This window comes from Cellulomonas sp. P5_E12 (genome assembly GCF_054049315.1).
In genome coordinates this window covers 1-53,946 of record NZ_JBFUMP010000020.1, presented here as the reverse complement: position 1 = coordinate 53,946, position 53,946 = coordinate 1, and the positions used below count along the sequence as shown (strand labels likewise).

61 protein-coding genes (1 of these 61 only partly in view) are annotated in these 53,946 nt (G+C 72.4%); 27 read left to right on the top strand and 34 right to left on the bottom strand.

The features are described 5' to 3' along the window. From ACXJKA_RS16005 to ACXJKA_RS15970, 8 genes are all read right to left on the bottom strand, one after another. Window positions 1-160: the 5' portion of a semialdehyde dehydrogenase gene (locus tag ACXJKA_RS16005; RefSeq protein WP_456826210.1), read on the bottom strand. Its footprint begins 872 nt before the window's first position; 160 of the gene's 1,032 nt are visible here — the first part of the coding sequence; it begins with the start codon at window positions 158-160; its stop codon lies off the left edge, out of view. Window positions 161-229: 69 nt separating this feature from the next. Continuing rightward, window positions 230-1,087, bottom strand: coding sequence for an NAD-dependent epimerase/dehydratase family protein (locus tag ACXJKA_RS16000; RefSeq protein ID WP_456826209.1), 858 nt, complete (start codon window positions 1,085-1,087; stop codon window positions 230-232). Between the two features lie 10 nt (window positions 1,088-1,097). Further along, a complete protein-coding gene (locus ACXJKA_RS15995; RefSeq protein WP_456826208.1) occupies window positions 1,098-2,069 on the bottom strand; it encodes an aldo/keto reductase in 972 nt (323 codons plus the stop codon). Between the two features lie 55 nt (window positions 2,070-2,124). Next, window positions 2,125-3,654 carry an outer membrane protein assembly factor BamB family protein gene (locus ACXJKA_RS15990; RefSeq protein ID WP_456826207.1) on the bottom strand — a complete coding sequence of 510 codons (1,530 nt, stop codon included), beginning with the start codon at window positions 3,652-3,654 and terminating at the stop codon, window positions 2,125-2,127. A gap of 9 nt (window positions 3,655-3,663) precedes the next feature. After that, window positions 3,664-4,341 (bottom strand): DUF4386 domain-containing protein, encoded by a 678-nt coding sequence (locus tag ACXJKA_RS15985; protein WP_456826206.1) that lies wholly within the window; start codon window positions 4,339-4,341, stop codon window positions 3,664-3,666. 69 nt (window positions 4,342-4,410) lie between these two features. Next, window positions 4,411-4,626: a helix-turn-helix transcriptional regulator gene (locus ACXJKA_RS15980; protein WP_456826205.1), complete on the bottom strand. Its 216-nt coding sequence runs from the start codon at window positions 4,624-4,626 to the stop codon at window positions 4,411-4,413. Beyond that, window positions 4,620-5,048, bottom strand: coding sequence for a hypothetical protein (locus ACXJKA_RS15975; RefSeq protein WP_456826204.1), 429 nt, complete (start codon window positions 5,046-5,048; stop codon window positions 4,620-4,622). Before ACXJKA_RS15975 ends, ACXJKA_RS15980 begins: the two co-directional genes overlap by 7 nt. Before the next feature lie 8 nt (window positions 5,049-5,056). Next, complete coding sequence (locus ACXJKA_RS15970) at window positions 5,057-6,046, bottom strand: NAD(P)-dependent alcohol dehydrogenase (RefSeq protein WP_456826203.1); 990 nt, start codon at window positions 6,044-6,046, stop codon at window positions 5,057-5,059. Between the two features lie 92 nt (window positions 6,047-6,138). Between ACXJKA_RS15970 and ACXJKA_RS15965 the strand changes: the two genes are divergently transcribed. Next, on the top strand, window positions 6,139-6,645 hold the full coding sequence (locus tag ACXJKA_RS15965; protein WP_456826202.1) for an AAA family ATPase: 507 nt from the start codon (window positions 6,139-6,141) through the stop codon (window positions 6,643-6,645). Between the two features lie 8 nt (window positions 6,646-6,653). Here the strand turns inward: ACXJKA_RS15965 and ACXJKA_RS15960 are convergent, their stop codons facing one another. The 7 genes from ACXJKA_RS15960 to ACXJKA_RS15930 all read right to left on the bottom strand — a co-directional run bounded on the left by ACXJKA_RS15960 (window position 6,654) and on the right by ACXJKA_RS15930 (window position 14,642). Then, a complete protein-coding gene (locus ACXJKA_RS15960; RefSeq protein ID WP_456826201.1) occupies window positions 6,654-8,156 on the bottom strand; it encodes an outer membrane protein assembly factor BamB family protein in 1,503 nt (500 codons plus the stop codon). A gap of 38 nt (window positions 8,157-8,194) precedes the next feature. Continuing rightward, window positions 8,195-9,145 carry an LLM class flavin-dependent oxidoreductase gene (locus tag ACXJKA_RS15955; protein ID WP_456826200.1) on the bottom strand — a complete coding sequence of 317 codons (951 nt, stop codon included), beginning with the start codon at window positions 9,143-9,145 and terminating at the stop codon, window positions 8,195-8,197. Continuing rightward, on the bottom strand, window positions 9,145-9,708 hold the full coding sequence (locus ACXJKA_RS15950; protein ID WP_456826199.1) for a sugar O-acetyltransferase: 564 nt from the start codon (window positions 9,706-9,708) through the stop codon (window positions 9,145-9,147). The genes ACXJKA_RS15955 and ACXJKA_RS15950 overlap by 1 nt, the downstream gene beginning before the upstream one ends. Further along, window positions 9,705-11,687: a penicillin-binding transpeptidase domain-containing protein gene (locus tag ACXJKA_RS15945; RefSeq protein ID WP_456826198.1), complete on the bottom strand. Its 1,983-nt coding sequence runs from the start codon at window positions 11,685-11,687 to the stop codon at window positions 9,705-9,707. Before ACXJKA_RS15945 ends, ACXJKA_RS15950 begins: the two co-directional genes overlap by 4 nt. Before the next feature lie 103 nt (window positions 11,688-11,790). Next, a complete protein-coding gene (locus ACXJKA_RS15940; protein WP_456826197.1) occupies window positions 11,791-13,107 on the bottom strand; it encodes an FAD-binding oxidoreductase in 1,317 nt (438 codons plus the stop codon). A 99-nt stretch (window positions 13,108-13,206) separates the two neighbouring features. Then, complete coding sequence (locus ACXJKA_RS15935; RefSeq protein WP_456826239.1) at window positions 13,207-13,725, bottom strand: TetR/AcrR family transcriptional regulator; 519 nt, start codon at window positions 13,723-13,725, stop codon at window positions 13,207-13,209. Continuing rightward, window positions 13,725-14,642, bottom strand: coding sequence for an SDR family oxidoreductase (locus tag ACXJKA_RS15930; protein WP_456826196.1), 918 nt, complete (start codon window positions 14,640-14,642; stop codon window positions 13,725-13,727). Before ACXJKA_RS15930 ends, ACXJKA_RS15935 begins: the two co-directional genes overlap by 1 nt. Window positions 14,643-14,746: 104 nt before the next feature. On the opposite strand from ACXJKA_RS15930, the gene ACXJKA_RS15925 reads away from it, so the two are divergent. The 5 genes from ACXJKA_RS15925 (at window position 14,747) to ACXJKA_RS15905 (ending at window position 18,147) form a co-directional block, all read left to right on the top strand. Further along, window positions 14,747-15,598, top strand: coding sequence for an aldo/keto reductase (locus ACXJKA_RS15925; RefSeq protein ID WP_456826195.1), 852 nt, complete (start codon window positions 14,747-14,749; stop codon window positions 15,596-15,598). 92 nt (window positions 15,599-15,690) lie between these two features. Then, entirely contained in the window at window positions 15,691-16,035 is a 345-nt protein-coding gene (locus ACXJKA_RS15920; protein WP_456826194.1) for a YciI family protein, read from the top strand. Beyond that, a complete protein-coding gene (locus ACXJKA_RS15915) occupies window positions 16,032-17,279 on the top strand; it encodes an RNA polymerase sigma factor (RefSeq protein ID WP_456826193.1) in 1,248 nt (415 codons plus the stop codon). Before ACXJKA_RS15920 ends, ACXJKA_RS15915 begins: the two co-directional genes overlap by 4 nt. 38 nt (window positions 17,280-17,317) lie before the next feature. After that, window positions 17,318-17,635 carry an ArsR/SmtB family transcription factor gene (locus tag ACXJKA_RS15910; RefSeq protein ID WP_456826192.1) on the top strand — a complete coding sequence of 106 codons (318 nt, stop codon included), beginning with the start codon at window positions 17,318-17,320 and terminating at the stop codon, window positions 17,633-17,635. Further along, a complete protein-coding gene (locus ACXJKA_RS15905) occupies window positions 17,632-18,147 on the top strand; it encodes an SRPBCC family protein (RefSeq protein ID WP_456826191.1) in 516 nt (171 codons plus the stop codon). Before ACXJKA_RS15910 ends, ACXJKA_RS15905 begins: the two co-directional genes overlap by 4 nt. Here ACXJKA_RS15905 and ACXJKA_RS15900 read toward each other — a convergent pair. Continuing rightward, window positions 18,110-18,442: a GNAT family N-acetyltransferase gene (locus ACXJKA_RS15900; protein ID WP_456826190.1), complete on the bottom strand. Its 333-nt coding sequence runs from the start codon at window positions 18,440-18,442 to the stop codon at window positions 18,110-18,112. The genes ACXJKA_RS15905 and ACXJKA_RS15900 overlap by 38 nt on opposite strands. Window positions 18,443-18,777: 335 nt before the next feature. On the opposite strand from ACXJKA_RS15900, the gene ACXJKA_RS15895 reads away from it, so the two are divergent. After that, window positions 18,778-19,152, top strand: coding sequence for a DUF5655 domain-containing protein (locus ACXJKA_RS15895; protein WP_456826189.1), 375 nt, complete (start codon window positions 18,778-18,780; stop codon window positions 19,150-19,152). A 6-nt stretch (window positions 19,153-19,158) separates the two neighbouring features. Here ACXJKA_RS15895 and ACXJKA_RS15890 read toward each other — a convergent pair whose 3' ends face one another. From ACXJKA_RS15890 to ACXJKA_RS15880, 3 genes are read right to left on the bottom strand one after another with little or no spacing between them, the layout of a single operon-like run. Then, window positions 19,159-20,409, bottom strand: a complete 1,251-nt coding sequence (locus tag ACXJKA_RS15890; RefSeq protein ID WP_456826238.1) for an MFS transporter — start codon at window positions 20,407-20,409, stop codon at window positions 19,159-19,161. A gap of 4 nt (window positions 20,410-20,413) precedes the next feature. Beyond that, window positions 20,414-21,670 carry an RNA polymerase sigma factor gene (locus ACXJKA_RS15885; protein WP_456826188.1) on the bottom strand — a complete coding sequence of 419 codons (1,257 nt, stop codon included), beginning with the start codon at window positions 21,668-21,670 and terminating at the stop codon, window positions 20,414-20,416. Window positions 21,671-21,684: 14 nt separating this feature from the next. Then, complete coding sequence (locus ACXJKA_RS15880) at window positions 21,685-22,110, bottom strand: YciI family protein (RefSeq protein WP_456826187.1); 426 nt, start codon at window positions 22,108-22,110, stop codon at window positions 21,685-21,687. Between the two features lie 134 nt (window positions 22,111-22,244). On the opposite strand from ACXJKA_RS15880, the gene ACXJKA_RS15875 reads away from it, so the two are divergent. After that, a complete protein-coding gene (locus ACXJKA_RS15875) occupies window positions 22,245-22,895 on the top strand; it encodes a class I SAM-dependent methyltransferase (RefSeq protein WP_456826186.1) in 651 nt (216 codons plus the stop codon). A 47-nt stretch (window positions 22,896-22,942) separates the two neighbouring features. On the opposite strand, the gene ACXJKA_RS15870 is transcribed toward ACXJKA_RS15875, so the two are convergent. Next, a complete protein-coding gene (locus ACXJKA_RS15870; RefSeq protein ID WP_456826185.1) occupies window positions 22,943-24,826 on the bottom strand; it encodes an adenylyl cyclase in 1,884 nt (627 codons plus the stop codon). 178 nt (window positions 24,827-25,004) lie between these two features. Continuing rightward, entirely contained in the window at window positions 25,005-25,535 is a 531-nt protein-coding gene (locus tag ACXJKA_RS15865) for a hypothetical protein (RefSeq protein WP_456826184.1), read from the bottom strand. A gap of 189 nt (window positions 25,536-25,724) precedes the next feature. Between ACXJKA_RS15865 and ACXJKA_RS15860 the strand changes: the two genes are divergently transcribed. Then, entirely contained in the window at window positions 25,725-26,135 is a 411-nt protein-coding gene (locus ACXJKA_RS15860; RefSeq protein WP_456826183.1) for a DUF6855 family protein, read from the top strand. A gap of 7 nt (window positions 26,136-26,142) precedes the next feature. Here ACXJKA_RS15860 and ACXJKA_RS15855 read toward each other — a convergent pair whose 3' ends face one another. Beyond that, window positions 26,143-27,459 carry an MFS transporter gene (locus ACXJKA_RS15855; RefSeq protein ID WP_456826182.1) on the bottom strand — a complete coding sequence of 439 codons (1,317 nt, stop codon included), beginning with the start codon at window positions 27,457-27,459 and terminating at the stop codon, window positions 26,143-26,145. Between the two features lie 102 nt (window positions 27,460-27,561). On the opposite strand from ACXJKA_RS15855, the gene ACXJKA_RS15850 reads away from it, so the two are divergent. Then, on the top strand, window positions 27,562-28,128 hold the full coding sequence (locus ACXJKA_RS15850; RefSeq protein WP_456826181.1) for an SRPBCC family protein: 567 nt from the start codon (window positions 27,562-27,564) through the stop codon (window positions 28,126-28,128). Between the two features lie 119 nt (window positions 28,129-28,247). On the opposite strand, the gene ACXJKA_RS15845 is transcribed toward ACXJKA_RS15850, so the two are convergent. From ACXJKA_RS15845 to ACXJKA_RS15835, 3 genes are all read right to left on the bottom strand, one after another. Beyond that, window positions 28,248-28,661, bottom strand: coding sequence for a DUF3224 domain-containing protein (locus ACXJKA_RS15845; protein WP_456826180.1), 414 nt, complete (start codon window positions 28,659-28,661; stop codon window positions 28,248-28,250). Window positions 28,662-28,829: 168 nt separating this feature from the next. Beyond that, entirely contained in the window at window positions 28,830-30,287 is a 1,458-nt protein-coding gene (locus ACXJKA_RS15840) for a DUF222 domain-containing protein (RefSeq protein ID WP_456826179.1), read from the bottom strand. A gap of 695 nt (window positions 30,288-30,982) precedes the next feature. Then, window positions 30,983-31,918, bottom strand: a complete 936-nt coding sequence (locus ACXJKA_RS15835; protein WP_456826178.1) for a helix-turn-helix transcriptional regulator — start codon at window positions 31,916-31,918, stop codon at window positions 30,983-30,985. 79 nt (window positions 31,919-31,997) lie between these two features. On the opposite strand from ACXJKA_RS15835, the gene ACXJKA_RS15830 reads away from it, so the two are divergent. Then, window positions 31,998-32,405: a VOC family protein gene (locus tag ACXJKA_RS15830; RefSeq protein WP_456826177.1), complete on the top strand. Its 408-nt coding sequence runs from the start codon at window positions 31,998-32,000 to the stop codon at window positions 32,403-32,405. Here ACXJKA_RS15830 and ACXJKA_RS15825 read toward each other — a convergent pair. From ACXJKA_RS15825 to ACXJKA_RS15815, 3 genes are all read right to left on the bottom strand, one after another. Beyond that, window positions 32,391-33,866 (bottom strand): putative protein N(5)-glutamine methyltransferase, encoded by a 1,476-nt coding sequence (locus ACXJKA_RS15825; RefSeq protein ID WP_456826176.1) that lies wholly within the window; start codon window positions 33,864-33,866, stop codon window positions 32,391-32,393. The genes ACXJKA_RS15830 and ACXJKA_RS15825 overlap by 15 nt on opposite strands. Before the next feature lie 10 nt (window positions 33,867-33,876). Then, a complete protein-coding gene (locus ACXJKA_RS15820; RefSeq protein WP_456826175.1) occupies window positions 33,877-34,089 on the bottom strand; it encodes a hypothetical protein in 213 nt (70 codons plus the stop codon). Between the two features lie 95 nt (window positions 34,090-34,184). Beyond that, a complete protein-coding gene (locus ACXJKA_RS15815; RefSeq protein WP_456826174.1) occupies window positions 34,185-34,601 on the bottom strand; it encodes a DUF5684 domain-containing protein in 417 nt (138 codons plus the stop codon). Window positions 34,602-34,785: 184 nt separating this feature from the next. Between ACXJKA_RS15815 and ACXJKA_RS15810 the strand changes: the two genes are divergently transcribed. From ACXJKA_RS15810 to ACXJKA_RS15790, 5 genes are all read left to right on the top strand, one after another. Then, a complete protein-coding gene (locus tag ACXJKA_RS15810; protein ID WP_456826173.1) occupies window positions 34,786-36,246 on the top strand; it encodes an APC family permease in 1,461 nt (486 codons plus the stop codon). Then, window positions 36,243-37,163 (top strand): universal stress protein, encoded by a 921-nt coding sequence (locus ACXJKA_RS15805; protein WP_456826172.1) that lies wholly within the window; start codon window positions 36,243-36,245, stop codon window positions 37,161-37,163. The genes ACXJKA_RS15810 and ACXJKA_RS15805 overlap by 4 nt, the downstream gene beginning before the upstream one ends. Next, on the top strand, window positions 37,160-37,951 hold the full coding sequence (locus ACXJKA_RS15800) for an arylamine N-acetyltransferase family protein (protein WP_456826171.1): 792 nt from the start codon (window positions 37,160-37,162) through the stop codon (window positions 37,949-37,951). The genes ACXJKA_RS15805 and ACXJKA_RS15800 overlap by 4 nt, the downstream gene beginning before the upstream one ends. 17 nt (window positions 37,952-37,968) lie before the next feature. Then, window positions 37,969-38,793: an SDR family oxidoreductase gene (locus tag ACXJKA_RS15795; protein WP_456826170.1), complete on the top strand. Its 825-nt coding sequence runs from the start codon at window positions 37,969-37,971 to the stop codon at window positions 38,791-38,793. A 244-nt stretch (window positions 38,794-39,037) separates the two neighbouring features. Then, a complete protein-coding gene (locus ACXJKA_RS15790; protein WP_456826169.1) occupies window positions 39,038-39,826 on the top strand; it encodes a hypothetical protein in 789 nt (262 codons plus the stop codon). A 48-nt stretch (window positions 39,827-39,874) separates the two neighbouring features. Here the strand turns inward: ACXJKA_RS15790 and ACXJKA_RS15785 are convergent, their stop codons facing one another. Both ACXJKA_RS15785 and ACXJKA_RS15780 read right to left on the bottom strand, forming a co-directional pair. Then, window positions 39,875-40,849, bottom strand: coding sequence for a diacylglycerol/lipid kinase family protein (locus ACXJKA_RS15785; RefSeq protein ID WP_456826168.1), 975 nt, complete (start codon window positions 40,847-40,849; stop codon window positions 39,875-39,877). Further along, window positions 40,846-41,436: a GNAT family N-acetyltransferase gene (locus tag ACXJKA_RS15780; RefSeq protein ID WP_456826167.1), complete on the bottom strand. Its 591-nt coding sequence runs from the start codon at window positions 41,434-41,436 to the stop codon at window positions 40,846-40,848. The genes ACXJKA_RS15785 and ACXJKA_RS15780 overlap by 4 nt, the downstream gene beginning before the upstream one ends. Window positions 41,437-41,458: 22 nt before the next feature. Here ACXJKA_RS15780 and ACXJKA_RS15775 point away from each other — a divergent pair, with 22 nt between their 5' ends. Genes ACXJKA_RS15775 through ACXJKA_RS15755 form a run of 5 tightly spaced genes read left to right on the top strand, consistent with a single transcriptional unit; the run spans window position 41,459 to window position 45,164 of the window. After that, entirely contained in the window at window positions 41,459-41,998 is a 540-nt protein-coding gene (locus tag ACXJKA_RS15775) for an NUDIX hydrolase (RefSeq protein ID WP_456826166.1), read from the top strand. Between the two features lie 46 nt (window positions 41,999-42,044). Continuing rightward, on the top strand, window positions 42,045-42,380 hold the full coding sequence (locus ACXJKA_RS15770; protein WP_456826165.1) for an ArsR/SmtB family transcription factor: 336 nt from the start codon (window positions 42,045-42,047) through the stop codon (window positions 42,378-42,380). Then, complete coding sequence (locus tag ACXJKA_RS15765) at window positions 42,377-42,832, top strand: SRPBCC family protein (RefSeq protein ID WP_456826164.1); 456 nt, start codon at window positions 42,377-42,379, stop codon at window positions 42,830-42,832. The genes ACXJKA_RS15770 and ACXJKA_RS15765 overlap by 4 nt, the downstream gene beginning before the upstream one ends. 45 nt (window positions 42,833-42,877) lie before the next feature. After that, window positions 42,878-43,945 (top strand): GNAT family N-acetyltransferase, encoded by a 1,068-nt coding sequence (locus tag ACXJKA_RS15760; protein ID WP_456826163.1) that lies wholly within the window; start codon window positions 42,878-42,880, stop codon window positions 43,943-43,945. 31 nt (window positions 43,946-43,976) lie between these two features. Continuing rightward, on the top strand, window positions 43,977-45,164 hold the full coding sequence (locus ACXJKA_RS15755) for an MFS transporter (RefSeq protein ID WP_456826162.1): 1,188 nt from the start codon (window positions 43,977-43,979) through the stop codon (window positions 45,162-45,164). A 3-nt stretch (window positions 45,165-45,167) separates the two neighbouring features. Here the strand turns inward: ACXJKA_RS15755 and ACXJKA_RS15750 are convergent, their stop codons facing one another. Together ACXJKA_RS15750 and ACXJKA_RS15745 are read right to left on the bottom strand one after the other, a co-directional pair. Further along, complete coding sequence (locus ACXJKA_RS15750) at window positions 45,168-46,028, bottom strand: DNA-3-methyladenine glycosylase family protein (protein ID WP_456826161.1); 861 nt, start codon at window positions 46,026-46,028, stop codon at window positions 45,168-45,170. A gap of 9 nt (window positions 46,029-46,037) precedes the next feature. Next, the gene (locus ACXJKA_RS15745; RefSeq protein WP_456826160.1) at window positions 46,038-46,853 is read right to left on the bottom strand and encodes an NAD(P)H-binding protein; all 816 of its coding nucleotides are present in this window, start codon (window positions 46,851-46,853) and stop codon (window positions 46,038-46,040) included. Window positions 46,854-46,966: 113 nt separating this feature from the next. On the opposite strand from ACXJKA_RS15745, the gene ACXJKA_RS15740 reads away from it, so the two are divergent. Then, window positions 46,967-47,953: an AraC family transcriptional regulator gene (locus ACXJKA_RS15740; protein ID WP_456826159.1), complete on the top strand. Its 987-nt coding sequence runs from the start codon at window positions 46,967-46,969 to the stop codon at window positions 47,951-47,953. 2 nt (window positions 47,954-47,955) lie between these two features. Here the strand turns inward: ACXJKA_RS15740 and ACXJKA_RS15735 are convergent, their stop codons facing one another. Beyond that, window positions 47,956-49,056 (bottom strand): AI-2E family transporter, encoded by a 1,101-nt coding sequence (locus ACXJKA_RS15735; protein WP_456826158.1) that lies wholly within the window; start codon window positions 49,054-49,056, stop codon window positions 47,956-47,958. A 54-nt stretch (window positions 49,057-49,110) separates the two neighbouring features. Further along, the gene (locus ACXJKA_RS15730; RefSeq protein WP_456826157.1) at window positions 49,111-50,064 is read right to left on the bottom strand and encodes a helix-turn-helix domain-containing protein; all 954 of its coding nucleotides are present in this window, start codon (window positions 50,062-50,064) and stop codon (window positions 49,111-49,113) included. A 156-nt stretch (window positions 50,065-50,220) separates the two neighbouring features. On the opposite strand from ACXJKA_RS15730, the gene ACXJKA_RS15725 reads away from it, so the two are divergent. The 5 genes from ACXJKA_RS15725 to ACXJKA_RS15705 all read left to right on the top strand — a co-directional run bounded on the left by ACXJKA_RS15725 (window position 50,221) and on the right by ACXJKA_RS15705 (window position 53,680). Beyond that, window positions 50,221-50,937: an alpha/beta fold hydrolase gene (locus tag ACXJKA_RS15725; RefSeq protein ID WP_456826156.1), complete on the top strand. Its 717-nt coding sequence runs from the start codon at window positions 50,221-50,223 to the stop codon at window positions 50,935-50,937. Window positions 50,938-50,999: 62 nt separating this feature from the next. Then, window positions 51,000-51,830, top strand: coding sequence for an alpha/beta fold hydrolase (locus tag ACXJKA_RS15720; protein ID WP_456826155.1), 831 nt, complete (start codon window positions 51,000-51,002; stop codon window positions 51,828-51,830). Continuing rightward, a complete protein-coding gene (locus tag ACXJKA_RS15715) occupies window positions 51,827-53,038 on the top strand; it encodes a low temperature requirement protein A (RefSeq protein ID WP_456826154.1) in 1,212 nt (403 codons plus the stop codon). The genes ACXJKA_RS15720 and ACXJKA_RS15715 overlap by 4 nt, the downstream gene beginning before the upstream one ends. Window positions 53,039-53,058: 20 nt before the next feature. After that, window positions 53,059-53,325: a DUF1905 domain-containing protein gene (locus ACXJKA_RS15710; RefSeq protein WP_456826153.1), complete on the top strand. Its 267-nt coding sequence runs from the start codon at window positions 53,059-53,061 to the stop codon at window positions 53,323-53,325. Between the two features lie 10 nt (window positions 53,326-53,335). Continuing rightward, window positions 53,336-53,680: an iron chaperone gene (locus ACXJKA_RS15705; protein ID WP_456826152.1), complete on the top strand. Its 345-nt coding sequence runs from the start codon at window positions 53,336-53,338 to the stop codon at window positions 53,678-53,680. The last annotated feature ends 266 nt before the right edge of the window (window positions 53,681-53,946 follow it).

Here is a 53,946-nt window from a genome sequence, read left to right as displayed (position 1 = left end):
CCACGCGCGAGATCGCGGACGGCCGCAGCGGCAGCTTGCGGACCGCGACGTCGACGAGCCCCTCCGGCACGCGCCCGAGCGGGCGCCAGATGCGGGCGAGGTCGTCGGCGATCCGGGCTCGCGGGTGGACGAGGAAGGCGAACGGTGCGGCGGTGCTCATCAGTGGCTCCCTGGCTCGTGGTCTGCCCCGAAAGGGCGCCGCGGGAGCGGGCTGATACGTGAGGTGGGGCTACACCTCGTCGCGCCAGCTGTGCTGCGGGTCGTAACCGAGCAGGCGCCGGGCCTTGTCGATGGACAAGAGCGTCTCGCGGCCCTCGATCGGCCGGGCGACCGGGACGTCCGGGAAGTACTCGGCGACGAGCTCGGCCGACGGCCGCTCCAGCACGGTGTCCGGCGAGGCGACGATGAACGCCTCGAAGCCCTTGAGGTCGCTCTGGAGCGCGAGCCGGACCGCCAGCGCGCCGTCACGGGCGTCGATGTAGCCCCACAGGTTCCAGATCCGGCTGCGGGGGTCGTCGGCGAAGCCCGGGAACGCGGCGTAGTCGGCGACCTCCATGACGTTGGAGAACCGGAGGCCGATGAGCTTGAGGTCGGGGTCCCAGCGCGTGAAGTGCCGCGCCATCTCCTCCTCGACCGCCTTGCCGAGCGAGTAGGTGCTCTCCGGGCGGACCGCGTACTCCTCGTCGACCGGGACGTACGGCGGGGGCGTCTCGAAGGGCAGGCCCAGCACGGTCTCGCTCGAGGCCCACACGACGTTCTTGATGCCTGCCCGACGGGCGGCGCTGAACACGTGGTGGGTGGACACGACGTTGTTGGCGAACGTCGCGCCGCTCGGGCGCAGGCCCGGCGCGGGGATCGCCGCGAGGTGGACCACCGCGTCGACGCCGTCGTAGCGGTCGTCGATGCCGGTCAGCGCCTCGGTCACCTGACCCAGGTCGGTGAGGTCGACGCGGCTGAACACCGCCCGCTGCCCGGCCGGTGGCGGGGCCGTGTCGACGTTGACGACGTCGTACCCGTGCTCGGCGAGGTCCTCCACGACCGCACGACCGAGCTTGCCTGACCCACCGGTGACCACGACGTGACTCATGGCCCCGACGCTATCCCGCGTCGACCCACGCGTGCTCGGGCGGCAGGAGCGCCTCGAGCGCGGGCCAGATGGCGTCCGGCAGCGGCTCCGAGGCGAGGTCGAGCGTGCGGGCGACCCGGCCGGGGCGGCTCATGCCGACGATGGTCGACGCGATCCGCGGGTCCCGCAGCGAGAACTGCAGCGCCGCGGTGCCGAGGTCGGTGTGGAAGTCGGAGCACACCCGCCGCATCGCCTCGACCGCGGCCAGCGTCTCGGGCGGCGCGGGGCGGTAGCCGTACGTCGTCGGCCCTCCGGCCTGGTACGCCAGGATCCCGCCGCCGTAGACCGCCGCGTTGAGGATGCCCATCCCCTGGCGGACGGCCTCGTCGAGCAGCGGGCCCGCGCTGCGGTCGACCAGCGTCCAGCGGTTGTGCACCAGCAGGACGTCGAACACCCCGAGGTCCAGGTACTTGGCGATCTCCTGGACGCGCCCACCCGCCAGGCCGATCGCACCGACCTCGCCGGACTCCTTCAGCCGGACCAGGGCCTCGACCGGGCCGCCCGGCGCGGACATCGTCGCGAAGTCGAACGACTCGGGGTCGTGGAGGTGGACCAGGGGCAGCTTGTCGATGCCGAGGCGCTCGCGGCTCTCGGCCACCGACGCGCGCACCCGGTCGGCGGAGTAGTCCCTGCCCGCCGGGTCAACCTTGGTGGCGATGACGACGCCCTCGGGCACACCTCCGGCCTCCACCAGCGCCGCGCCGATGCGCCGCTCGCTCTCGCCGTCGCTGTACGCGTTCGAGGTGTCGATGAAACGGATCGGGCTGTCGAGGGCCGCCAGGACCGTCGCGACGCCCTCGTCGGCGGAAACGTCGCGGCCGAACAGGGCGGGCATGCTGCCGAGCGGACCGCCGCCGAGGCAGACGGCGGAGACGCGCAGCCCCGTGGGGCCGAGATCGCGGATCCACCCAGGCTGACCGGGTGCGTAGTCGGGCTGCTTCATCCCGCCATCCCACCACGGCGCGGCCCGGGATGTCGGACCGTTCGACACCTGTCCGTCAGCCCTCGCTCGTGAAGGCGACCAAGCCACCGCTGCCCGCGCCGAACAACCGGTGGTCGACCACGGCCAGCCGCTGGACGGCGATCGGGATCGGGGCCTCCCATTCCCGTCGGCCGTCGCGCAGGTCGTAGGACGCGACGACGCGGCCGGCGCCTGGGACGGACTCGAGAACAAGGAGGCGGCGACCGTCGGTGACGACGTTCTGACCGTAGGCGCGTGTCGGCAGCTCCCACCGCTGGTGTCCGGTGGCGGCGTCGACAACCGTCAGCGCGTCGTCGGCCAGGCGGGCGACCATGCCGTCGGCGACGACGAGCGTGAGGGTCGACGTCTCCGGCCACACCGCCCCCCACGCCTGGTCCCCCGTGGTGAGGTCGAGTGCATGGAGCCGATCCTCGGCCTGCAGGAGCAGCGTGTCGGGCACGGTCCCGTCGTCGGTGCCGACCCAGGCGAGGTACGAATGCCCCAGGTCGACGACGCGGCCCGTGTCCAGGTCGTGGAGCTGCGTGGACGTGTCGCCGTCGAGCATGAAGCTGTGGCCGCCCCGGTGCCAGACGTCGTCACCGTCGAGCTCGTCGACCGCCGTCCCGTCGCCCGCGAGCAGCGTGGTGGTCCCCAGCCACGAGACGGCGATCGTGTCGTCGAACATCCGCACCGACGGGTACATGGACCCGACCCCCTCGGTCGGGCGCGGGACCTCCACGCTCCACCGTTGCGCGCCGGTGGACGGGTCGAGCCGCACCAGGGTCGCCGGGCCGTCCCCCGACTCCGGCGTCTCCGCGACGACCACGTCGCTGCCGACCGGGACGAACGAGGAGTCCACGGCGACCGGGCGGTCGAGCACCATCTCGCCGGTGGTCGCCTCGAACGCACGCAGCCGGACGATCCCCGGCCGGACCAGGTCGGTCGTGTCGTCGAGGTCCTCCGTCCGGTGCACGTCGTCGGCGGTGCCGACCTGCCATGCGCCCGGTACCAGGCACACGACGACGCCGTGACCTGGGGCGTCCGCCGACGCCTGGCAGGACGTCGGGTCGTACGTGAAGCGGTTGTTGAGGTCTCCCAGGTCCGGGACGCTCGAGAGCGCGACGATCCAGAGCTCTTCCCCGCTGTCGGCGTCGAGACCACGCAGCGACTGCGTCGGGCCGCCCGTCTGCTCCCACAGGACCAACATGCCGTCCCGGACCCACGCCCGCTCGGGGTTCGCGACCGCCTCGTTCGCCGGAGCTGGCGGGGACGTCCAGGCGACCCGCGGTGCGTCGAACATCGGTGCGAGCACGCCGGGCAGGAGGGCCAGAGCCTCGGCCCGCGCGCGGTCTTCCCGCACGGACACCGCAACGGGGACGGCGACCGCGACGGCGGTGGCGACGACGGTCGCGGCCGAGACCAGCCGGTGCCGACGGACCCAGCCGAGCCCGCCCCGAGCACCACGGGCGACGGCGCCGCGCGCGCGGTCGACCTCGTCGATGGGCGCGGATCGGTCACCGTCGGGCTCCGGGAGCTCGACCTGCGCCATCTCGCCGCGCCGGCCCATGTGGGGACGCTACAACTGTGTGACGGGGTGCGTCTCTGGTTCTCTCGCGCGAAGGACGGGGGCGATCCCCTCGGCGCCCTTGGCCAGCAGCCAGACCAGGAACGCGATCTCGGAGAGGCCGCCCATCATGCCGAGCGTCGTCGACAGCGCGTCGGCCTCCGGGGCCGCGAGCTCGACCGCGAACCCGGCGACGTACCCGATGCCACCGGCCACGAGCGCGTACCCGAATCCGCGAGGCACCGAGCCGGACCGCACCACGAGGTAGCCCAGCGGGACCAGCCACGCGCCGAAGAAGATCTGCGCCACCGAGTACCCGACCCCGTGCAGGTCGAGGAACAGCACGGCGAGCTCGTCGGCGCCCCTCTGTGCCGCGATCACGGCCCCGGCCTGGTTGACCATGTTGAGGCACTGGATGGCCACGCTGACGGCGTTCAGGGTGAGCATCGCGACGGCCGCGGTCCGGTTCACGTCCCGGAACAGCGCGTAGAGCGCGATGCCGACGAGCAGGAAGCAGGTGAACGCGACGAGGTCGGCGGCGAAGGCGACCTTCAGGAGACCGAGGTCGTCGCGGATGGCGTCGGCCACGTCGTCGGCACCCCGGACCTTCGCCCGGACGAACAGCTCGGCGAACCCGCCGAGGATGGCGACGACGAGGTAGAGCAGACCGGCAAGGCGTGCGGTGCGCATGGCGGTGCCTTTCGTGAGGGCGTGCCGGATCGCGAGACGGCGACCGTCTCGTGCGGGGTGGTGCGGGTGTCAGCCCGGGTACTGGAAGACGTCGTCGAGCGGGACGCCGAACACGCGGGCGATCTGGAAGGCCATCTCGAGCGACGGGGAGTATCGCCCCTGCTCTATCGCGATGACGGTCTGACGGGTGACGCCGATGCGCTCCGCGAGCTCGGCCTGCGTCATCTCGTCGTGCGTGAAGCGGAGCGTGCGGATCGAGTTGGTGACCTGGGTGGGTTTCACCATGCGGAGAAGTCCCGGCGGTAGGCCGCGAGCTTGGTGACGGAGCCGAGGATCGCCGACAGGACGAAGCAGAGGTAGATGACGTTGGCGATCCAGAACCAGTCCACCTCGAGCATGGCCAGCACCATCGCCGCGAGCGCGCCGATGACGACGAACGACTGGCCGGTGTACTCGCCCAACCGGTTGATCTCCTTGTCGCGCTGGTCCTTGACGTGGCCGTCCCGCCGGTTGGCGAGCGAGACGAGGATGGTGCCGACGATGGACGCGACGATCGCGCCGCCGATGGACCACAGCAGCGGACCGACGTACGCCACCTCGGTCAGCGGCACGTCCCGCGCGCGGCTGAGGACGACCACGGCGTACGCGCCGTATGCGAGCACGGCGACGACGACGAAGACCCAGACGTTGCGTTCCTCGTACGACATCGGTGCTCCTAGACGACGGTCAGGACGGTCTTGCCGCGCGCGTGCTCGGCCTGCAGCCGGCGCAGCGCGTCGGGTGCGTCGCTCAGAGGGTAGGTGCGCTCGACGGATGGCGTGACCAGCCCCGCCTCGACGAGCTCACGCAGACTGTCCAGGGTCGCGCGGCTGCCTCTGGCGGCGAACGGGTGCAGTCGCTGGCTCACGAACGGGTTCACGACGACAGCCTGGACGAGCCGACCCATCGGCCCGATCACGCGTCCGCCGCCCCCGAAGGACAGGACGAGCGTGCCGGTCGGCGTCAGGGCGCGGCGGCAGGCCGTGAGCGTCCGGTTGCCGACGAGGTCGAGCACCCAGTCGTAGCGCCGCCCGTCGCTCGTGAAGTCCGAGCGGCCGTAGTCGATCACGTGGTGGGTTCCGAGGTCGCGCACGAGCTCGACGTTCCGCCCGCTGCACACGCCGGTGACCTCCGCGCCGAGCGCCGCGGCGATCTGCACCGCGAACGTGCCCACCCCGCCCGACGCTCCGTTGACCAGCACGGTCTGCCCGGGCTGCACGCCGTCCAGGGCCTGCAGCGCCGTCCCGCCGGCCAGCGGGACGGACGCCGCCTGCGCGAAGGAGAGGTTCACCGGCTTGCGGGCGACGACGTCCGCGTCGATCACCACGAGCTCGGCCCAGGCGCCGGCGACAGCCTCGGCGCAGACCTCGTCGCCGACCTGCACGTCGGTCACGTCCGCGCCGACCGCCTCGACCACGCCGGCGACGTCCTTGCCCGGGACCGGGTGCTTGGGCTTCCGCAGCCCGGACACCGTCCGGATCAGCGACGGCCGCCCGGTCACCATGGCCACGTCGGCGAAGTTGAGCGACGACGCGTGGACCCGGACCAGCACCTGGTCGGCCTTCGGCACCGGTCGGCGCACGGTCTGCCAGCTGAGCACGCCGGCGTCCCCGTAGGCACGTTGGACGATCGCCTGCATGGTGCCAGTCTCGGTCTCGAGGGCCATCGGAGTCTCCGGTGTAAAGAATCATTGACACGACGAACGTAAGACAGACCGGACATCGTGTCAAGAGTTCTTTACATGGCAGGATCGTCGCCATGGACGTCGTGGTGCTCTCGGGAACGGTCGGCGCGGGCAAGACCACGGTGGCAGCGGCGCTCCGTCGAACCTTGCTGTCGCGGGGGCTGGAGGCGATGGAGCTCGACGTCGACGAGCTGGCCCACCGGAGCCCGGCCCCGGCCGACGACCCGTTCAACGAGCGCGCGGTCGTCGCCCACCTCCGGTCGATGCGCGAGCACTGGCGCGACGCCGGGATCGAGGTCCTGATCCTCCCGCGCGTCCTCGAGGACCCCTCTCAGGCCGACGACTACGCGGAGGCACTTGGCGTCCCGGTCCGCATCGTGCGCCTCGACGCCCCCGCGACCATCCGCCGAGACCGTCTGCTCGCCCGCCACGAGGCCGGCCCCGACCGCGACTGGCACCTCGCCCGCACCGACCCGCTCGCGGCCCTGCTGGATGCCGTCGACGTCGACCTCGTCGTGGTCAACGACGGCCGCGCGCCGTCGGAGGTCGCCGAACAGATCGCGGACCGGCTCGGGTACTAGAGCGGCCCCTACCCACCCGGTGTGAAGGCGACGATCCCGGCGGAGCTCACGCCGAACAGTCGGTGATCGACCGCTGCGATCGCCTCGAGACCCGAGGGCGCCTCCACCGTCCAGGCGCGCCGGCCGTCGCGCAGGTCGTAGGCGTCCAGGGTGGTCCGGACCGGGTCGCCGCCGAGGACGATCAGGTGGCGACCGTCGGTGACCAGATCCTCGGCGCCCCGCCCGTCGGTCCGGACCTGCCACGCCTGGACTCCGCTCCGCAGGTCGCGCACCTCGAGGGTGCCGTCGACGAGCGACGCGAGCCTCCCGTCGGCGATGAGCATCCTCGACCCCGCGGTCGACGTCGGCGTGGGACTGGTCCACGCCGTCCCGCTCGTGACGTCGAGGGCGCGCAGGCCGTCGTCGTTCTGGAGCACCACCAGGTCGGGCTCCGAACCGTCGTCCGGGGCGATCCACGGGAAGAAGGACTCCTGAGTCTCGAAGCGCCACCCGGTGTCGAGGTCGAGCAGCACGGAGGAGTCGACACCGGATGTCAGGCTGTGCCCGCGCTGTCGCCAGACGTGGTCGGTGTCGTAGTCCACCGATGCGGTGCCGTCGGCCGTGAACAGGTGCGTCGTGCCGAGCCACCCGACAGCGATCCGGGCTCCGAACAGCCGGACGGCCGCGAACGCCGTCCCGACGGAGCCAGGATCGCGCAGGATGGTGGCGCTCCAGCGTTCCGCCCCGGTGGTCGGATCGATGCGCGACAGGCTCGACCTGTCCGCCACCAACGACGCCGTCTGGGCGATCACGACGTCACCACCGAGGGCCACGACCGAGGAGTGGTCGGCGACCGCCTCGTCCCGCACGACCGCGCCGGTCGCGGCGTCGAAGGTCCGCAGGCGCAGGGCCGTCGGCACCACCAGCGTGGCGTTCCCGTCCCCGCCCGTGCCGAGCATCCACGCCTCCGGCACCAGGCACACGACGACGGTGTCCCCCGGCGCCGAGCAGGTCGTCGGGTCATCGACCGACAGGTACGGCGGATCGCCCAGGTTCGGAGCGGTGGTCAGCGACGTCCTCCAGAGCTGGTCCCCGGTGTCGGCGTCGAGCGCCCGCAGGGACTGGCGCAGGTTCTCCGACTGGTCCCACAGGATGAGGACGTCGTCGCGGATCCACGCCCGGTCGGGGATCCCCAGCACGTAGTCGCCCGGGGCGGAACGCGACGTCCACGCCACCGAGGGCGGGTCCTGCATCGGTGCGACCACCGTGGGCAGAGCCGCGAGAGCCGTTGCGCGCTCGCGCGCGGCGTGTGCCGAGCGGGCGACGGGGACCGCGGTCGCGACGACGAGGGCGACGACCACCGCTCCGGCGAGCACCCGATGGTGCCGGACCCACTCGAGTCCGCCGCGCACCGTGTCGCGGACGGCGGAGCGGGCGCGATCGACCTCGTCGGCGGTCGCGATCACGCCCGGGTCAGCGTGGTCGCCGGGCTCGACGAGCTCGACCTGCGCCATGTCGCCGCGGTGCGCCATGCTCGGACGCTACCCGCCGCGGGAAGAGGCGGCGGCGGTCACAGCACCCGCGCGAGGTCCTCCAGCGCCGCCATCGGGTCCGGGCCCACGGGCATGAGCACGGTCGTGGTGACGCCCGCGTCGTGCAGCTCGCCGATCCGCTTCCTCGCCCCGTCCACGGTGCCGACGACCGCGAGCTGGTCGACCCACTCGTCGGGCATCCCGGCGGCGAAAGCGGGGCGGTCGGTCGCCGCGGCGCGCAGGGCACGGAACTCGTCGGCGAACGGCAGCGGGGCGATGTGCACGTCCCAGTCCGGCTCCCCGATCCACTCGAGCGCGGGGCGGACGGCGTCGCGGGCGGCGTTTGCCGAGTCGTCGACCGCCGCGACGCAGTACGCCACGATCCGGTGCTCGCGCGTCGGGGCGATGTGCCGGAGCGCCTCGGCCACGTACTCCGGGGTGACCGGTTCGGCGAGGATCGTGCCGTCCGCCGACCGGCCCGCGAGCGCGAGCGACCTCGGGCCGCGGACACCTGCAAGGACCCGCGGCGGGCTCGTGGGCGGCGAGTGCAGGTCGACCCCGTGCAGCGTCACGTACCGGCCGTCGGCGTCGACGGCGCCTCCGCGCAGCACCGCACGCACGGCGTCGAGGTGCTCGCCGAGCATGGTCAGCGGGCTCTGCGGCCAGGCGCCCACCTGCCGCATCCAGCCGGGCATCCCGTGCCCGATGCCGATGTCGACCCGGCCGGGGAAGAGCTCCGCGAGCGTCGCGGCCTCCATCGCCGTGAACGCCGCGTTGCGCACCGCGGCGGGCAGGATGCCGATGCCCACCCGGATGCGGTCGGTCATCGCGAGCGCCGCGGCGGCCTGGGCGACGCCGCCGCGGAAGAAGCAGTCCTCGACCACCCAGAGCTCGTCGAACCCGAGCGCCTCGGCTCGCTGGGCGAAGGGCTTGAACCGGTCCGCGGGCAGGTCCCGCGGGAGCATGACGCCGACGGCGCGCTCGGTCATCAGATCTCCTTGATCACACGCGCGGGGTTGCCCACCGCGACGACGTCGGCGGGCAGGTCCTTGGTGACGACGGCGCCCGCGCCGACCACGGTGTTGTCGCCGATGGTGACACCCGGGCAGACGATGACCCCGCCGCCCAGCCAGACGTTGTTGCCGATGGTGATCGGCTTGGCGGCCTCGAGCTTCGCGCGCCGCGGTTCGGGGTCGACCGGGTGGATCGGGGTCAGCAGCTGGACGTTGGGGCCGATCTTGGTGTCGTCGCCGATGCGGATGTGCGCGACGTCGAGCGCGACCAGCCCGAAGTTCACGAACGCCCGCGCACCGAGGTGCAGGTGCACGCCGAGGTCCACATACAGCGGCGGCCGGATCCAGGAGCCCTCGCCCAGCGAACCGAGCAGCTCGCGAAGGCGCTCGCCCGCGTGGGCGTCACCGCTGCGGACGGCCTCGGCGAACCGCTCGGCGCGGGCCTGCGCCGCGCTCGTGAGGGCGCCGATCTCGGCGTCGGCCTCGTACCAGTCGCCGGCGACCATCCGTTCGTACTGCGTGCGGGAGTGCTGTGTCATGACCCCTGGGCCGCCCGCAGGAACCGATCGAGCAGCGGTCCGGCGGTGGTCGACCCGTAGTCGCCCACGTCGACGAACACCGCCACGGCCAGGTCGCCCTGGGTCGCGATCATCCACACGTGGTTCTGCAGGTTCCCGGCGTCGCCGAACTGGGCGGTGCCGGTCTTGGCCGCCACGTCGTCGCCGGGCACGTCCTGGAGGAACGTCGCTCCACCCTCGGTGACCACGCCGCGCATCAGCTCGTGCAGAGTGGCCGCCTCCGCGGCGGTCAGCGGCGTGAGGGGCCGAGGAGTCTCGGTCGGCGGCGCAGCGGTCGACGTGGAGTCGGACGGCTCGGGTGTCGCCGCCCCCTCGACCGGGACCACGAGCCGGGGGACGACGGTGGCACCGTGCGCGACCGACGCGGCGACCGTCGCCATGCCGAGCGGGGACGCGAGCACCCGCCCCTGCCCGATCATCGAGGCCGCGTGGTCGGTGCCGTCCGAGTCGCTCGGGACGTCGCCGAGGAACGCGGGGAACCCGAGCGTCGCGTGCGGGTCGAGGCCGAGCGAGCCGGCGGCGTCGATGAGCGCGTCCTGGTCGGCCTCGTCACGCGCCGAGATGAACGCCGTGTTGCACGAGTTGGCGAAGGCGGTCCGCAACGGGATGGTGCCCAGCTTGTCGGTCGGGTACTCGGGGAAGTTGGTGAAGTTCCGGCCGTCGACCGAGACCGTCGCGGGGCACGAGACGTCGCTGTCCGGGGTCAGCCCGGATCGCAGCAGGGCCAGGGCCGAGGCCACCTTGAAGGTGGAGCCGGGCGCGAACTGCCCCAGCGTGGCGGTCGACAACCCCTCGCCCCCTGCGCCGCTGGCGGCGGCGAGCACGTCGCCGGTCGACGGACGGATCGCGACGATCGCGCTGGCCGGCCCGACGTTCGCGAGCACATCCTCGGCCGCGTTCTGCAAGGGGACGTCGAGCGTGGTGGTCAGCGGTGTGCCGGGCGTGGGCGCCGCGTCGTAGAGCTGCCGCGGCGAGCTCCCGTCGGCCTGCGCCGCGGTGATGGCCAGGCCGGGCAGCCCGCGCAGCTGCGCGTCGTACTGCCGCTGGAGGCCGGACAGGCCGGCCAGGTCGCCCGCCGCCACGGCGCCGTCCGACTTCTCGACGATCTCCGCCGTCGCCTCGCCGACCGACCCGAGGATCGGCCGGGCGAACCGCCGGCTCGGCGCCAGCGGCAGCGTGCCGACGACGTCGTTGACCCCTTCCATGCTGGACAGGTGGGCCACGTCGTACGCGGGATCACCGTCACGGACCGTGATCGCCTCGACGAACGCCTTCTCGCCGGCCGCCGCCACCTTCGCGGCGTAGGCGTCCTGGTCGGCACCGAGCGCCCAGGCGAGCGCCCGGGCCGCCGTGTCCTGGTTCTCGGGTGCCACCCGGGTCTTGTCGATGCCGAGGCGGTGCACCGTGCGCGGCTCGACGATGACGGCACCGTCGGCGCCGAGAACGTTCGCGCGATCGGAGCGCGTGCGCTTCACGGAGAGCACCTCGCCCGCCGTGAGGTCCGGCGCCAGGAGCGTCGGCGCCCACGCGGCGTGCCAGACGTCCTCGTCGTCACGGGTCAGGCGCGCGTGCGTCTCGTACGTCCAGTCGGCGTCGCTCTGGTCGAGGTCCCACGTGAAGCCGAGCGTGGCCGTCGCGGAGTCCTCGTCCTTCTCGTCCACCGTCGCGGAGACGACCTTGACCCGGGGCTCCCACGGCGCCAGCCCCTCGTACGCGGTCGTGCGCGCCGAGGTCGCGGCCGTGACGTCGTCCTGTCCGCCGGTGAAGGGCGCCCGGGAGAAGTCGCCCGACGCGAGAGCGGCGGCGAGGGCCTTCGTGGCGCTCTCCGGACCGGGCGGCTCGGCCGAGCACGCCGTCAGCCCCGCGGCCACGAGCAGCAGCGCCGCCCCGCCACCCGCCAGCCGGCGCCAGGCCACCGTCCGTTCACCTGCGAACGTCATGCTGTCCTCTCGTTCTGCTCCACCAACGCCCCGAGAGCGTGTCACCACCAGATACCTCGCCGTGGGCGAACGGTGCAGCCTTCACGACTCCTCCCCAGACGCGTCAGCCGAAGACGCCCGCGGGGTCGTACTCCTGCCGCACCCGGGTCAGCCGTGCGGTCGTCGCACCCTCCCACACCGGCGTCCCCGCGCCGGCAAAGTTCGGGTTCAGCTCCGCCGCCGTCCAGGGCCGCACCGCCTCCGCGACCGCGTCCCCCGCGGTCGGCATGGTGGTCGCGAACTGCGTCGGGTCGACCCCGACCAGGCCGAGCGTGAACGCCACCCCGCGACCCGCGACGGCCGAGCCACCCGGGACGTCGACCGACGTGCGTCCCGCGACGTGCCGCAGCTCGGCGGCGATGAACGGGTGCTGCGTTCCCGGCCCGACGAGCCCGAGCCACGCCGTGGCCAGGTCGTCGTCGGCGTGGGTCAGCATGATGCCGCGGACCCAGCTGGGCCCGGGCTCGGTGGGGTCGTTGTGGATCTCCGCGGCGCGCGACACGGGCAGCACGCCGACGGTGTCGGCCAGGGTCGGAGCGAGCGCGCGCAGGGGCGCTGCGACGGCCTCGCCGGTCGCCTCGTCGCCGGGCCGGGCGAACCGGAGCACCAGCACGGTCTTGCCCCGCAGGAACGGCGGCACGGCGTCGAACGGCGGGAAGCCGATGATCGCCGCGCTCGTCGTCGTGCCCGGGTCCGCGGTCGCCGTCCATGCCAGCCAGCCGCGCAGGGCGGCCTCGATGTGCTCGGCGTCGAAGAACAGGGAGCCGGCGTACAGCGACGGCATCGCGACCAGCCGCAGCCGGAGCTGCGTCACCACGCCGAGCCGGTGCTGGCCGCCGCGGAGCGCCCAGAAGAGGTCGCGGTGCTCGTCGGCCGACGCCTCGACCATCTCGCCCGTCCCGGTGACGACCGTGAGCGACTCAAGCTGGTCGGCGCTGAACCCGTGGCTGCGCGCGAACGGCCCGAGACCGCCGCCGAGCAGGTAGCCGACCACACCGACGCCGGTGGACGACCCGGCGATCGGCGCGAGCCCGTGGGCGTCCGCGACGGGGACGACGTCGGTCCAGCGCGAGCCGGCGCCGATGGTCGCGACCCTCGTCGTCGGGTCCACCGTCACGCCGTCGAGCCGGTGCGTGGTGAGCAGGACCCCGGAGGTCACCGGCGTCCTCGCCCCGTGACCGGTGGCCAGGACGGTGACCCCGACGCCCTGGTCGGCGGCCCAGCGGACGGTCTCGACCACGTCCTGCGTGCTCGAGGCCCCGACCGCGACGTCCGGGGAGTGGACCATGGCGCGGTTGTGCGCGGCGACCTCGTCGGCGAAGCCGGGATCGTCGGGGAGCAGCACGGGGCCGATGACTCGGGAAGCGAGGGGATGGGACATGCCGACAGCTCCTTGCAGATCGGGGTCACAGGCAGGCTGCCACGAGCACTGCCGCGGAAGCACGACCTTTCCACCGACCACCGACAGGCCGCCGAGGGGTCAGCCGACGAGCAGGCTGACCGCCCGGTGCAGGTCCGCCCGCACGTGCTCCGGGTCGCCCGACGCCGCCAGCGTCACCCCGTGCACCAGCCCCAGCACCTGCCCGAGCAACCGGTCGGAGGCCCAGCCGTCGTCGCCTCGTACGTCGCGCAGCGCCGCCACCTTCCGCTCGTGCGACGACACCGCCTGCGGCAGCCGGGCGAGCACACCGGGCCGCTCGAGGTTGTGCCAGAGCAGCAGCCGCACCAGGGACGGGTGCGCGAGGTTGAAGTCGAGCACGCGCACGGCGTAGCCGGGGAGGTCCGCGGCGTCGAACGGCACGGCGTCCAGCAGCTGCTCGATCCGGTCCTCGACCACCCGGTCGAACAGCTCGTCCTTGCTGCCGAAGTAGGCGTAGATCCGCTGCTTGTTCGCGCCCGCTCGCTCCGCGATCCGGTCCACGCGCGCCCCGGCCAGCCCGCGCTCGGCGAACTCGTCGGCTGCCGCGTCGAGGATCCGGCGCGGGGTGTCGGCGGCCATCACGCGGGCAGGGCCGTCCCCGTGAGGTCCTGGGAGACCGCCCACAGGCGCGCCGCGGTGTCGTCGTCGCGCATCCGGCGGTTGAGCTTGGCGGGCCCGGTGGGGCCGACCAGCCCGAAGCGACCCGACGGGCCGTAGTAGCCGCCCTCGGCCGCGAGCGGGTCGGCGGCCGCGAACAGCATCGGCTCGGCCCCCTCGGGCGGCAGCTGGGACGGGACGAAGGGCAGGTTGCCGATGGGCGACCGGTGGGTGGTGTCGCGGCCGAGCGACGCGCCGGCTGTCTGCAGGTTGGTCTGCGTGAAGCCCGGGTGCGCGGCGTTGCTCATCAGCGGCCACCCACGCTGCGCGGAGACCCGGGCCAGGTGACGGGCCAGCAGGAGGTCGGCCAGCTTGGACTGCGCGTACGACCGGGTCGGGCTGTACCGGCGCCGCGTCCACTGCAGGTCGTCGAACCGGATGCGGCCCATGTTCGCCACGCCGCTGCTCATCGTCGTGACGCGGGGTGCCGGCGACGCGAGCAGCAGCGGGAGCAGCCGGTTGGTCAGCGCGAACGGGCCGAGGTAGTTGCTGCCCATCTGCAGCTCGAAGCCGTCCTCGGTCTCGAACCGCCTGGTCGGTGCCATCACGCCGGCGTTGTTGACCAGGGTGTCGAGGTGCGGGAGGTCGCGGGCCAGGGCGTCGGCGAACGCCTGCACCGATGCCAGCGACGCGAGGTCGACGATCCGCACCTCGGCCGACGCGTCGGGGTGGGCCGCCAGGATCTCCGCGAGCGCCTTCTCGCCCTTCTCGGCGTTGCGGACGGCGAGCACGACGTGGGCGCCGGCGGCGGCCAGCCGCTCGGCGGCCTCCCGGCCGGTGCCGCTGTTGGCGCCGGTGACGACGACGGTGCGTCCGGTCTGGTCGGGCACTGCGTACATCTGAGGCTCCTCGTCGACAACCAACTAGTTAGTTGGCACCGTGTCACGTATGGATGTCGGCCGTCAAGAGGCAGGCGCGGCGCCGAGAGGGTCGAATAGAGGACATGAGCACCGTCCCGAACACCACCATCCCGACAATCCGCCTGAACAACGGCGTCGAGATCCCCCAGCTGGGTTTCGGCGTCTTCCAGATCGACCCGGCGGAGACCAAGGACGCGGTCCTGCAGGCCTTCGAGGTGGGCTATCGCCACATCGACACCGCGCAGATGTACAAGAACGAGCAAGGCGTCGGCGAGGCCGTCGCCGAGTCCGGGCTCGCCCGCGACGAGGTCTTCATCACCAGCAAGCTGAACAACGACGCGCACGACCCGGAGGACGCAGCGATCGCGTTCGAGCTGACACTCGACACCCTCGGCCTCGAGCGCGTCGACCTCTTCCTCATCCACTGGCCGCTCCCGACGGTGAGCAACTTCGTCGAGACCTGGAAGGCGATGGAGGAGTTCTACCGGTCCGGCCGCGCGCGGGCGATCGGCGTCTCCAACTTCCAGCCGCACCACCTGCGTCGCCTCAACGCCGAGACCACGATCACGCCCGCCGTGAACCAGATCGAGGTGCACCCGTACCTCACGCAGGAGGAGGTCCGCGCGTTCGACGCCGAGCATGGCATCGCCACCGAGGCGTGGAGCCCGATCGCGCAGGGCAAGGTGCTGGACGACCCCACGATCGTGCGGATCGCCGACTCGCTGGGGAAGACCCCGGCGCAGGTCACGCTGCGGTGGCACCTGCAGCGCGGCGACATCGTGTTCCCCAAGTCGGTGACCCGCAGCCGCATCGAGGAGAACTTTGCGCTCTTCGACTTCGAGCTGAGCGACGTGGACCTCGCGGACATCTCGGGGCTCAACCGCGACGAGCGCACGGGCCCGAACCCCGACACGTTCGACTACGTCCCTCGGTAGATTTTCAGGACCCTGTCGATCCGGCCGCTCACCGTTCGTACGGAGGGTGAGCAGCCGGTCCGACGCCGGCGCCGCACACCGAGGAGGACGCCATGAGCCACTACCTGCTGAGCGTGATGGAGCCTGCCGGGCCGATGCCCGACCCCGAGTTCCTCGACCCGATCATCAAGGCCGTCGGCGTCGTCGACCAGGCCATGAGGGACGCCGGCATCTGGGTCTACGCCGGTGGCCTGCACGACCCCAGCACCGCGACGGTGCTGCGCGCGAAGGACGGCGACGTCGTGACCACCGACGGCCCGTTCGTCGAGGCCAAGGAGCACCTGGGCGGCTTCACGATCGTCGACGTCGACGACCTCGACGCGGCGCTCGACTGGGGCCGCCAGCTCGCGGTCGCGACGACGCTGCCCATCGAGGTGCGGCCGTTCCGCTACCAGTGACGGCTGTCGACGCCGCCGACGCAGACGCGGTCGCGCGCGTCTTCCGCGCCGAGCACGGCCGCGCCGTCGCCGTCCTGACCCGGTCCTTCGGCGACCTCGACATCGCCGAAGAAGCCGTGCAGGAGGCGTTCGTCGCGGCCGTGCAGCGCTGGCCCGTCGACGGGCTCCCGCCGAGTCCCGCCGGCTGGATCATCACCACGGCCAAGCGCAAGGCGATCGACCGGCTGCGACGGGAGGCCTCGCGCGACGACCGGCACGCGCAGGCCGCGCTCCTGCACCAGCGCGAGGAACCCGTGGAGGTGGGGCCCGTGCGCGACGACCGGCTCCGGCTCGTGTTCACGTGCTGCCACCCGGCCCTGTCGGTCGAGGCACAGGTGGCCCTGACGCTGCGGCTGCTGGGTGGCCTCACCACCGAGGAGATCGCGCGAGCGTTCCTGGTGCCGGAGCCGACGATGGCGCAGCGGCTGGTGCGCGCCAAGGGCAAGATCCGCGACGCCCGTATCCCCTACCGGATCCCTCGCGACGCCGACCTCCCCGACCGCCTGCGCGCGGTCCTGGCCGTGGTCTACCTCGTGTTCACCACGGGCTCCGCAGCCCTGGTGCGCGAGGACCTGTGCGCCGAGGCCGTCCGGCTGGGCCGCGTGCTGGTCGAGCTCATGCCCGACGAGGCCGAGGCCCTGGGTCTGCTGGCGCTCATGCTGCTGACGGACGCCCGCCGCGACGCCCGGGTCTCCGCCGACGGGTCGCTCGTCCTGCTCAGGGACCAGGACCGCTCGCGATGGGACGAGGGCGAGCTGGAGGAGGGTCGCGACCTCGTGCGCCGCTGCCTTCGTCGCGACCACCTCGGCCCCTACCAGCTGCAGGCCGCGATGCAGGCCGTGCACAGCGAGCCCGCCGGCACCGACTGGCGGCAGATCGTCGTCCTCTACGACCAGCTGATGTCGATCGCGCCGAGCCCCGTCGTCGCGCTGAACCGCGCGGTCGCCGTCGCCGAGCTCGACGGGCCGGCGGCGGGTCTGGAGCTGGTCGACGGCCTGCCGCTGGACAACTTCTACCTCTTCCACGCGGTCCGGGCGGACCTCTTGAAGCGCCTGGACCGGCCCTCAGAGGCGGCGGACGCGTACGACCGCGCGACCGCGCGCACGACGAACGACGCCGAGCGCGCGTTCCTGTCTCGCGCCCGGGACGCTCTGGGCGCGGCCGGGCCCTCATCGCCGAGCGGCGCGCCCGTCGACCTTCCGTAGCCTTGCAGTTACGTAACAAGGCCGGTACGTTCGATCCTATGGATGCCGTCCTGCACGCCGTCGCCGACCCGAGCCGCCGCACCGTGCTCGAGATCCTCCGCCGGCATCCCGCGACGGCCGGGGAGCTGGCGGCGGCGCTTCCCATCGCGCGGCCGGGGGTGTCCAGGCACCTCCGCGTGCTGCGCGAGGCCGGACTCGTCGAGGTCCGCCAGGAGTCGCAGCGCCGGATCTACACCCTGCGCCCCGAGCCGCTGGTCGAGGTGGACCAGTGGTTGGAGGGGTACCGCGCCCTCTGGCAGAACCGGCTCGACGCGCTGCACACCGAGATCGCCCGAGGAAAGAAGGCAGCACCATGAAGCTCGTCGCAACCTTGCGCGCGCTCGACGGAGCGCACGGCGCGGTCCGGGTCGAAGACGTCTTCGACACCGGGATCGACGACCTGTGGGAGGCATGCACCGCACCTGAACGGCTCGCGCGCTGGATCGCCGAGGTGTCCGGCGACCTGAGCGTCGGCGGCGAGTTCGGCGCCCGCTTCACCAGCGGCTGGGAAGGCACAGGCCGCGTCGAGGTGTGCGAGCCACCGCGGCGACTGGTGGTGCGGACCAGGGAGCAGGACGGCGAGGAGGACACCCTCGTCGAGGCGACGCTGACCCCGGTGGGAGACAAGACGGTCCTGGTGGTCGAGGAACGCGGGCTGCCCGTCGACCACCTCGCGGCCTACGGCGCCGGATGGCAGGTGCACCTCGAGGACCTCTCCGCCGACCTGGCGGGCCGTGGCCGTTGCGACCTCAAGGCGCGCTGGGACGAGCTGGTGCCCGCCTATCGGCGGCTCACCCCAGCCGGGCCACCAGCGCCGCGCGCACCGTGAACCATTCGGCGGCGACGATCGAGAAGTAGGCGGTGTCCCGCGGGGTGCCGTCGGTCGCGACCGTGTGCACGCGGCGCACGCCCTCGAACCGCCCGCCGATCCGCTCGATCGCCTTGCGGGACGCTGCGTTGCGCGCGTCGGTCTTCAGGGTCACCCGCAGCGAGCGCCACGTCTCGAACGCGTGCGTGAGCAGCAGGAGCTTGGCCTCGGTGTTGATCGCCGTGCGCTGCGCCGACGCCGCGTACCAGGTGCTCCCGATCTCGGCGACGGACGGCGGGTGCTCGTCGCTGGGCACGGTGACCGAGACTCCCGGGCGGCCAGGCGGCCGGCGTCTCGAACACCTCGAGATCGAGGAAGCGCGTGCTCCCGACGAGCACGTCGTCGGCCAGCCGCCGCACCGCGAACGGCAGCGCGCGCCCGGAAGCCGCGTGCTCGAGCGCGGCGTCGACGTACGCCGCCGTGTCGGATTTCCCCTCGGGCACCCACGTGAACCCGTAGCTTCCGCGCTCCTCGGCGGCGGCTGCCGCGAGGCCGTCGACGTGCGAGTGGTCCAGCGGTTCGAGCCGGACGTGCCGACCGGTGAGCGTGAAGGGCTCGATCATGCGGCTCATCCTGGCGCAGGATGGGCCCATGGACGACCCCGTCTGGACCGTCGACGACCACCTGCGCGACGCCGACCCGGCACACGTCGAGCTCTGGCGGGCGTTCGCCGCGCTGGTCGAGTCCACGGGACCGGTCACCTACGCCGTCTCCAAGACGACGATCACCTTCAAGGGGCCGCGGCGAGGTTTCGCCGGCGCGCGCCCCACGCGCCAGGGTGTCGAGGGCTACCTCGACACGATGCGGCCGCTGGACGGGGACCCGCGGATCCTCCGGTCGTCGCCGTACCTCAAGCGGCTGCACGTCAACCACTTCCGGATCCGCACCCTCGCGGACCTCGACGAGACGTTCGCCGGCTGGGTGCGGGAGGCGTCCGCCGTGGGGGCCGGCGCCCATCTCGCCTGACGTCGGTCACACCGTCGCGTGCTCGTCGGCGGCGCGCATCGCTCGTCGGCCCCCGGGCACCGCCAGCGCCAGCGCGACGACGAGCAGCAGCGCGAGGCCCGCGACGACGAGCAGCGACTCGACGGAGAACCGGTCCGCCAGCGGCCCGAAGATCGCCATGCCCACCGGCATCGACAGCGCCATGACGATGCCGACGAACCCGAACACCCGGCCCTGCATCTCTGGCTCGACGGTCTCCTGCAGCACCGTGAACGACGGCGTCGAGAAGGCCGGCACGGACAGGCCGAGCAGGAACATGAACGCGAAGAACACCCAGAGGTTGGTGGACAGCCCGAGCCCGACGGAGATGCCGCCGAACACCAGCGTGGAGCCCAGGATCATGCGGACCCGGTTCCATTTTCCGGCCCACGCCGCGACCGCCGCGCCGCCGAGCACCATGCCGATGCTGAACGCCAGCTCGTTGGCGGTGAGCTTCCACACCTCCTCGCCGAAGGTCCGCACGATCATCAGCGGGGTGAGGAACGACGGGGCGACGATGAGCAGGAACACGACCGCGTAGAGCACGAGGATCCAACGGACGAACGTGTGGGTCACCACGTACTTCACGCCGCCGACGAGGTCGTCGAAGTAGCCGATCTGCCCCGCGTCCGTGCGGATCAGGCGCGGCACCGTGACGAGCAGCAGCAGGCCGATGCCGATGGCGGCGGTGACCACGTCGATGTAGAACACGGCGACGATCGACATGCTCGCGTAGATCCCCGCGGCTGCGGCCGGGGCGACCAGCATCATGGCCGACTGGATCGTGCCGTTGATGCCGTTGACCCGCATGAGCTTGTCGGCCGGGACGATCTGCGGCAGCAGCGCCGCGACGGCGGGCATCTGGATCCCGGCGCCGGCCGAGCGGATCGCGATGGCGACGAAGATCAGCCAGAGGTCGGTGGCGCCCGCCATCATGAACATCGCGAGCGCCAGGGTGACGATCGCGATGGTGGCATCGGCGCCGATGATGAGCTTCTTGCGGTCCAGCCGGTCCGCCCAGACGCCGCCGAAGATCGAGATCACCGCCTGCGGCAGGAACCCGAACACCGCGTAGAGCGCCATGACCCCGCCGGACTTGGTCTCCAGGGTCAGGTGCCACATCACCGCGTACTGCACCAGCATCGAGCCGAACAGCGAGATCGTCTGCCCGGACAAGAAGATCGAGACGTCGCGCCGCCAGCCGGGCCGCTCCACTGCAGGCTCCGTCACGCGGTCCATGCTGTCAGCCACCCCCGACACCCGGCACGGGCGATCCCGCCACGGTTGCCGAACGAGCCATGAGCAGGTTCCGTTCCCGCCTCGTGGGGGCCAGGGCCGCGGCGCGCTCGAGCTCGTCGGCGGCCTCCTCGGTGCGCCCGAGCCGGATCAGCACGTCCGCGCGGACCGCCCCGTAGAGGTGGTAGCGGGCGATCCGCGGGTCGCCGCGGATGGCGTCGAGGGCCGCCATCGCCGCCTCGGGGCCGTCGGCGTACATCACCGCGACCGCGCGGTTGAGCTCCACCACCGGCGACGGCGTCAGCTGCGCGAGCGCGTCGTACAGCGCGACGACCCCCTCCCAGTCCGTCGCCTCGAAGCTGCGCGCCCGGCTGTGGCACGCGGCGATCGCCGCCTGGACCGTGTACGCGCCGAGCGGGCGCCCCAGGGTCGTCGCGCGGTCCAACGACCGGAGCCCGTGCTCGATCAGGGCGCTGTCCCATCGCCTGCGGTCCTGGTCCTGCAGCAGCACCCCGTCGCCGCGCGCGTCGAAGCGCGAAGCCTGCAGCTCCATGAGGGCGACCAGGCCGTGCACCTCCGGCTCCCGCGGCAGCAGCCCGGCGAGCACACGCCCCAGCCGCATCGCCTCGTCGGCCAGGTCTCGCCGCACCCACCGGTCCCCGCTGGTCGCGGCGTGCCCCTCGGTGAAGATCAGGTAGACCACCTCGAGCACCGAGCCGATCCGCGCGGGCATCTGGTCGGCCTGCGGCACCTCGAACGGGACGTGCGCCTCCGCCAGCGTGCGCTTGGCGCGAGAGATGCGCTGGCCGATCGTCGGCGACGGAACCAGGTAGGCCCGGGCGATCTCGTCCGTGGTCAGGCCGCCGAACAACCGTAGGGTCAGCGCGATCCGGGACTCGCGTGGGAGCACCGGGTGGCACGTGAGGAACACCAGCGAGAGCAGGTCGTCGCCGATCGGCTCGTCGACGATCCGGTCCGCCGCCGCCTCGTCGGTGAGCTCGCGCGCGAGGACCGCGTACTTGGCGTCCCGGTTCTGCTCGCGCCGGATCAGGTCGATGCCCCGGTGCCGCGCGGTCACCATCAGCCACGCGCCAGGCTGGTTCGGGACCCCGGTCGTCGGCCACTGCTCGAGCGCCGCGACGAAGGCGTCCTGGGCGAGCTCCTCGGCCAGCCCGACGTCCCGGACCAGGCGGGTGAGCGAGGCGATGAGCCGCGGCGACTCGATCCGCCAGATGACCTCGACGGTGCGTCGCGCGTCGGTCATCGCCCCGCTCCTCGTCAGGCTTGCGCCTCGAGGCGGTCGACGATCGCCTGCTCCCGCTCGAGCACCTCGGGCGAGACCACCTTGGCGAAGTCCTCCATCTCGAAGAACGGCCGGATCTCCAGCACGGACACCATGCCCTCGGTGGTCGGACACCGCTTGGCCCACTCGACGGCCTCGTCGAGCGAGCTGACCTGCCAGATCCAGTAGCCGGCGACGATCTCCTTCGCCTCGGCGAACGGCCCGTCGACAACCGACGTCTCCTGCCCGTCGAACACGAGCTTCACGCCGGCGCTGCTCGGCTGGAGACCCTCGCCGCCGAGCATGATCCCGGCGTTCACCAGCTGCTCGTTGTAGACGTTCATCACCCGGAACATCTCGTCGGTGGGCGCGACCTTGCCCTCGTCCGCGCCGGAACCCTTGATCATGACCAGGACCTTCATGGCTGTCTCCTTCGACTCGAGTGCCCGCTCGACGCTAGTGCCGAGCCGGGGCCTTCACCAGGTCGTCGAACGGGCACCGGCGGTTTCGACGCGGAGCTTCGACGAGTTCTGTGGCGCCGTCCTACGGTGGACGGATGACCCCACCCGACGGGCTCTCCGGCATCGCCCGGTTCTGGGACGCGGCGGCGGCGGGCTTCGACGACGAGCCCGACCACGGGCTGCGCGACCCACGCACCCGTGCGGCATGGTCGGCCCGGCTCACCGGCTGGATCCCCGCCGGGCCGTGGGACGTGCTCGACCTCGGCTGCGGCACGGGGTCGCTCACCGTGCTGCTGGCGGAGGCGGGGCACCGCGTCACCGGGGTCGACGTCGCGCCGCAGATGATCGACGCGGCCCGCGCCAAGGCCGCGGCCGCAGGCGCGACCGCCACGCTCGTCGTCGGCGACGCCGCCTGGCCGGATGACATCGAGGTCGACGTCGTGCTCGCCCGGCACCTGCTCTGGACCCTGCCCGACCCGCCGGCCGCGCTCGCCCGCTGGGTCTCGCTCGTCCGCCCTGGCGGCACGCTGATCCTGGTCGAGGGCCGCTGGTCGACCGCCGAGACGTCCCCGTACACCGCCGACGCCCCGCACCTGCCATGGGACGGCGGAGTCACCGCCGCCGACCTGGTCGACGCCGTCCGTCCGCTCGTCTCGCGGCTCCGGGTCGAGCAGCTCGGCGACGACGAGGCCCTGTGGGGCGCACCGGTCACCGACGAGCGTTACGCGCTGGTCGCGAAGGTCTGAGACGCGACGAGGGGCCCGACCGCCGGCCGGGCCCCTCGTCCGTCAGGTCACGGCGCCGGGTACTCCAGCACCACGCTCGGACCCTGGATGTCGGGCGTCACGGGGTCGCCCGTGTCGTTGACCACGTGGTCGATGGTGCCCGCCTTGTTGAGCGAGACGGTCAGGATGTTGTGCAGCCGCACGCCCGGCGTGACCGGGACCTCGTACGCCCGGGTGGCGTGCAGGTCCGGGTTCACGTTCGTGTAGATGTAGCTGCCCATGCCCCACGCCTCGTGGGTCGTGACCTTGTCGCCCACCTTGTAGGCGGCCCAGCCGTCGACCCCGTCGTGCTGCCAGGACGCCTGGTCGGGGGCGTCGTACGGCAGCTCGTTCTGGAACATGATCGTCTTGCCCCGCTCGCCGTTCCAGATCACGTTGTACTTCTGGAAGTGCTCGGAGAACAGGCCGGTCGCCGTGACGTCGTTGCCGTTCACCAGCACGCCCGTGTCGGCCGTGTTGACCGTCCAGCCGACGCCCGTGCCGTGGTCGGCGCGCCAGGCCCACGTGTGGTCGATGATCGTTTGGTTGGTGTTGACGACGAGGCTGTTGGTGGCCTTGCCCACGTGCTCGCCGCCGATGCGGAAGAACACGTCCTGCACGGCGGTCGGGTTGTTCGCGCTGCTCAGGCGCGGCTTCGTCTGCTTGGCGTCGAGCGCCGAGAGCTGGGTGCCCAGCTGCAGGAGCGCCGGCGAGCTCGTCGGCCCCGCGTCGAACATCAGACCCGCGATGTCGATGCCCGGGACGTCGAGCGTCTGCATGGCCACGACGCCGTTGTCGGGGACGATCGTCGCCAGGCCCAGTCCGAGCACGACCGCGTTGGGCCACAGCACGTTGAGCGTCTTGTCGACGTGGTAGACGCCCGGCGTGAACAGCACGTTCTTGCCGACGGCCAGCGCCGTGTTGATCGTCGACGCGCTGACACCGGGCTTGGCGACGAAGAAGCTGTTCAGCGGCAGGGACTTGCCCGGCGTGCTGCCGTTGGCCCACGTCGTGCCCGTGGTGCTCGTCTGCGCCGACGGGACGAAGACCTTGTACTTCCCCTTGGCGTCGATGTAGAGGTACGGCTTCTCGCGCGAGGCCGGGTTGGTGTCCAGCGTCGTGTACTTGTTCGTCACGAAGTCCGTGGCCGGGGCGCCCCGGACGCCGGCGAAGACCTGGTTCCAGACGCTGTTGCTCCAACCGCCCACCGAGCCGTTGCGGACCAGGAACTGCTGCTGGCTGCCGCTGATGACGAACGGGAGAGCCGAGTCGGCGATGAACCCGCCGGACGCGTACTGCGGGCCGGCCGTGCAGTAGTCCATGAGGCTGACGTTGGCGCCGGTCACGCTCACGCGGCGCATCGGGGCGGCCTGCGAGACGGCCCAGAAGTTGGCGCTCGCCCGGCAGTCGTCGGCGGACCCGCGCTGGTAGTGGATGCTCAGGTTGGACAGCGACCGCCAGAAGTTCACCAGCGCGGTGCAGTCCGTCGCGGCATCCGGTGCGGTCGGGAAGCACTGGTTGTAGACCTCGATCGCGCCGTTGATGACGACGTCGCCGGGGTTCTGGCCCAGGCCCGCGACCTCGGTGAAGTAGCCCACCTGGAAGCGCAGCGGCTGCTCGGCGGTGCCGTAGGTGCCGGGCTTGAAGAGGAGCGCGTAACGCCCGTCGCCGAACTGGGCGGGCACCTGCTGCGCGGCGATCGCGTCCACCTTCGCCTGGATCTCGGCGATCGGCTGGCTGGGGTCGAACACGATGACGTTCGGGCCCAGGTCGACGGTGGGCGGCGACGCCTGTGCCGGGGCCGCGAGCAGCGGCACGAGCGCGAGGCTCAGGCCCGCGACGACCGCCGCGGTCGCTCGCCTGCGGCGGGGAGCCGCCTGGTTCTGAACGTGCAGACGCCTACGAAGGAGCATGAGGGAGGACCTTTCTCCGCACAGGGCACGTCGCAGGGACGGGCCCTCGCGCGCGAGGAGGCACCGTCGTTGGCGCCGTGCACCGGACTTTTTGTTGCCGGCCAGGACAAAACGTACAGGTCCGGTGACTCGTGTCAACCCTGACAGGTCTGTAAGTGTTTCCTTCTCTTCCCGCTTCTCAGCTCCGCGTGGGCGTCGCGGCCAGCCGTGCGATCCACGCGGGCGTCGTCTCGCCCCGACCGCGGTCCGTCACCACGCGCAGCCGCGCGGCCGCCACGTCCGACCGGTTCACCGCGAGCGCGGGGCTCGCCGCGGAGGGCCGGACCGGGGCGGTGCCGTCCGCCGCCACGAACTCGGCGTGGTCAGCGGCGCCCCGGTCCTCCAGCGCCTGCAGCACGTCGAGCGACAGCCCCGCGAGGAACGCGTCGTCGTCGGCACTCGCCAGCGGCGACGACGCCAGCAGCGCGAGCGCCTCGAGCCCGACCGACCGCTTCGTGTCGTCGTCGTCGAACGCGAGATCGACGGCCCACTGCACGCGGGCCCACCACTGCGCCCGCGCGTCCGCGCCGGTGCGCTGCCGGACCGTGAGGATGCCGACGATGAGGGCGCCGATCGCGCCGATCGCGGCCACCAGGGGGCCCAGGGTCGCGACGATCACGTACCAGGGCTCGTCCGTCGTCACGCTCATCAGCCCTGCGACCACCGTCATCCCCCGCATCCGCCGTCGACGCTGGCGAGCGTAGCGGGAGGGACCGACGACCGCCCGGGTCCGTTCGAGCCGGCGAGCACACCGACGCTCGTCTCGCCGGTGAGCAGCGCGTCCAAGGTGGGTCTGTCGCACGGTCGACGACCGGTCGATAGTGGTCGTGGAGCCCCGCAATGCTCGAAGGAGAGACCGATGGCCGGCACCGGCACGAAGGACGACCCGTGGCAGCTCACGACCGCGCCCGGCTCGTCGGCCTACACGATGTACCGAGACGAGTCCGCTGACCCTCCGGCGCTCGTCTGCCAGGTCGGGTCGACCACCCTGAAGTACCACCTGCGCGCGATCGATGACCTGCACGCCTGGCTCGTCGAGCGGGGCGACTGGGTGCCGCTCGGTGCGGCCGACGAGTTGAAGCCCGCCGCCGCCGGGAGCGTCGAGGCCTGGGGTCGCGACGAGGGCAACCCGGTCGGGGGCTGGTACGGGCTGCGCAAGGGCTACCGGGGACGGTTCGGCATGTACCTGCCGCCGTTGCTCGAGTCGCTCGGGCTCGTCGAGCTCACCCACGACGCTCGCAACAACCAGGTCCGCGCGATCCGCGCCTGACGTCCGCTCAGGAGCCGACGGGCGCCTGAGCGTGCTCGTCGTCCAACCGGGCCCCGCCGACGGCCGAGGCAGCCGTGACCGCGGCCGCCACGAGGAGCGCGACACCGGCGACGAGCAGGGCTGCGCCGTATCCCACCGCGTCGCCGAGCAGACCGCCCAGCGGCGCCGCGACCACGATCATCGCCCGGTTCACCGAGCGCATCGTCGCGGTCATCCGCCCCTGGAGCCGATCGGGTGTGACGGTCTGCCCGTAAGCCATCTCGTTCGCGTTCTCGGCGCCCATGCACAACCCCAGCAGCAGCTGCCCGAGCGCGAGAATGATCCACGCGAGCCCTCCGCCCCACACCCCGTCCACGGTCCCGGCGGGCACCGCGAGGACCGCCGACGCCATCAGCGCCCAGGCCGAACCGGTCCCGACCCGGGCCGCGACGATCACCCGACCCGCACCCCACCGACGGCCTAGCCTCACGGCGAGCGAGGCACCGACGAGCGCGCCGACCCCCGCCGCGGCCAGAGCGAGCCCCAGGGTCGCGGGGCTCAGGTGCAGTGTCCGGAGTGCGAACGGGGTCATCACCGCACCCGCCACAGCCGAGCAGACGAACCAGACATGCGTCGACAGCGCCAACGGACGCAGCGTCGGGTGCCGGTAGATCCATCGCAGCCCCTCCCTGATCTCGTTGCCGACTGCGCGCACGGGATGGGCGGCGCGACGTCGCGACGGACGTGGCTCGTCGACCTCCAGGGTCGCCAGCAGGACGGCTGAGGCCAGGTAGCTCACCGCGTCGACGAGCACAGCAAGCGGGGCACCCAGAACCGAGATCAGCCCGCCCGCCAGCGCAGGACCGCTGGCCTGGGCGACGGCGTCCGACTGGTCCAGCCGGGCGTGCGCCGGACCGAGCAGCGCGGTGGGCACCAGGCGGGGGACGAACGACCGGAACGCCGCGTCTCCCACGACCCGGCAGAGGCCGAACGCGGCCATGAGGGCGACCAGCCAGCCGGTGGTGAGATGCCCGGTGGCGGCGAGGACGGGAATGAGCCCCAGCACCACCGCGCTCAGGACATCGGTGAGCACGAGCACCGGACGGCGACGCACCCGGTCCACCAGCACCCCGGCGAGCAGGCCGAACAGCAGGTACGGGGCCCATCGCGCGGCGTTGACCAGACCGACGTCGACGGCGTCACCGGCCAGGAGGTCGACGATCAGGACCTGTACCGCGAGGACCGTCACGTAGGTGCCGAACGCCGACGTCGTCGAAGCCGCCCACACCCGCCGGAACCCGGGGCTCCGGCGCAACGAGTCCGGTGGGGGGTGCGTGCTGGTCACCGCTGCTGTCTAGCACCACCGCCCACTGAGCGTCCGCTGAGAGCCCGGAGCACCGAGACCGTCGTGCCGCTTAGCGTGGGGGAACCGACGACAGGGAAGCCCATGAGCATCGCGACGGCCTGGGGTGTGACTGACGACGAACGGCAGCGCGAGTACCCGTGCGACCTCCTGATGCCCGCGCCGGCCGGCCGTCTGCTCCGAGCCGTCGACGCCGCAGCGCCCAACGACGTCGTGTTCCGATGGCTCTGCCAGTTCCGCGCAGCCCCCTACAGCTACGACTGGATCGACAACGGCGGGCGCCGAAGTCCCCATATGCCCTTGCCGTGGTGCTGGGATCTTCAGGTCGGGCAGACGTTCTCCCGGATCTTCACGCTCGACTCGTTCGTGATCGACGAGCACCTCACCGTCCGCATCGCGCCCGGGATCGGTACGCGGCTGTTCGGCGACGTCGCGATCACCTACGCGGTCCTGCCGGCGAGCCCGACGCGCTCACGGATCGTGGCAGTCATCCGCTTTGACCGACCGGCCACCCGGGCGCGCACCCTCCGGACGTGGCTGCTGACGTGGGGCGACCTGGTCATGATGCGCAAGCAGCTCCGCACCTTTGCGGCCCTGGCAGGGGCTGAGCACGCCGCCGCGACGCGGGATCGAACGCGTCCGGGCGCGTAGCCGGACCGCAGGCGACGTCTGCCGCGCCGGGGGATGACGCCCGGCCGAACGAGCTGTGGTCGACCACTCAGCCGGACGGGTTGCAGTCGAGCAGCCCCGTCAGAACAGGCTGAGGCTGATCACTCCCCGCCGAGCGTGTAGTCGAGCCGCAAGCGGTGCGTGCCGTCGGCGTCGACCCCCATCACGCCGGTGCCCGCGATCCCCGTCAGCTCGCCGGTGCCGCTCGAGGGCACGACGACCAGGTGCTCGTCGAACTGGTCGGTCCCGTGCGTCGACGCTGCGTGCACGTAGTTGAACGCCCCGGAGCGTCCGTCCAAGGAGCCATCGAACGACTCCATCGCCACGTACGTGCCCACGCCGCGCTCCGGGTCGAACGCCGAAGTGAACAGCGTCGTCGACCGACCCTCGATCCCACCCGCGTACTCCTTGGCCATCGTGGCAACGCTGACCGCGAGAGCCGCGGTGACCGGCTGCTCCTGCTCGATCGGCACTCCGGCGAACCCACTGACCGTGAACGTTCCTTCGCTGATCATCTCCGCACGCTAGCGACGAGCGCCGACAAGCGGCTGGCGGAGCCAACGTGGGCAACGATCACGACCTCCGATGGCCAACGGCATACGCAAAGCGCCGCACGAAAACCCGGGGCCAGCGAGTGGGAGGAGGGACCAGCGCACGCACACGTGCTCGTTGGAGAGGTGAGGTCAGAAGGGTGGGTCGCCGAGCTCGACGAGTGGCGGTGGTGGTCGGTGTTCGAGGGCGCCGGCGGTGATGTGGACGGGGATGGGGTGGCGGGCGTAGGTCAGTCCGTGTCGGTCGGTCCAGGTGGAGACTCCGGTGGCGGGGTCGTAGGTGACGTTCCACCAGCCTTCGGTCTTGGCTTGGTGGTGGTGCTTGCACAGGGCGTGCAGGTTCGCCTCGCAGGTCTGCGGGTCGTGGCTCCGGGGATCGGGCTGAGGGTCGTGCCCGCGGAGGTCGGCCTGTGCTGGTCCCGAGCCCTCGAAGGGTGGTCCGCCTTCGGAGGGTGGTCGGCCTTGGGTGGGTGGTCGGCCTTGGGTGGGTGGTCGGTCGTGGTCGTAGGGGATGCGGTGGTCGATCTCGCAGCGGGTGGCGGGTTGCCGGCAGCCGGGAAAGGTGCAGGTCACGTCGCGGGCCTGGATGGTGCGGGTCAGGTCCGCGCCCGGCCGGTAGGCGGTGGTCCCCACGGAGCACACCTGCCCCGTGCCCGGGTCGGTAAGCACGCGTCGCCAGGTGCCGTCTTGGGCGAGCTCACGGGCAACCTGCGCCGGGATCGGCCCATAGGACCCCAGGAACCCGGGGGCGTCGTCCAGACCGAGCAACGTCGTCGCGGCCACGGTGACCTGGACGGCGACGCGTTGCCCGTGCTTGCGGGGCAGCGGGGTGCCGTCCGGGGTGGTCTGCCGGTCCAGGATGCCGGTGAACACGTCGCTGAACGCGTCCGCCCGCCGCTGATCCACGGTCCGGGTGTCCCCGTCGATGGTGGCGTGCCCGGCCAGGGCGTCGATCGCGGTGAACGCCGCGGTCGCCTCGGCGGCGGGCAGGTAGGCGATCAGGCGGGCCATCGCGTCGGGGGCCAGGTCCAGGAACACCCCACGCCGGTCCCGCTCGCTCACGCGCCGTTGCTCGGCGAGGCCCGGGTTCAACGCGATCAGCGTGGCGCGCACGTGGCGGGTCAGCTGCGGGGCCGTCATCTCGCCCGCGCGCTGGATCGCGTCATGGACCACCTGGTCCACCTCGCCGGCGGGCAGACCGGCCCCGGCCTTGGAGATCTCGTCCAGGATCACGTCGACCTTGCGCCCCTCCAGGGCCCCGGCTGCCCAGGCGTCCCCGATGGCGGAGTGCTGGGCGGCACCCCAGGCACGCAGGAACACGTTCTCGGCGGCCCGCTTCGTGCACACCAACGCGCACGCCAGCTCATCGGGCACGTGCCGCAACGCATCCGGGGTCCGTGCCCCCAGCTCGCGGGCGAACGAGCCCTGCAGCGCCTGCAGCATGGTGATCGCCTGCTGTGTGGCCGCGACCGCGTTGACCAGGGCCGCCCCCGACACCTCGGCAACCGGCACGGACGCGAGCATCGCCACCAGGTCGGCAACCTCGACCCCGGGCAGCGGGAAGTCCTCCACCGCGCCCAGATCGATCACCCGCGCACCCGGCTCCGGAACGGGCGCAGCGCCCGGCCGCCCACCGTGACCCGAGTCCGCCCACACCAGTGCCGGACGGGCGGGCGACGTCGATGAGGTAGCGGTTGGGGCGGCCGGCAACGAGGCGGGCACACCGGCGGCCGCGAAAGGCAACGGAGCGGACACGCTCGCCGAGCCCGAGCCCGAGCCCGAGCCCGGGTCCGGGGCCGAGTCCGAGTCCGAGCCCGGCTCCGGGGCCGAGCCCGGGTTCGGGGCCGGAGGCGGAGCCGTGTACGTGTGGTCGGATCCGTACGCGGCGAGGCCGACGCGCGTGGGCTCGGCCAGAACTGCCGTCATCGTCACCACCTCTCGCCGCACGAACCGCCCGATCCGGGCATAGAACAACTGTACGACCGACCACTGACATTCACCCCTGACCAGCACAAACGCGGTGCCAGCCCCACACCCGACCAGGGCACACAGCCGAAGGAGGCCGGCCAGCCGCCCGGCGGCCCGCTCGACGGCGACGATGTCGACGCGGGTGCCGAGCACCTGCAGCCCGAGCCCGGCGGCGTCCGCGAGGACCGGGCGTAGTAGCTGTCCCGGCGGCGGCCTCGGCGAGCGGTCGGACAAGCCGGGCGATTCAGTCCGGGCGTTCGGCGACGAGCGACCAAGTGCCGAGCGCAATCCCCGGCAACGAGGCGTATGGACACCCGCTACGAGGGCCGCGGCGCGTACCGCGCGACGAGCTCCGCGCCGAGCGTCGCGAGCTCGGCACGAACGGCCGCGGGCTCGAGCACCTCCACCGCGGCGCCGAGCCCGGCCAGGTGCTCGGCGACGGACCGGGCGGTGTGCGAGGCGACCTGGACCCGCACACGGCCGTCGTCGTCGGCACCCAGGACCGTGACGTGCCGCCCGAACTGGCCGCGCAGGACGGACAGGAGGAAGGGTGGCGCGAGCACGGTCGCGGACACGCGCGACCGGCGCTCCTCGACGTCGTCGACGACGGACGACCAGACCTCCGCGACATCGAGGTCGTCGGGCCGCGCGGCCACCGTGTCGAGCACCGTGAGCGAGGCGATCCGGTCCAGCCGGAACGTCCGCCGACCGGACGTGGTGCCGGCGACGAGGTACCAGACGGCGTCTTTGTCGACGAGCGCCCACGGGTCCACGGTCCGGGTGGAGACCCCTCGGGACCGCCCGTCGTAGGTCAGCTGAACCTGCCGACGACGAACCACGGCGCCTTGCAGCTCATCCACCCACGGCGGACGCGGACGGGCGGTCGCCCCCCAGCCGGCGGGGTCGACCACGACCGCGCGGCCGGCCGCCTCCGCATCGGCGCGGAACGTGGCGGGCAGCGCTCGGACGAGCTTCCGGAGGGCCGACGTCGCCTCAAAAGATCGCCCGGCGGCCGGCCCGACCAGCAGGAACAGCGCCTGCGCCTCGGAGGCGGTCAATCCGGTGAGGTCGGTCCGCGCGCCGCCGACGAGCGACCACCCGCCGCCGCGACCGGGCTGCGGATAGACCGGGATGCCGGCCGTCGACAGCGCGGACAGGTCGCGCCGGGCCGTCGCGACCGACACTTCGAGCTCGGCCGCCACCTCCGCGGCCGTGACGCGCCCGCGCGACTGCATCAGCAGGAGGGTGGCCACCAGACGGTCCGCACGCACAACCAAAGAGTCTCAGACAAAGTGCTCAGAAGGTGAGCACTTACCGGCGCAGAGTGGAGTCATGACCACCACAGAGAGCACCTTCCGCGGCCTGGCCAACGTCTCGATCTTCGCCGACGACCTCGCCGCCGCCCGCACCTGGTACACGGACCTGCTCGGCCTCGAGCCGTACTTCGTCCGCGACGGCTACGTCGAGTTCCGGCTCGGCGACCACCACGACGAGCTCGGCATCGTCGACCGCCGCTTCGCCCCCGCGTCCGGCGGCCCGTCGGGCGCGGTCGTCTACTGGCACGTCGACGATCTCGAGGGCACCTGGCAGCGGCTCCTCGCGCTCGGCGCGACCGAGCAGGATGGTCCGCGCGAGCGCGGCAGCGGGTTCGTCACGGCGTCCGCCGTCGACCCGTTCGGCAACGTCGTCGGCATCATGACCAACCCGAACTGGCTGGAGCGGGCCTCAGCCCAGGGCTGACCGCGCCGCCATGTAGTGCGCGCGCTGCGACGGGGACAGCCGCTCCAGCGAGTACCGCAGCGCGGTCCGGGGCAGGGTCGCGGCGTGCTCGTCGAGAAAGGCGAGCAGCCGCGCCTCGTCCTTCTTGCCGGCCTCCCGCAGCAGCCACCCGACCGCCTTGTGCATGAGGTCGTGCCGGTCGCCCTCGAGCAGGGCGGCCAGCGCGAACGTGTCGTCCAGGGACCCGGCACGGACCAGGGGCAGGGTCGCGACGATGGAGATCCGCCGCTCCCAGAGCGACGAGGACTCGGCGAGCCGGTACAGAACAGCGGCCGGGAGGCCACCCAGCACCGCTCGCCCGAGGACGTCCGGCGCGCTGGCGTCGACGAGGTCCCAGTTGTTCACGCGGTCGGTGCGCCGCAGGTAGAGGTCGAGCAGCGCGGCGCGACGGTCTGCCGACGAACGCCGCGCCGCGCACTCGAGCGCCATCACCTTGAGCGCGAGCAGACGCACCTCGTGCCGCTCGTCCTCGAGCAGGGCCTCCAAGGCGCCGATGGGCAGCCCGAGCGACGTCCGCGCAACCGACACCACCTGGGGTACGGACAGCCCGAGGAACACGTCCCCCTCGCCGTAGTCCCCGGGGCCGGTCTTGAAGAACTGCGCCATGCCGGCCGCTCGCTCGGGGTCCGCCATCGCGACGAGCCGCTCGACGAGAGAGGGCACCACGGTCCCGACGAGGACCGTGCCGCCCGACTCCTCGTCGCTCACCACCCGCGCGGCCAGCCCGGCGGCCTCGAACGCGGCCGAGGCGGCCGGCACCTGCGCCTCGCTCGTCTCGACCAGCAGGTGTCCCCCGGGCGCCAGCCACCGCGGCGCCACCGACGCGACGCGCCGCAGCACGTCGAGCCCGTCCGCACCGCCGTCGAGCGTGACCAGCGGCTCGTACAGCCGCGCCTCCGGCGGCATCGTGTCGATCGCCTCGGACGGCACGTACGGCACGTTCGCCAGCAGCAGGTCCACGCGCCCGAGCAGCGCGTCCGGCAAGGGCGCGTCGAGGTCCCCCTCGAACACCTGCCCGCCGACCGTCGCCACGTTCCGGCGCGCGCACCGGACCGCCGCCGGCTCGACGTCGGCGGAGTACACAGACACCGACGGCAGCACGGACGCGAGCGCGACGCCGAGCGCGCCCGAGCCGCAGCAGAGGTCCACGACGACCGCGTGCCCGGATGGCGCCAGCCGCGCCGCCTCCCGCACCAGCAGCTCGGTCCGGCGCCGCGGCACGAACACGCCGGGGTCGATCTCGATGCGCAGCCCGCAGAACTCCGCCCAGCCGACGACGACCTCCAGGGGCTCGCCGGCGACACGACGCGCGACCAAGGAGTCGAGATCGCCGGAGGCGTCGAGCAGGATCGTCGCCTCGTCCTCCGCGAACACGCACCCGGCGGCCCGCAGCGTCGCGGTGATCTCGGCGTGGCTCGTCACGCCGGGCACGCTACCCCCGCGTGATGCGCAGGATCACCCGGTTGTCGTCGCCCTTCCGCCCCAGCTTCTCGAGGCCCATCATGACGCGGTACTCGAGGCCGTACTTCTCCTGCATGACCTCGTTCGTCCGCCGGCGGGCGTCGTCGTCGTCGAGCACCTCGGCGGTCCCGGAGACCGTCGGGGCGTCGTCGTCGACCTTCCCGAACCGGCTGGACGACGTCATCTCGACGCGGTCGTCGTTCCGCAGCCGCTTGACCTTGCCGCTGCCGCGCGGCGTGGTGACGAGCAGGGGGTGCGGCCGCCTCAGGACGGACGAGGTCAGGCGATGGCGTAGCCGCCGATCGGCTCCCCGCCCGTGACGCCCCGGTAGGGCTTGGAGTCGTAGCCGAGGATGTACAGGAAGATGATGCTGAGGAAGAACAGGCCCACGGTGAACCCTGCGCCGTGACCGAACGAGGTCGACAGGCCGTGCAGGACGAGGACCAGGATCACGATGTTCACGATGGGGATCAGGAACAGGATGATCCACCAGAGCGGCCGACCGGCGACCTTGATGAGGACGATGTAGTTCCAGATCGGGACGAAGGCCTGCCACACGGGCTCGTCGGCCTTCTTGAAGATCCCGACCAGCGCGAACGCGAACAGCAGGTAGCCGATGAGGCCGCCCACCAGACCGGGTGCGGCGCTCGTCGTGGACGTCGTGGTGGCCACCTCGGTGGCGAGTGTTGTGATCATGCGCGGAATGTAGCGACCGGCATCCGGCACCGTCCCGGGTTTCGGGCGAGATCTCACGACCAGTTTCTGAACGTCCCCCGTGTGGCAGCTGTGTCCGATTGCCCCGAGATCGGCCTGCTCCTACCGTTGCCGTGAGACACGGCGACGGCCCGGGGGGAATGGGCCCTCTCGGAGAGGCCCGCCCATGACGGTTCCGCAGGTGTCCCTGAAGGCCCAGCTCTGGCGCAGGAAGCCGATCACCGCGGCGACCGTGAGGTCGAGCGAAGGCCTCGAGCGGTCGCTCGGCACGTTCACGCTCATGATGTTCGGCGTCGGGTCGACGGTGGGCACCGGCGTCTTCTTCGTGATGCACGAGGCGGTGCCCGACGCCGGTCCGGCGGTGATCATCTCGTTCCTGCTGGCCGGCCTCGCGGCCGGGCTGTCCGCGCTGTCGTACGCGGAGATGGCGTCGGCCGTGCCCGTCTCCGGGTCCACCTACTCCTACGCCTACGCGACCCTGGGCGAGGTGGTCGCGATGGGCGTCGCCGCCTGCCTGCTGCTCGAGTACGGCGTCTCGACCGCGGCGGTCGCGGTGGGGTGGAGCGACTACCTCAACCAGCTGTTGCACAACCTGTTCGGCTGGCAGATCCCGAACGTCCTGTCCGCCGCGCCGTGGGACTCCGAGCCCGGGATCATCAACCTGCCGGCCCTCTTCCTCGTCTCGATGTGCGCGTTGCTGCTGATCCGGGGCGCGTCGGAGTCCGCCAAGGTCAACGCGACGATGGTCGTGATCAAGCTGGCCGTGCTGCTGATGTTCGTCGCGATCGCGTTCACCGGCTTCCACGCCGACAACTTCGCCGACTTCGCACCCAAGGGCGTCGCCGGGATCACGGCCGCCGCCGGCACGATCTTCTTCACCTTCATCGGCCTCGACGCGGTGTCCACCGCCGGTGACGAGGTCCGCGACCCGCAGAAGACGATGCCGCGCGCGATCCTGGGCGCCCTGGGCATCGTCACCGCGATCTACGTCCTGGTCGCCGTCTCGGCGCTGGGTACCCAGCCGTGGCAGGCCTTCGCCGACGAGGAGCAGGGCGAGGCCGGGCTGGCCAAGATCCTGCAGGACGTCGTCGGCGCGAGCTGGCCCGGCACCATCCTGTCCGCCGGCGCGGTGATCTCGATCTTCTCGGTGACCCTGGTGACGATGTACGGCCAGACGCGCATCCTGTTCGCGATCGGCCGCGACGGGCTCCTGCCGAGGGCGTTCGCCCGGGTCGACCCCCGCACCCATACCCCGGTCAACAACACGGTCATCGTCGCGATCGTCGTCGGCCTGCTCGCCGCGTTCATCCCGCTCGACTACCTGTGGGACCTGGTCTCCATCGGCACGCTCATCGCGTTCATCGTGGTGTCCGTCGGCGTCATCCTCCTGCGCCGGAGGCAGCCCGACCTGGCCCGCGGGTTCAGGGTCCCCGGCTACCCGGTGACGCCCGTGCTCGCCATCGCCGCCTGCCTCTACATCCTGTCCGGCCTGCAGTGGTACACGTACGCCTGGTTCTTCCTCTGGCTCGCCGTCGTGCTCTCGTTCTACTTCCTCTGGGGCCGAAAGCACTCCTTGCTGGAGCGGGCCGTCGAGGCGGGCCTGCTCCAGGACGAGGACCTGCGGTGACGATCGTCGTCGGCGCCAACCCGTTCGGGGACGCCCACGGGGCGATCGACCTGGGCGTCACGCTCGCCCATACGCTGCCGGAGGCGACGGGCGCGAACGTGCTGGTCATCGCGACGGTCGTGCCGCCCGGCTGGGCGGTGCCGTCGATGGCCAAGGTCGACGGGGAGATGCAGGAGTGGATCCGGGCGCGTGCCGAGGAGGCGGAGGCCGCCGCGCTGGCGTTCCTCGAGGACCGCGCCGAGGGCCTGACCATCGAGTTCGTCCGCCTTCGCGAACGCTCGACCCCGCGGGCGCTCGCCGCGCTGGCCGAGTCGCGAGACGCGACCGCGCTGGTGCTCGGCTCGTCGCCGGACGGGCCCGACGGCCGCGTGGTCGTCGGGTCGACCGCCGACTACCTGCTGCACTCGTCGCCCGTGCCGCTCGCCATCGCCCCGAAGTCGTACCGCTGCGCCCCCGGCCCGACGGGCGTCGCCGCCCATCGGCTCACATGCTCGTTCAGCGGCTCCGACCTCGCCGGCTCGGCCGTCCGATGGGCGGCCCGGCTCACGCGCGAGATCGACGTCCAGCTGCGGGTCTGCTCTTTTGGGGTCCGGTCCGCGACGATGTACCCGCCCGAGATCGGCACCGACATCGAGTCGGAGGTGACCGAGCAGTGGCGGGCGCAGATGGTCGAGGCGCAGGCCGCCCTGCGCGACCGGCTAGGGGACGCGCTGGACGACGACGTCGAGCTGGTGGTCGCCTCCGGCTCGAGCTGGTGGGACGCGCTGACCTCGGTGGATTGGACGCCCAACGAGCTGCTCATCCTCGGGTCCTCGAGCGCCGGAGCCCTGCGGCGCGTGTTCCTCGGCACCAACGCGACGAAGATCATCCGGCACTCGCCGGTCCCGGTCCTCGTGGTGCCGCACGACGAGCTATGACCGACGAGTGGGGGGTCGACCGGCTCGACCTCGACGCCTACCTCGCGCGCACGGGCGCCAGTCCTGGCCCGTTGGCCGCCATCCACCGCGCGCACGTCGCGGCCATCCCGTTCGAGAACCTGGACGTGCAGCTCGGCGTCGGGGTGTCGGTCGACCTGCCCGACATCGAGGCAAAGCTGGTCCGCGCACGCCGCGGCGGCTACTGCTACGAGCACGGGCTCCTGCTGGCCGCCGCCCTCGAGCGGCTCGGCTTCGCCGTCGAGCGGCGCCTCGCCCGCATCGGCGACCCCGCGGTGTTCCCGCGACCTCGCTCGCACCTCGTCCTCTTCGTCGACGGGCGCTGGCTCGCCGACACGGGCTTCGGTTCCGGCCTGCTCGAACCCGTCCCGCTCGAGGACGGTCTGGTGACCCGCCAGGGCGGCTGGACGTTCCGCACCGTGCGGCTCGCCGACGGCGCCTGGCAGCTGCACGAGCGCCGCGGCGGCGAGTGGCTGACCCACTACACGGTCCCCGCGGAGTCCACGTACCTGCCCGACATCGCCGTCGCCAACTTCGCCACGGCGCACAGCCCGACGTCGCGATTCGTCGTGCAGATCGTGGTCCAGCGCAAGGACGACGAGCTGCTGCGCTGCCTCACCGGTCGCCGGCTCACGGTCGACACCCCGGACAGCCGGATCGAGGACCGCGCGGTCCCCGACGAGGAGCTGGGCGACGTGCTGAGCGACTTCGGACTGTCGCTGACCGCCGGGCAGGTCCACGAGCTCGTCCTGCGCTCGAGTGCGCTCTAGGTCCTAGCGTCCTCGGTATGACTCAGAAAACCTGGTTCCTGACCGGCACGTCCCGCGGCTTCGGCCTGGAGTGGGCGACCGCGGCGCTCGAGCGCGGCGACCGCGTGGCCGCGACCGCCCGCGACGTCTCCTCGCTGCGCGGGCTCGTCGAGCGGTTCGGCGACGCCGTCCTGCCGATCGCCCTCGACGTCACCGACCGCGCCGCCGACTTCGCGGCCGTCGCGCAGGCGCACGACCACTTCGGGCGGCTCGACGTCGTCGTCAACAACGCCGGCTACGGCCAGTTCGGCTTCACCGAGGAGATCTCCGAGGCCGAGCTGCGCGACCAGATGGAGACCAACCTCTTCGGGGCGTTCTGGGTGACGCAGGCGGCGCTGCCCTCCCTGCGCGCGCAGGGCAGCGGGCACATCATCCAGGTGTCGTCGATCGGCGGGATCTCCGCGTTCCCCAACATCGGCGCCTACCACGCGTCGAAGTGGGCGCTCGAGGGGTTCAGCCAGGCGCTCGCCCAGGAGGTCGCCGGCTTCGGCATCCATGTCACGCTCGTCGAGCCCGGCGGCTTCTCGACGGACTGGGGCGGCTCGTCCGCCCGCCACGCGACACCGATCGCCGCGTACGACGAGGCCCGGGCGGCGATGGCGGAGGCCCGGTTGAAGCGCATCGGCACGCCCGGCGACCCGACGGCGTCGGCCGCAGCGATCCTGCGCGTGGTCGACGCGGAGCAGCCGCCGCTGCGCGTGTTCTTCGGCGCCTCGCCGCTGGGCACCGCCAAGGCCGACTACGCCTCGCGCATCGCCACCTGGGAGCAGTGGGACGACGTGGCGCAGCTGGCTCAGGGCTGAGTCGCCCGACTGAGGGGACGTTCGTCCCTCGTGGCACCGGGGCCAACTGACATAACGTTGAGTCATTCGCCGCACCGCACCTCAGTGCGACAGGCGATCACCGCACGGGCCCAAGCCGTGCGGATCCGCCTCTGCTGAACGCTCGGACCGAGCGCCGCCGGGGCCGCTCATGTCCCTTGCCCCGCCCGGGGCTGCCGCGCGCGCGCMCGCACGCCGGCCCGCGCGCCACCCACAGAGGAGCACCATGACTACCACCGAGAGCCCCAGCCCCGAGGTCATCGTCGACCCGTCGACGCCCGTCACCAAGTCCGAGGCGAAGCGCCTGGCCCGCGAGGCCAAGGCCGTCCAGAAGGCGAACCGGAACTGGTTCCGCCGCCACAAGTTCACGACCGCGCTCGGCGCCTCCGCTGCACTCATCGCGGGCATCGTGATCGGCACCGGCGGCGGCAGCGACAACGCCAAGCCCGAGGCCGCCGCTGCGGTCATCGCCGCGGACGTCGCCGAGGACGTCGCGGCCCCTGAGGCACCCGCGCCCGCTGAGGAAGCGCCCGTCGCGATCACCGGCGGCGACCACATCGTCGGGACGGACATCGCCGCCGGCCAGTACCGCGCGACGGTCGACGACTCGTTCTTCAAGCTGGGCAGCGTCACGCAGAAGAACGGCGACGACATCCTCGACATTCGCACCGCGAACGAGGGGTCCGTCATCTTCACGGTGCAGGACGTCCCCGGCTCCGTCGTGTCCTTCGACGGCTTCTCGACCATCGTCTCCACCGCCGAGGTCCCCGGTGTCGCTCCGGCCCAGCTGGGCAACGGCGACTGGCTCGTCGGCAACGAGATCACGGCCGGTCAGTACTCGGCCGTCGTCGACACCGATGCGATCATCGTCCTCGGCAGCGTCACCCAGACGAACGGCACCGAGATCCTCGACATCACCACCGGCGACACCGGCAACGTGGTCTTCACGGTGAAGGACGTCCCCGGCTCGGTCGTCTCGTTCTCGGGCGTCAAGGACATCACCAAGGTCGGCTGACCTTCCACGACAGCCCCGTCCAGCGTGCTGGGCGGGGCTTCGTCGCGCCTACGCCTTGTCCGAGGCGCCCTCGGTCAGGTCCTTCGACTCGTCCGGCTGGTAGACGCACACCCACAGAGCGTCGGCCCGGACCGTCACCTCGAGGGTCTCGGACGGGTCGATGACGTCGCCGTCCAGCTGGCGCGGCTGCGGGCGGTCGCTGGTCACGGTGATCCGCGACCCCCGCAGCACCTCCATGTTGGGCACGCGGTGGCGGCCCGGTCGCAGGACGCCGAACGCCAGCCGTACCCAGTGGCCGAGGTTCCGGGGCGCGAGCACCGCGACGTCCATCTGACCGTCGTCGGGCGCGGCGTCCGGCAGCAGGTTGACCCCGCCTTGCAGGCGTCCGACGTTGCCGACGAGAACGCTGCGGGCACGTCGGCGCAGGACGGGATAGTCGTCGACCTGGACCTCGACCTTCATCGCGGCGTCGTTCAGGTGCTGGAGGGCCGAGTAGACGTAGGCGACCGGGCCGAGCACGGACTTGAGCTTCGTCGGGGCGTCGTCGACCATCGCCGCGTCGATGCCCATGCCGGCCATCACCGCGAACGCCTGCTCGCCGACATATCCGAGGTCGACCGACTTGCGGCCGCGCTCCAGGGCCAGGCGCACGCCCTCGACGGAGTCGGTCGGGACGCCGAGGTTCGTCGCCAGCAGGTTGCCGGTGCCGCCGGGAAGGATCGCGAGCGCGGACTCGCTGCCGGACAGGCCCTCGATGCAGGCGCGGACCGTGCCGTCGCCGCCGGCGACGAACACGACGTCGGCCCCGTCGGCGACGGCCTGACGCGCCTGGCCGGTTCCGTTGTCCTCGGCGGTCGTCTCCAGCCACGAGGGCTCGGGCCAGCCCGCGTCGGCCAGCTGGTCCGTGATCTGCGCGCGGAGCTCGTCGAGACCCTCCACGCGGTTCGGGTTCACGATCACCGCCGAGGTCAGCGGGGCGTGGTTGAGCCGCTGTTCGGCGGGCGTCTCGCTGAGGTTCGTCACGTCGGCGAGTATGTGCCCGGGTCCGACGACCGGCCACTCAGGAGCCAGTCGTTCCTCTGCAGGCGATACAGCACGCTGCGTCGCAGGGGATGGCCTTCCGCGATCGTCGGGTAGTCGAAGTCGTCCGCGGGATCCCGGGTCATGCCGAGCCGCTCCATGACGGCCCGCGACCGCTGGTTGGTCGGGGTGGTGAACGAGACGATCTCGTCGAGCCGGAGCTCCTCGAACCCGACCCGGAGAGCCTCCCGCGCGGCCTCCGTCGCATACCCGTGACCCCACGCCCAGCGGGGCAACCGCCAGCCGACCTCGGTGAACGCCGGGTTCCAGGTGGGCCGCGCCAGGCCCGTGAAGCCCGCGAACCGGCCGGCATGCTCGCCGGCGGTGACCTCCAGCGCCCACAGCCCCCAGCCGTTGTCGCGCATCCGGTGCTCGATGCGCGTGACCATCGCGTCGCTCTCGGCCCGGCTGAGCGTGGCCGGGAAGAACTGCATCACCTCGGGGTCCGCGTTGAGCTCCGCGAAGGGCTCCCGGTCGGCCTCCCGCCAACGGCGCAGGAGCAGGCGGTCTGTGCGGCGTTCGAGCGTCACAACGGCACCGTACGCTGCCGCCGTGATCTCCGACGCGCTGGACTCCTGGTCGCCACGCAGCCCGGTCCAAGCCCGGCTCCTCGACGAGTACCGGGCGTTCGTCGCTGACCAGGGCGCCGCCGCCGTCGACCGGTCCCTGGCGGCCGAGCACCTCACCGCCAGCTGCTTCGTCCTGTCGCCCGACCTCTCCCGCGTGCTGCTCTGCTTCCACCGCAAGGGCCAGTTCTGGGTGCAGCTGGGCGGGCACCTTGAGCCGGGCGACACGTCCTTGGCCGACGCCGCCCTGCGCGAGGCGCGCGAGGAGGGCGGGATCGCCGACCTGCGGCTCGAGAGCACGCTGCCCGCCGACGTGCACCGCCACGACCTCGCCGCCGCCTTCGGCCGCTGCCGCGTGCACTGGGACGTCGGGTTCGTCGCTTACGCCTCCGCGTCGTCTGTGCCCGTGGTCAGCGCCGAGAGCGAGCGGGTCGCATGGTTCGACGTCGACGCCCTGCCGCCCGGCACGCCCGGGGACTTCGCGGAGAGGCTGCGGACCGTGCTCGACGAGGTCCGCTCCCGCTGACACGACGTTATTGCACCATTCGGTTCAGTGTTGTATGGTGAACCACATGGTTCAGCATGAGACTCTCGACCGGATCTACTCGGCCCTGGCCGACGCGACCCGGCGCGACATCCTCACCCGGCTCGGTGAGGGCCCTGCGACCATCGGCGAGCTCGCCGAGCCGCACGGGATGAGCCTCACCGGCATGAAGAAGCACGTGCAGGTCCTCGAGGACGCCGGCCTGGTCAGCACCGAGAAGGTCGGCCGCTCCCGGCAGTGCCGACTCGGGGAAGAGCGACTGGACGACGCCATGGCGTGGATCTCCTTCTACCAGCGGCTCTGGGAGCGTCGGCTCGACGGTCTCGAGGCCTACTTCACCCTCCAGAAAGGACTCGACTCATGACCAGCACCGACACCCTCGAGATGCGCATGACCCGCGTGCTCCCCGCCACGCCGGACGAGGTGTTCGACGCCTACACGGACGCGGAGAAGCAGAAGACCTGGTTCTCGATCCTCGACACGACGCCGGGGATCGTGGAGATCGAGGTCGACCTGCGCGTCGGAGGGCAGCAGACCGCGGTGTGGGGCAAGGACGCCGACAACCTGTTCCGCGAGACGCAGACGTTCCTCGTCATCGACCGCCCGCACCGGCTGGTCACCGAGTCGTCCGGCAGCAGCCCGGACGGCCTGACCATGACGACGCAGGTCGAGGTCACGTTCGAGGCCGTCGACGGAGGCACCCTGGTGACCGTCCTGCAGAGCGGGTTCCCGAGCGTCGAGGTGCGCGACTTCTTCACCGAGTACGCGTGGGTCGGGGCGTTCGACCGCATCGAGGCGTACCTCGTCCGCGCGTGACGGATTGACGTTGCCGTCCGGCGGGGGCGCCGCGAGGCTGTCCCGGTGATCGACCTCGTGCACGTCCCCGCCGACCCGGACCACCCCGACGCCTGGACGGTCGAGGGTGTGGCCCGTGTCAGCGAGGCGATCGACCTGCCGACCCACGGCACCGACTTCTCGCTCGACGTCCCGACCGTCCGCGCGACCCTGCAGGAGCCGCACCGCAAGATCCATCGGCTCGTCGCCGTCCCCCGCGGCTCGTCGGACCCCGCCGACGTCGTCGGGTGCGCAATGGTCGGGCTGCCGCAGGTGGGGAACCAGCACGTCGCCGTCGTGTACGTCGGGGTGCGCCCGGACCGGCGCCGGCACGGCATCGGGGCGGCGCTCTTCGACGCCGGCCTGCAGATCGCCCGCGCGGCGGGCCGTCACGTCGTGCACTCGGACTCGGCGTTCGCCGTCGAGCCGCCCGCCGGGCCGGGCGCCCTGGAGTCGCCGACCGGCGACGGTCGCATCCCGATCGACGACGATGCCACCCGGTTCGCGCTCGCCCGCGGCTTCACCCTCCAGCAGGTGGTCCGGCACTCGGTGCTCGACCTCCCGGTGCCCCGCCCGGTGCTCGACCCCCTGCGCCGCGACCCCGGCCCCGAGTACCGCGTCCACCTGATGCAGGACGGGTACGACGAGGAGCGGCTCGACCAGCTGGCCGTCCTCAAGACGCGGATGAGCACCGACATCCCGCACGGCGGGCTCGAGCTGGCCGAGGACCCGTGGGACGCCGACCGCGTCCGGACCCGCGCCGCCGACCTGCGGCGCCGCGGGCAAGGCATCCTCACGGCCGTCGTCGAGCATGTCCCCACCGGTACGCTCGCGGGCTACTCGGGCGTCGAGTACCCCCTGGACAAGCCGGCCGTCGTGTTCCAGGGCGACACGATCGTCCTGCGCGAGCACCGCGGGCACGGGCTCGGGGTGGTCGCCAAGATCGCGGTCCTGGACGCGCTGCCCGACATCCGGCCGCAGGCCGCGCGGATCCACACGTGGAACGCGCAGGAGAACGCGCACATGCTCGCCATCAACGTGGCGCTCGGGTTCCGGAAGGCGAGCGTCGACGCCGAGTGGCAGCGGCCGCTCTGACGGCGTCGGAGGCTCGTGCGAGCATGCGGTCGTGACACGGACCGAGCAGAGCACGTGGCGTCCCGGTTCGGTGCGCGACGCCGGCGGCGGCCTGGTCGCCCTCACGCTCGCGACGTTCGTGGCCATCACGACCGAGCTGGTGCCCGTCGGGCTGCTGCCGCAGATCAGCACCGACCTGGCCGTCACCGAATCGGTCGCCGGGCTGCTGGTCACCGTGTACGCGTTCATGGTGGCGACGCTCGCCATCCCGCTGACCCTCGGCACGCGGCGGCTGCCGCGCAAGGGTCTTCTGCTGGGCACGCTGGCCGCGTACACGGTGAGCAACGCGCTCGTCGGCATCGCGCCGACCTTCGGCATCGTCGCCGCCGGGCGGGCGGTCGGCGGGATCGCGCACGCGCTGTTCTTCTCCCTGAGCATCGGCTACGCCTCGCGGCTGGTCGCCCCCCAGGTCACCGGCCGGGCGCTCGCGCTGGTCACCGCCGGGGCGTCGGCCGGGCTCGTGCTCGGCGTGCCGCTGTCGACCGCGCTGGGCACCGCGGTCGGGTGGCGCAACGGGTTCCTCGTCCTCGCCGCCGCCTGCGCACTCGCCACGGTCCTCGTCGCCACATTGCTGCCGTCGGTGTCGTCGGACGACGCCCCGCACGCCGACGACACGCAGACCGACCGGCGCCGGCGCCTCGGGATCGTGTCGACGACGAACACGCTCACCTACCTGGCGCAGTACGTGGTCTACACCTATGTCTCGGTGATCCTGCTGGCCACCGGCCTGAGCGAGACTTCCGTCGGTCCGGTGCTGCTGGGCCTCGGCGCCGTCGGGCTGGTCGGCACCGCGTACGCCGCCGCCTCGCTCGACCGGCACCCGCGGCGCGGCACGGTCGCCGTCCATGCCGGGATGGCGGTCGGCCTGCTCGCGCTCGGGCTCGCGTACCCGTCGAAGGTCGGGGTGCTGATCGCGGCCGCGGTCTGGTGCGGGTCGTTCGGCGCCATGGCGTCCGTGTTCCAGACTGCCGCGATCCGCACGCGCGGGGCCTCGCCCGACCTCATCGGCGCGCTGGTGAACTCGACCGCGAACATCGGCATCGGCGGCGGCGCGGCCCTCGGGGCGCTGGTGCTCGTCGGCCCCGGCCTCGGCGCGCTGCCGTTCGTCGGCGCCGGGCTGGTCCTCGCCAGCCTCGTCGTCATCGTGGTGGCTCGACGCGCGTTCCCGGACACCCCATGAGCCTCAGGACGCCGCTCCGGCGCGCATCGCCACCGCCACCCACGTCCGCCAGGGCCGCCACGCCTCCGCGACCTCGGCCAGGCGGGCGGGCTCGAGCGGCTCGTCCTCCCCGAGAGCCCCAGCCACCACGGACCGCACCATGGGCTCGTTCACCGGGAGCACGTCGGTGTGCCCGAGCGCGCGGACGGTGACGAGCTCGGAGTAGAACGGCCCGATCCCGTCGAGGCGCTGCAATTCCGTCGCCGCCACCGAAGGGTCCAGGGCACGCAGCGTCGCGGTGTCGAGCTCGCCGTCGAGCGCGGCCCGGGCGATGCCATGGAGCCGGGGGAACTTGGCGTCGGGAACGCCCGGGAACTCGTGGATCGCGAGGAGGTCGGCGGGCAGCGGCACGGCCGCCTGCTCGGCGCCGGCGACGTCGAACACCCGGCCGTGCGCGCGGGCCAGCGCGGTCCGGACGGTGGCCATCTGCCGCTGCGGCCGCCGCGCGGCGAGCACCGACCAGAGCAGGGCCTCGTAGGCCGAGTAGAACAGCGGCGGGCGCAGCCCCGGGCGTCGGGACTGCGCCGCGCCGACCAGCGGATCACGACGGCCCAGCTCGTCGTACCCCGTGCCGTCGACGTCCACCGAGAGAACCCGGGCGACCTGCGCCGCGACGAGGGCCGGCTCGGCGTCCCCCTGCACCTCGCACCGCAGCAGGTCGGGCGACGGCTGCGTGACCGCCGCCCCGACCTGCGTGCGGTACCCGTCGAGGCAGAACGCCAGCCGCATCACCGCCCCGTCGGCGGCGTCGCGCTGCCCGAACCCGAACCCGATGCTCTGGGCGAGGTCGAACCGGCCACGGACGGGGATCTCGACGACGGCCATGCTCGAACGCTAGGCGGGGACACCGACATCCGCGGCGCCGATCACGTCGGCGAAGTCCCGCGGCGCGCGGCCCAGGGCCTCCTCGACGCCGTGCCCGACCGACTCGTTGCGCCCGTCGAACACCTCGTCGCAGAGATCGGTGAGCATCGCGGCGTACTCCGGGCCCGCGATCTCCGTGAGCGCCGCGCGGAACTCGTCCGACGTCACCGGCACGTAGGCGACGTCCCGCCCGGTCGCGGCGGCAAGGAGGTCGGCCGCCTCGGCGAACGAGAGGAGGCGCGGGCCGGTGACCTCGTAGAGCCGCCCGACGTGGGCGTCCGAGGTGAGGGCCGCCACCGCGATGTCGGCGATGTCGTCGACCGAGACGAACGGCTCGCGCACGGCACCCGCCGGCATCGCGATCACGCCCTCCAGCACCGAGTCGAGCAGGTGCCCCTCCGTGAAGTTCTCGGTGAACCAGCTAGACCTGATCACCGTGTGCTCGAGCCCGGAGGCCACGACGACCCGCTCGGACGCCTCGGCGCTGCGCTCCCCGCGACCGGACAGCAGGACGATCCGGCGGACCCCCGCTTGCGCGGCGGCCGACGTGAACGCGGTGATGGCCTCGACGGCGCCGGGCGCCGCGAGGTCCGGCATGTAGGTGACGTAGGCGCGGTCGACGCCCTCCAGCGCCGCCGGCCAGGTCGACGGGTCCTCCCAGTCGAACCGTGGGGTCGTGCTCCGGGACACCGCCCGGACGGTGTGGCCGCCTGCGAGGAGGCGGTCGGTGACGCGGCGACCGGTCTTGCCGGTGGCTCCGATGACGAGATAGGTAGGTGTGTTCATGGGATCCAGCCTGCGGAGCATCCGGCGGACGGACAACGATCGAGAGTCCGGGAATCATGACCATTCGTCCACGAGCTCTGGACGCGCGAACGCCTGAGGCCGACGATGGGACCGTGGCCGATGCCCGCACGTTCCCCGCCCCGAGCGACCAGCTCGGTGAGGCTCTGCACCTGCTGCAGGTCACCGGCTCGCTCTACTGCCAGTGCGACCTCACGGCGCCGTGGGCCATCGACCTGCCCGCGCTGGACGGCCTGATGATGTTCCACGTGGTGACCGCCGGCCGCTGCTGGCTGGAGATCGAGGGTCAGGCGCCGCGGCTCCTGCAGCCCGGCAGCCTCACGCTGCTGCCCCACAGCACGCCGCACCGGCTGAGCAGCGAGCCGGGCACGCCCGCGGACCCGTTGTTCGACATCCCGGTCGAGCTGGTCAGCGACCGCCTCGAGCTCATGCGGTACGGCGGTGGCGGCGAGCCCGCTCAGGTGACCTGCGGGGTCGTCGAGCCGGACCACGAGAGCGCTCGCCGGCTCATCGCGCAGCTGCCGGACTTGCTGCACGTCGACGCCTGGGACGACGGCGACGCCAGCTGGCTGCACAGCACGCTGCGCCTGGTCACCCGGGAAGCCGCGACGAAGAAGGCCGGCGGCGAGATGGTGMTGACCCGGCTGGCCGACGTGCTCGTCGTGCAGACCATCCGGGCATGGCTGGACTCGGCGCCGGAGGCCCGGCAGGGCTGGCTGGCCGCGCTGCGCGACGAGCAGGTGGGCCGCGCGCTCATGGCCATCCACCGGTCGCCGGGCGCCGACTGGGGAGTCGACTCGCTGGCCCGCGAGGTCGGCATGTCGCGGTCGGCCTTCTCCGCGCGGTTCACGGACCTGGTCGGCGACTCGGTCATGCGGTACGTCGCGGACTGGCGGCTGCAGCAGGCCCGCGCGCACCTGAGCCGCAGCACAGAACCCCTGTCGGCCGTCGCGCACCGGTACGGCTACCAGTCGGAGGCCGCGTTCTCACGCGCGTTCAAGCGGGCGTTCGGCGTCGCTCCGGGGTCGGTTCGGCAGGCGGTCGAGGTGGACTGGCGGACGCGGCGGGGGCCGGCTGCCTGAGGTCAGTCGGCGACGGTCTGGGGCTCGGGCTCCGGTGCCGGCTCGATGGCAGGCGGCGCCTTCGCCTTCGGCAGGTCCTCGCCGGACAGCCACGAGTACCAGGCGGTCTGCGGGCCGCCCTGCAGCAGGACCGCCCGGGTCAGGAGCGTGAGCGGCACGGCGAGGATCGCGCCCAGAGGCCCGATGATGAACGTCCAGAACAGGACCGACACGAAGCTCAGGGTCAGCGTGATGTTCACTGCGTCGGCCACGAACTTCGGCTGGATCAGCACCTGCAGCGTCACGTTGACGGCGCTGTAGATCGCGATGACCGCGAGCGCCAGCGGCCAGCCGCCCACCACGAAGGCGAGCAGCGTGGGCGGGATGACGCCGATGACGAACCCGATGTTCGGGATGAAGTTGGTGACGAACGCGAGGATCGCCCACACCGCCGGCGCGGGGACCCCGAGGGCCCAGAGCGCGAGCCCGTCGACGATCGCGACGACCGCTCCGAAGGTCGCGCTGACGACGAAGTAGCGGCGGACGCCGATGTTGAACGTGGTGGCCCGCCCCAGCACGCCGGCCTGCGTGTCGCCGAACTGCACGTGCGCGCCGTCGTACCGGGCCGCGTCGACGGACATGAAGATCACGTACGTCACGACGACGAACAGAGTTGTCAGGACGCCGACCACGGCCCCGCCGAACTTCGTCGCGACCCCCAGCAGCTGCGACGGCTGCAGGGCGTCCGTGATGGAGTTGACCGCGTCCTGGTCCACGCCGATGGACGCGAGCCACGCGGTGGCGTCGGTGATCGACGACTGCAGCTCCGTCAGGTAGTCCTGGACGAGCCCGCCGAACTGGATGCCGGCGAACACCAGCATGGCGATCAGCGCGAGAAGGATCAGGTAGACGACGACGATGACCATCGTGGTGGCGGCCGCGCGGTGCCAGCCCCGGCGCTCCAGCGGGTGCCGGATGGGGTGCACGATGATGACGAGCACCGCCGCCAGGAACAGGGGCGCGAGCACGTCCCGGGCGGCGTGCAGCCCCGCGAGCGTGATGATCGCGGCGGAGAAGAACAGGAGCGTGCGGGTGGAGGGCGCGAGTCCCTGGGGCGAGGCCATCCTGCGCACGTGCTCCTTCGACGAGGGTTCCGTGCACGCAAGATAGCGCGGGCCTCAGCCGGCGGAGCGCCAGTCTCGCGGCGTCGTGCCGTACGCGTCGCGGAAGAGGCGGCCGAAGTGGGAGGCGTCGGCGAACCCCCAGCGCGCTCCGACCGCCCCCGCGGTGAGGTGCGCACAGCGGGGGTCGCGCAGGTCTCGTCGGCACTGCTCGAGGCGCTGGTCCCGGATCGTGGCCTGCAGCGCGACCCCGGCGCGGGCGAGCGACGCGTACAGGTGGCGGACCGACACGTGGTGCGCGGCGGCGATCGTGGTGGCCGACAGGTCGCGGTCGGAGAGGTGGGTCCGGACGTACTCCTGGACGCGGAGCACCAAGGAGTCCGCGAGAGACACGCGCGCGCGTTCTTCGTCGGCGAGTCGGAGGGTGATGAGCGCACGCAACAGGTCGATGCTCGGGCCGACGATCATGTCCGCGGCGTCCGGCCGATCGAGGACGTCGGTGCTTCCCAGCCGGTCGAAGAACGGCGCGACCACGGCCGCGAGCGCGTTGTTGTCCGGGCCGATCCGCAGACCGGCGACGGCGTCGATCGACGACTGCGGCAGGGCGAGGGCGCTGCGGGGGACCTGGAAGTAGTGCAGCTCGGTGCGGTCGGCGTTGAGCACCGTGTACGGGCGAGTGCTGTCGTAGACCACCATGTCGCCCGCCCGGAGCACGGCCTGGTTCGCTCCCTGCGCCACCATCGTCGTGCCCGAGACCTGGACTGCGAGGAACACCGTCGGCTCGTGGTCCCGCCGGGCGAGCCCGGGGGTCCGGCGGAGCATCGAGGGCGTCGACCGGGCGGACGACAGATTCACCGGGCCGGCGTCGGCGACCCGACAGAGCACCTCGATCTGCGGGCCGGGACGGTCGTACTCGATCTCGACCGGCAGCACGCCCGCCCAGATGGCGTCACGGATGAGCTCGATGCGGTCGTCGGGCGGCAGGTCGTCCGAGCGCAGGACCAGGCTCATGACGGAACGCTAGACGTCTCGCCCGGCCCGCGTCATCCGTCATATGGCGACAGATCGTGCGCAAAGGGGCCAGAACCGTGCACGCAGCGGCCACCCCGGCGTCGCCGGCGCTCCCGAGACTGGGTCCACAGTGCCGTCGCCCGAAGGGAACCGACCATGAGCCCCACCGTCGTCCTGATCCACGGAGCATTTGCCGACGCCTCCGGCTGGGGCGGTGTCATCACCCGCCTCGCCGCGGCGGGCTACACCTCCTACGCCCCCGCCAACCCGCTGCGGAGCGTCTCCGGCGACGCCGCGTACGTCCGGTCGTTCCTGTCGACCATCGAGGGCGACGTCGTCCTCGTCGGCCACTCCTACGGCGGCGCGGTCATCACGAACGCGGCCGTCGGCGCCGACAACGTCAAGGCGCTCGTCTACATCGCGGCGTTCGCGCTCGACGAGGGAGAGAGCGCCGGCGCGGGCACCGCCCTCGGCAGCGACGGGCCGCCGCCCGACCTCACGCAGGTGGTGGACATCCGCCCGTTCCCGGACGCCGGCGAGGGCAACGGCGACGCCTACCTCAAGGTCGAGATCTTCCCCCAGGCGTTCTGCCAGGACCTTCCCGCCGAGCTCGCCGCGGTCATGGCGGCCGGTCAGCGCCCCGCCGCGCTGGCCACCCTGGTCGAGCCGTCCGGGCCGCCCGCCTGGAAGACCGTCCCGTCCTGGTACCTGGTCGCGTCGGAGGACCGGGTCATCCCGCCCGCCGCCGAGCGGGTCATGGGCGCGCGGGCCGGGGCCACCGTCGTCGAGATCGACAGCTCGCACGTCGCGATGATCAGCCACCCCGACGAGGTCACCGCGCTCATCCGGCAGGCGATCGACGCGGTCGGCTGACCAGCGGCGAGCCGGATCACGCCCTGGGCGCGCGCACAACACCGGGTCTCTAGGCTCGTGGGGTGACCACTCCGACTCTGGTCCCGCTCCCCGGCGGCCGGACCCTGCGGGCGTACGACGTCCCGGCCGACGAGCCCCGGCTGACCGTGTTCTGGCACCACGGGACGCCGAACGTGGGCACACCCCCCGAGCCGCTGCTGCCCATGAGCCGCGAGATCCGCTGGGTCTCCTACGACCGCCCAGGCTACGGCGGCTCGACCCCGCACCCCGGACGGGACGTGGCGTCGGCGGCTCTCGACGTCGCCGCCATCGCCGACGCGCTCGGCATCGACCGGTTCGCCGTGCTGGGTCACTCCGGCGGCGGCCCACACGCGCTGGCCTGCGCGGCCCTGCTCGGCGACAGGGTGATCGCCGCGGTCGAGGGGTCGGGGACCGCCCCGTTCGGCGCCGAGGGCCTCGACTGGTTCGCCGGCATCAACCCGACCGGGACCGCCGAGCTTCGGGCCGCGGTCGCGGGGCGCGACGCCCTCGAGCGCGAGCTGACCAGCAGCGAGTACGACCCGGCGATGTTCACCGCGGCGGACCACGAGACGCTCGAGGGGCCGTGGGGCTGGATCGGGCAGATCGCGGGCGAGGCGCTCGCGGGCGGTATCGGCGGGATGGTCGACGACGACCTCGCCTACGTCGCGCCGTGGGGCTTCGACCCGGCCGACATCACCGTGCCCGTCCTCGTGCTGCACGGGGAGGACGACAGGGTGGTGCCGGCCGCCCACGGGCGCTGGCTGGCGTCGAGGATCCAGTCGGCCGAGCTGTGGCTGCGGCCCGGGGAGGGGCACGTGTCGGTGCTCGGCGCCGCGCCCGCAGTCCTCGACTGGTTGCTGTCGCGCTCATGACATCCGAGCCCGTGGCAGCGGTCGAGCGGCACGCCTCGTGGAAGGAGCTGTTCTTCGACCTGGTGGTCGTCGCGGGCATCGGCCAGCTGGCCCACCTGCTGCACGAGGACCTGGGGTCGACGACGCTCGGCCTCTACGCGGTCCTCTACCTGGCGTTCTGGATCTCGTGGGCGGGTTTCGCGGTCTACGGGAACATCGCGGGCGACAGCGCCAAGACCTACGTCCTGATCGTCGCCATGCTGGGGCTGGCCGTCATGGCGGCCTCAGTGCCCGGCATCCACGGCTCGCGCGCGGCCTCGTTCGTCGTCGCGTACGTCGCCCTGCGCTGGTACGCCGGTGCCGTCGTTACGCGCGGCAAGGTGATCGTCGACTGGCCGCTCGCGCAGTTCGGCCTCGGCGCGCTCCCCTGGCTGATCTCACTGTGGGTCGACGTGCCGTACCGGTACTGGCTGTGGGGCGTCGGCATCGTCATCGACCTGGCCGTKCTGCTCACATCGTCGGGCGAGCGCGTGATGCAGGAGGCCGAGCAGCGTCTGGAGCGCGTCAACAGCTCGCGACGCCGCGGCGGGCCCGCGGCCGGGCTCGTCACCATCGAGGGGACGCCCATCGAGGAGGAGCACCTCGCGGAGCGGCTCGGACTGTTCGTCATCATCGTGCTGGGCGAGGGGCTCATCCAGATCATCGACGCCGCCGCGGACACCGAGGACTGGGACCGGAGCACGGCCGTCGTCGCGCTCGGCGCCTTCGCGCTCCTGGCCTCGGTCTGGGCCTCCGGCCTGCTGCACGGGACCGCCGGCATCCCGCAGCTCAAGCCGCACGTCGTCGCGCCGCGGATCGTCATGCTGCTGCACGCCCTGCTCACCGGTGCGCTCGCTGCGCTGGCCGCGGCGCTCGGCATCGCGGTCGCCCACACGCACGGCGCCCTCGCCTTCGACGCCCGGACCCTGCTGTGCGCGGCGGTCGCCACCTACTGCGCGATCGGCGTGGTCACCGCCCTGCTCGTCGGCCAGGGCCGGACTTGGCTGCTCGTGCGCGGCATCCCCAGCGTCGTCGTGCCCGTCCTGCTGCTGTTCGTCGGGGCGTCGCTGTCGGTCGGCGCGCTGGTCTGGCTGCTGGTGCTCGTGGTGGTCTGGCTCGCGCTGCAGCAGCCCGAGGGCGAGCGGCGGCCCCGGCCGACGTGGCCGTCTCGCCGACGCAGGAACCCATGACCGCGCGAGATCATGGCGGCATGGACCTCGACGCCACCTTTACCGTGCCCATCCGCAAGGACGGCGCCTTCGCGACGTACCTGGAGCTGGACTCCGCCGAGCTGCTGGGCACCCGGAAGGCCGTCAAGGTCACCGGGACGCTCGACGGCCACGAGTTCGCGGCGACGCTCATGCCGTCGGGCACCGGACCGCACTGGCTCCCGCTACGCAAGGCGCTCTGCACGATGATGGGCAAGAGCGAGGCCGGTGAGCTGGTCGAGGTGCACCTGCTCGGCCGGACGACCTGAGGAGATCCCGATGGCCGTGAGCACCGTGGACGAGTACGTCGCCTCGTTTCCCGACGAGGTTCGCCCGATCCTGTCCGAGGTGGCCGCGGCGCTGCGGCGGGCGCTGCCGGGGGCCGAGGAGCGGATCCGCTACGGGATGCCCGCCTTCATGCTCAATGACCGGTACGCGCTGCACTTCGGGGGGTGGAAGCACCACGTCGGGCTCTACCCCGTCGGGCGCCTCGACCCGGACCTCGAGGCTGAGATCGGCCCGTATCGGTCGCAGAAGGACACGGTGAAGCTCTTCTACCGCGATCCGCTCCCGACCGACCTCATCGAGCGGGTGGCGCGAGCACTGGCCGGCCGGCACGCATAGCCGTCAATTCGGCCAGCGCGGAGCGCGTGGCGTGGATACGCTCGCGAAGGCGGCGACGCCGCTGCACGGCAGCGCGACGAGGGAGTGCCCATGAGCATCAACGACGACGACATCACCAGCGAGCCGGCACCCGCAGGGGAAGGCGTGGCCGACGGCGGCGCGAACCCCGGCGGGCACGACGGCGGGGCCGACGGCTCGGCGGGCGAAGGACCCGCGGACGGCGGCGCGAACGCCGGCGGGCACGACGGCGGAGCGGACGGCTCGGC

Bases quoted from the DNA above. Each gene is read 5' to 3' on its own strand.
- ACXJKA_RS15925 (WP_456826195.1), top strand. From the start codon at position 14,747: ATGAGCACCGTCCCGAACACCACCATCCCGACAATCCGCCTGAACAAC.
- ACXJKA_RS15795 (WP_456826170.1), top strand. From the start codon at position 37,969: ATGACTCAGAAAACCTGGTTCCTGACCGGCACGTCCCGCGGCTTCGGC.
- ACXJKA_RS15985 (WP_456826206.1), bottom strand. From the start codon at position 4,341: ATGCGCACCGCACGCCTTGCCGGTCTGCTCTACCTCGTCGTCGCCATC.
- ACXJKA_RS15935 (WP_456826239.1), bottom strand. From the start codon at position 13,725: ATGGCCGCCGACACCCCGCGCCGGATCCTCGACGCGGCAGCCGACGAG.
- ACXJKA_RS15860 (WP_456826183.1), top strand. From the start codon at position 25,725: ATGGCCGGCACCGGCACGAAGGACGACCCGTGGCAGCTCACGACCGCG.
- ACXJKA_RS15845 (WP_456826180.1), bottom strand. From the start codon at position 28,661: ATGATCAGCGAAGGAACGTTCACGGTCAGTGGGTTCGCCGGAGTGCCG.
- ACXJKA_RS15995 (WP_456826208.1), bottom strand. From the start codon at position 2,069: ATGAAGCAGCCCGACTACGCACCCGGTCAGCCTGGGTGGATCCGCGAT.
- ACXJKA_RS15830 (WP_456826177.1), top strand. From the start codon at position 31,998: ATGACCACCACAGAGAGCACCTTCCGCGGCCTGGCCAACGTCTCGATC.
- ACXJKA_RS15970 (WP_456826203.1), bottom strand. From the start codon at position 6,046: ATGGCCCTCGAGACCGAGACTGGCACCATGCAGGCGATCGTCCAACGT.
- ACXJKA_RS15920 (WP_456826194.1), top strand. From the start codon at position 15,691: ATGAGCCACTACCTGCTGAGCGTGATGGAGCCTGCCGGGCCGATGCCC.
- ACXJKA_RS15770 (WP_456826165.1), top strand. From the start codon at position 42,045: ATGGTTCAGCATGAGACTCTCGACCGGATCTACTCGGCCCTGGCCGAC.
- ACXJKA_RS15875 (WP_456826186.1), top strand. From the start codon at position 22,245: ATGACCCCACCCGACGGGCTCTCCGGCATCGCCCGGTTCTGGGACGCG.
- ACXJKA_RS15730 (WP_456826157.1), bottom strand. From the start codon at position 50,064: ATGAGCCTGGTCCTGCGCTCGGACGACCTGCCGCCCGACGACCGCATC.
- ACXJKA_RS15750 (WP_456826161.1), bottom strand. From the start codon at position 46,028: ATGGCCGTCGTCGAGATCCCCGTCCGTGGCCGGTTCGACCTCGCCCAG.
- ACXJKA_RS15790 (WP_456826169.1), top strand. From the start codon at position 39,038: ATGACTACCACCGAGAGCCCCAGCCCCGAGGTCATCGTCGACCCGTCG.
- ACXJKA_RS15820 (WP_456826175.1), bottom strand. From the start codon at position 34,089: ATGACGTCGTCCAGCCGGTTCGGGAAGGTCGACGACGACGCCCCGACG.
- ACXJKA_RS15895 (WP_456826189.1), top strand. From the start codon at position 18,778: ATGGACGACCCCGTCTGGACCGTCGACGACCACCTGCGCGACGCCGAC.
- ACXJKA_RS15945 (WP_456826198.1), bottom strand. From the start codon at position 11,687: ATGACGTTCGCAGGTGAACGGACGGTGGCCTGGCGCCGGCTGGCGGGT.
- ACXJKA_RS15865 (WP_456826184.1), bottom strand. From the start codon at position 25,535: ATGACGGTGGTCGCAGGGCTGATGAGCGTGACGACGGACGAGCCCTGG.
- ACXJKA_RS15890 (WP_456826238.1), bottom strand. From the start codon at position 20,409: ATGGACCGCGTGACGGAGCCTGCAGTGGAGCGGCCCGGCTGGCGGCGC.
- ACXJKA_RS15930 (WP_456826196.1), bottom strand. From the start codon at position 14,642: ATGTACGCAGTGCCCGACCAGACCGGACGCACCGTCGTCGTCACCGGC.
- ACXJKA_RS15765 (WP_456826164.1), top strand. From the start codon at position 42,377: ATGACCAGCACCGACACCCTCGAGATGCGCATGACCCGCGTGCTCCCC.
- ACXJKA_RS15990 (WP_456826207.1), bottom strand. From the start codon at position 3,654: ATGGGCCGGCGCGGCGAGATGGCGCAGGTCGAGCTCCCGGAGCCCGAC.
- ACXJKA_RS15735 (WP_456826158.1), bottom strand. From the start codon at position 49,056: ATGGCCTCGCCCCAGGGACTCGCGCCCTCCACCCGCACGCTCCTGTTC.
- ACXJKA_RS15975 (WP_456826204.1), bottom strand. From the start codon at position 5,048: ATGTCGTACGAGGAACGCAACGTCTGGGTCTTCGTCGTCGTCGCCGTG.
- ACXJKA_RS15880 (WP_456826187.1), bottom strand. From the start codon at position 22,110: ATGAAGGTCCTGGTCATGATCAAGGGTTCCGGCGCGGACGAGGGCAAG.
- ACXJKA_RS15905 (WP_456826191.1), top strand. From the start codon at position 17,632: ATGAAGCTCGTCGCAACCTTGCGCGCGCTCGACGGAGCGCACGGCGCG.
- ACXJKA_RS15870 (WP_456826185.1), bottom strand. From the start codon at position 24,826: ATGCTCCTTCGTAGGCGTCTGCACGTTCAGAACCAGGCGGCTCCCCGC.
- ACXJKA_RS15955 (WP_456826200.1), bottom strand. From the start codon at position 9,145: ATGACCGAGCGCGCCGTCGGCGTCATGCTCCCGCGGGACCTGCCCGCG.
- ACXJKA_RS15950 (WP_456826199.1), bottom strand. From the start codon at position 9,708: ATGACACAGCACTCCCGCACGCAGTACGAACGGATGGTCGCCGGCGAC.
- ACXJKA_RS15810 (WP_456826173.1), top strand. From the start codon at position 34,786: ATGACGGTTCCGCAGGTGTCCCTGAAGGCCCAGCTCTGGCGCAGGAAG.
- ACXJKA_RS16000 (WP_456826209.1), bottom strand. From the start codon at position 1,087: ATGAGTCACGTCGTGGTCACCGGTGGGTCAGGCAAGCTCGGTCGTGCG.
- ACXJKA_RS15745 (WP_456826160.1), bottom strand. From the start codon at position 46,853: ATGAACACACCTACCTATCTCGTCATCGGAGCCACCGGCAAGACCGGT.
- ACXJKA_RS15885 (WP_456826188.1), bottom strand. From the start codon at position 21,670: ATGACCGACGCGCGACGCACCGTCGAGGTCATCTGGCGGATCGAGTCG.
- ACXJKA_RS15800 (WP_456826171.1), top strand. From the start codon at position 37,160: ATGACCGACGAGTGGGGGGTCGACCGGCTCGACCTCGACGCCTACCTC.
- ACXJKA_RS15815 (WP_456826174.1), bottom strand. From the start codon at position 34,601: ATGATCACAACACTCGCCACCGAGGTGGCCACCACGACGTCCACGACG.
- ACXJKA_RS15725 (WP_456826156.1), top strand. From the start codon at position 50,221: ATGAGCCCCACCGTCGTCCTGATCCACGGAGCATTTGCCGACGCCTCC.
- ACXJKA_RS15710 (WP_456826153.1), top strand. From the start codon at position 53,059: ATGGACCTCGACGCCACCTTTACCGTGCCCATCCGCAAGGACGGCGCC.
- ACXJKA_RS15705 (WP_456826152.1), top strand. From the start codon at position 53,336: ATGGCCGTGAGCACCGTGGACGAGTACGTCGCCTCGTTTCCCGACGAG.
- ACXJKA_RS15910 (WP_456826192.1), top strand. From the start codon at position 17,318: ATGGATGCCGTCCTGCACGCCGTCGCCGACCCGAGCCGCCGCACCGTG.
- ACXJKA_RS15960 (WP_456826201.1), bottom strand. From the start codon at position 8,156: ATGGCGCACCGCGGCGACATGGCGCAGGTCGAGCTCGTCGAGCCCGGC.
- ACXJKA_RS15980 (WP_456826205.1), bottom strand. From the start codon at position 4,626: ATGGTGAAACCCACCCAGGTCACCAACTCGATCCGCACGCTCCGCTTC.
- ACXJKA_RS15940 (WP_456826197.1), bottom strand. From the start codon at position 13,107: ATGTCCCATCCCCTCGCTTCCCGAGTCATCGGCCCCGTGCTGCTCCCC.
- ACXJKA_RS15965 (WP_456826202.1), top strand. From the start codon at position 6,139: ATGGACGTCGTGGTGCTCTCGGGAACGGTCGGCGCGGGCAAGACCACG.
- ACXJKA_RS15850 (WP_456826181.1), top strand. From the start codon at position 27,562: ATGAGCATCGCGACGGCCTGGGGTGTGACTGACGACGAACGGCAGCGC.